The 57,671-nt window shown below is 36.4% G+C and carries 50 protein-coding genes and 4 tRNA genes (2 of these 54 cut by a window edge); 34 read left to right on the forward strand and 20 right to left on the reverse strand.

Annotated features, from left to right (window positions below; genetic code table 11):
* Together rsmI and ACY0M5_RS05930 are read right to left on the reverse strand one after the other, a co-directional pair.
* A protein-coding gene (rsmI, locus tag ACY0M5_RS05925; protein ID WP_461631113.1) for a 16S rRNA (cytidine(1402)-2'-O)-methyltransferase crosses the window boundary here: on the reverse strand, positions 1-187 show its beginning. 527 nt of this gene lie to the left of the window's left edge; 187 of the gene's 714 nt are visible here — the first part of the coding sequence; it begins with the start codon at positions 185-187; its stop codon lies beyond the left edge, outside the window.
* Positions 188-189: 2 nt separating this feature from the next.
* Positions 190-822, reverse strand: coding sequence for a hypothetical protein (locus tag ACY0M5_RS05930; protein ID WP_461631114.1), 633 nt, complete (start codon positions 820-822; stop codon positions 190-192).
* 212 nt (positions 823-1,034) lie between these two features.
* Between ACY0M5_RS05930 and ACY0M5_RS05935 the strand changes: the two genes are divergently transcribed.
* Both ACY0M5_RS05935 and ACY0M5_RS05940 read left to right on the forward strand, forming a co-directional pair.
* Positions 1,035-1,625 (forward strand): thymidine kinase, encoded by a 591-nt coding sequence (locus tag ACY0M5_RS05935; protein WP_124993225.1) that lies wholly within the window; start codon positions 1,035-1,037, stop codon positions 1,623-1,625.
* An 11-nt stretch (positions 1,626-1,636) separates the two neighbouring features.
* A complete protein-coding gene (locus tag ACY0M5_RS05940) occupies positions 1,637-4,111 on the forward strand; it encodes a bifunctional UDP-N-acetylmuramoyl-tripeptide:D-alanyl-D-alanine ligase/alanine racemase (RefSeq protein ID WP_461631115.1) in 2,475 nt (824 codons plus the stop codon).
* A gap of 189 nt (positions 4,112-4,300) precedes the next feature.
* Here ACY0M5_RS05940 and ACY0M5_RS05945 read toward each other — a convergent pair whose 3' ends face one another.
* Together ACY0M5_RS05945 and ACY0M5_RS05950 are read right to left on the reverse strand one after the other, a co-directional pair.
* A complete protein-coding gene (locus ACY0M5_RS05945; protein WP_101311394.1) occupies positions 4,301-5,017 on the reverse strand; it encodes a Crp/Fnr family transcriptional regulator in 717 nt (238 codons plus the stop codon).
* A 155-nt stretch (positions 5,018-5,172) separates the two neighbouring features.
* Positions 5,173-6,819 carry an NAD+ synthase gene (locus ACY0M5_RS05950; RefSeq protein WP_461631116.1) on the reverse strand — a complete coding sequence of 549 codons (1,647 nt, stop codon included), beginning with the start codon at positions 6,817-6,819 and terminating at the stop codon, positions 5,173-5,175.
* A gap of 298 nt (positions 6,820-7,117) precedes the next feature.
* On the opposite strand from ACY0M5_RS05950, the gene gldB reads away from it, so the two are divergent.
* From gldB to ACY0M5_RS05965, 3 genes are read left to right on the forward strand one after another with little or no spacing between them, the layout of a single operon-like run.
* Positions 7,118-8,131, forward strand: a complete 1,014-nt coding sequence (gene gldB, locus ACY0M5_RS05955) for a gliding motility lipoprotein GldB (protein WP_461631117.1) — start codon at positions 7,118-7,120, stop codon at positions 8,129-8,131.
* Between the two features lie 11 nt (positions 8,132-8,142).
* On the forward strand, positions 8,143-8,916 hold the full coding sequence (locus tag ACY0M5_RS05960) for a nitrilase-related carbon-nitrogen hydrolase (RefSeq protein ID WP_461631118.1): 774 nt from the start codon (positions 8,143-8,145) through the stop codon (positions 8,914-8,916).
* Between the two features lie 9 nt (positions 8,917-8,925).
* Complete coding sequence (locus ACY0M5_RS05965) at positions 8,926-9,483, forward strand: 5-formyltetrahydrofolate cyclo-ligase (RefSeq protein ID WP_461631119.1); 558 nt, start codon at positions 8,926-8,928, stop codon at positions 9,481-9,483.
* Positions 9,484-9,531: 48 nt separating this feature from the next.
* Here ACY0M5_RS05965 and ACY0M5_RS05970 read toward each other — a convergent pair whose 3' ends face one another.
* Together ACY0M5_RS05970 and ACY0M5_RS05975 are read right to left on the reverse strand one after the other, a co-directional pair.
* A complete protein-coding gene (locus ACY0M5_RS05970; RefSeq protein ID WP_096429549.1) occupies positions 9,532-9,702 on the reverse strand; it encodes a DUF362 domain-containing protein in 171 nt (56 codons plus the stop codon).
* A gap of 201 nt (positions 9,703-9,903) precedes the next feature.
* Positions 9,904-11,085, reverse strand: a complete 1,182-nt coding sequence (locus tag ACY0M5_RS05975) for a M20 metallopeptidase family protein (protein ID WP_461631120.1) — start codon at positions 11,083-11,085, stop codon at positions 9,904-9,906.
* Positions 11,086-11,515: 430 nt separating this feature from the next.
* Here ACY0M5_RS05975 and ACY0M5_RS05980 point away from each other — a divergent pair, with 430 nt between their 5' ends.
* The 8 genes from ACY0M5_RS05980 (at position 11,516) to ACY0M5_RS06015 (ending at position 20,887) form a co-directional block, all read left to right on the forward strand.
* A complete protein-coding gene (locus tag ACY0M5_RS05980; RefSeq protein WP_461631121.1) occupies positions 11,516-12,616 on the forward strand; it encodes a DUF1573 domain-containing protein in 1,101 nt (366 codons plus the stop codon).
* 257 nt (positions 12,617-12,873) lie between these two features.
* A complete protein-coding gene (gene meaB, locus ACY0M5_RS05985; RefSeq protein WP_156197051.1) occupies positions 12,874-14,001 on the forward strand; it encodes a methylmalonyl Co-A mutase-associated GTPase MeaB in 1,128 nt (375 codons plus the stop codon).
* A 91-nt stretch (positions 14,002-14,092) separates the two neighbouring features.
* A complete protein-coding gene (locus tag ACY0M5_RS05990) occupies positions 14,093-15,187 on the forward strand; it encodes a redoxin domain-containing protein (RefSeq protein WP_461631122.1) in 1,095 nt (364 codons plus the stop codon).
* 228 nt (positions 15,188-15,415) lie between these two features.
* On the forward strand, positions 15,416-16,279 hold the full coding sequence (locus ACY0M5_RS05995; RefSeq protein ID WP_461631123.1) for a metal ABC transporter solute-binding protein, Zn/Mn family: 864 nt from the start codon (positions 15,416-15,418) through the stop codon (positions 16,277-16,279).
* 11 nt (positions 16,280-16,290) lie between these two features.
* Positions 16,291-17,031 (forward strand): metal ABC transporter ATP-binding protein, encoded by a 741-nt coding sequence (locus ACY0M5_RS06000; protein WP_124993214.1) that lies wholly within the window; start codon positions 16,291-16,293, stop codon positions 17,029-17,031.
* A 3-nt stretch (positions 17,032-17,034) separates the two neighbouring features.
* Entirely contained in the window at positions 17,035-17,871 is an 837-nt protein-coding gene (locus tag ACY0M5_RS06005) for a metal ABC transporter permease (RefSeq protein ID WP_156197054.1), read from the forward strand.
* Positions 17,872-17,960: 89 nt separating this feature from the next.
* Positions 17,961-19,355, forward strand: a complete 1,395-nt coding sequence (gene lpdA, locus ACY0M5_RS06010; protein ID WP_461631124.1) for a dihydrolipoyl dehydrogenase — start codon at positions 17,961-17,963, stop codon at positions 19,353-19,355.
* Positions 19,356-19,498: 143 nt separating this feature from the next.
* A complete protein-coding gene (locus ACY0M5_RS06015; RefSeq protein ID WP_461631125.1) occupies positions 19,499-20,887 on the forward strand; it encodes a C1 family peptidase in 1,389 nt (462 codons plus the stop codon).
* Between the two features lie 95 nt (positions 20,888-20,982).
* Here the strand turns inward: ACY0M5_RS06015 and ACY0M5_RS06020 are convergent, their stop codons facing one another.
* Positions 20,983-21,438, reverse strand: a complete 456-nt coding sequence (locus tag ACY0M5_RS06020) for a hypothetical protein (protein ID WP_461631126.1) — start codon at positions 21,436-21,438, stop codon at positions 20,983-20,985.
* A gap of 233 nt (positions 21,439-21,671) precedes the next feature.
* Between ACY0M5_RS06020 and ACY0M5_RS06025 the strand changes: the two genes are divergently transcribed.
* Positions 21,672-22,151: a Dps family protein gene (locus tag ACY0M5_RS06025; RefSeq protein WP_461631127.1), complete on the forward strand. Its 480-nt coding sequence runs from the start codon at positions 21,672-21,674 to the stop codon at positions 22,149-22,151.
* 42 nt (positions 22,152-22,193) lie between these two features.
* On the opposite strand, the gene ACY0M5_RS06030 is transcribed toward ACY0M5_RS06025, so the two are convergent.
* Together ACY0M5_RS06030 and ACY0M5_RS06035 are read right to left on the reverse strand one after the other, a co-directional pair.
* Positions 22,194-22,805 carry a DEAD/DEAH box helicase gene (locus tag ACY0M5_RS06030; RefSeq protein ID WP_461631128.1) on the reverse strand — a complete coding sequence of 204 codons (612 nt, stop codon included), beginning with the start codon at positions 22,803-22,805 and terminating at the stop codon, positions 22,194-22,196.
* A 110-nt stretch (positions 22,806-22,915) separates the two neighbouring features.
* Positions 22,916-24,763, reverse strand: coding sequence for a vWA domain-containing protein (locus ACY0M5_RS06035; RefSeq protein WP_461631129.1), 1,848 nt, complete (start codon positions 24,761-24,763; stop codon positions 22,916-22,918).
* Positions 24,764-24,911: 148 nt separating this feature from the next.
* On the opposite strand from ACY0M5_RS06035, the gene ACY0M5_RS06040 reads away from it, so the two are divergent.
* The gene (locus tag ACY0M5_RS06040) at positions 24,912-25,502 is read left to right on the forward strand and encodes an RNA polymerase sigma factor (protein WP_461631130.1); all 591 of its coding nucleotides are present in this window, start codon (positions 24,912-24,914) and stop codon (positions 25,500-25,502) included.
* Positions 25,492-26,835 (forward strand): energy transducer TonB, encoded by a 1,344-nt coding sequence (locus ACY0M5_RS06045; protein ID WP_461631131.1) that lies wholly within the window; start codon positions 25,492-25,494, stop codon positions 26,833-26,835. Before ACY0M5_RS06040 ends, ACY0M5_RS06045 begins: the two co-directional genes overlap by 11 nt.
* Here the strand turns inward: ACY0M5_RS06045 and ACY0M5_RS06050 are convergent.
* The 3 genes from ACY0M5_RS06050 to ACY0M5_RS06060 form a co-directional block, all read right to left on the reverse strand.
* On the reverse strand, positions 26,816-27,721 hold the full coding sequence (locus tag ACY0M5_RS06050; protein ID WP_461631132.1) for a DMT family transporter: 906 nt from the start codon (positions 27,719-27,721) through the stop codon (positions 26,816-26,818). The genes ACY0M5_RS06045 and ACY0M5_RS06050 overlap by 20 nt on opposite strands.
* Positions 27,722-27,990: 269 nt before the next feature.
* The gene (locus tag ACY0M5_RS06055; RefSeq protein WP_461631133.1) at positions 27,991-29,169 is read right to left on the reverse strand and encodes a MalY/PatB family protein; all 1,179 of its coding nucleotides are present in this window, start codon (positions 29,167-29,169) and stop codon (positions 27,991-27,993) included.
* A gap of 142 nt (positions 29,170-29,311) precedes the next feature.
* A complete protein-coding gene (locus ACY0M5_RS06060) occupies positions 29,312-30,058 on the reverse strand; it encodes a hypothetical protein (RefSeq protein WP_461631134.1) in 747 nt (248 codons plus the stop codon).
* Positions 30,059-30,313: 255 nt separating this feature from the next.
* On the opposite strand from ACY0M5_RS06060, the gene ACY0M5_RS06065 reads away from it, so the two are divergent.
* The 3 genes from ACY0M5_RS06065 to ACY0M5_RS06075 all read left to right on the forward strand — a co-directional run bounded on the left by ACY0M5_RS06065 (position 30,314) and on the right by ACY0M5_RS06075 (position 36,049).
* Positions 30,314-31,306: a lytic transglycosylase domain-containing protein gene (locus ACY0M5_RS06065; protein ID WP_461631135.1), complete on the forward strand. Its 993-nt coding sequence runs from the start codon at positions 30,314-30,316 to the stop codon at positions 31,304-31,306.
* A gap of 31 nt (positions 31,307-31,337) precedes the next feature.
* Entirely contained in the window at positions 31,338-34,199 is a 2,862-nt protein-coding gene (gene uvrA / locus ACY0M5_RS06070; RefSeq protein ID WP_461631136.1) for an excinuclease ABC subunit UvrA, read from the forward strand.
* 182 nt (positions 34,200-34,381) lie between these two features.
* Positions 34,382-36,049: a uridine kinase family protein gene (locus ACY0M5_RS06075; protein WP_461631137.1), complete on the forward strand. Its 1,668-nt coding sequence runs from the start codon at positions 34,382-34,384 to the stop codon at positions 36,047-36,049.
* 293 nt (positions 36,050-36,342) lie between these two features.
* On the opposite strand, the gene smpB is transcribed toward ACY0M5_RS06075, so the two are convergent.
* From smpB to ACY0M5_RS06090, 3 genes are all read right to left on the reverse strand, one after another.
* Positions 36,343-36,789, reverse strand: a complete 447-nt coding sequence (gene smpB / locus ACY0M5_RS06080; protein WP_124993200.1) for an SsrA-binding protein — start codon at positions 36,787-36,789, stop codon at positions 36,343-36,345.
* 33 nt (positions 36,790-36,822) lie between these two features.
* Positions 36,823-37,413, reverse strand: coding sequence for a YIP1 family protein (locus ACY0M5_RS06085; RefSeq protein ID WP_156196057.1), 591 nt, complete (start codon positions 37,411-37,413; stop codon positions 36,823-36,825).
* 101 nt (positions 37,414-37,514) lie between these two features.
* Positions 37,515-38,087 carry a Yip1 family protein gene (locus ACY0M5_RS06090; RefSeq protein ID WP_124993198.1) on the reverse strand — a complete coding sequence of 191 codons (573 nt, stop codon included), beginning with the start codon at positions 38,085-38,087 and terminating at the stop codon, positions 37,515-37,517.
* A 143-nt stretch (positions 38,088-38,230) separates the two neighbouring features.
* On the opposite strand from ACY0M5_RS06090, the gene miaA reads away from it, so the two are divergent.
* A complete protein-coding gene (miaA, locus tag ACY0M5_RS06095; protein ID WP_461631138.1) occupies positions 38,231-39,145 on the forward strand; it encodes a tRNA (adenosine(37)-N6)-dimethylallyltransferase MiaA in 915 nt (304 codons plus the stop codon).
* Here the strand turns inward: miaA and ACY0M5_RS06100 are convergent.
* Positions 39,142-39,777 (reverse strand): cysteine hydrolase family protein, encoded by a 636-nt coding sequence (locus tag ACY0M5_RS06100; protein WP_461631139.1) that lies wholly within the window; start codon positions 39,775-39,777, stop codon positions 39,142-39,144. The two genes, miaA and ACY0M5_RS06100, sit on opposite strands and share 4 nt — an antisense overlap.
* A gap of 202 nt (positions 39,778-39,979) precedes the next feature.
* Here ACY0M5_RS06100 and ACY0M5_RS06105 point away from each other — a divergent pair, with 202 nt between their 5' ends.
* The 4 genes from ACY0M5_RS06105 to ACY0M5_RS06120 all read left to right on the forward strand — a co-directional run bounded on the left by ACY0M5_RS06105 (position 39,980) and on the right by ACY0M5_RS06120 (position 46,163).
* Positions 39,980-41,044, forward strand: a complete 1,065-nt coding sequence (locus ACY0M5_RS06105) for a sensor histidine kinase (protein ID WP_156196053.1) — start codon at positions 39,980-39,982, stop codon at positions 41,042-41,044.
* A gap of 15 nt (positions 41,045-41,059) precedes the next feature.
* Positions 41,060-41,764, forward strand: coding sequence for a LytR/AlgR family response regulator transcription factor (locus ACY0M5_RS06110; RefSeq protein ID WP_197092748.1), 705 nt, complete (start codon positions 41,060-41,062; stop codon positions 41,762-41,764).
* Positions 41,765-42,055: 291 nt separating this feature from the next.
* Positions 42,056-42,889, forward strand: a complete 834-nt coding sequence (locus ACY0M5_RS06115; RefSeq protein ID WP_124993194.1) for a hypothetical protein — start codon at positions 42,056-42,058, stop codon at positions 42,887-42,889.
* A 154-nt stretch (positions 42,890-43,043) separates the two neighbouring features.
* Positions 43,044-46,163, forward strand: a complete 3,120-nt coding sequence (locus tag ACY0M5_RS06120) for an ATP-binding cassette domain-containing protein (protein WP_461631140.1) — start codon at positions 43,044-43,046, stop codon at positions 46,161-46,163.
* Positions 46,164-46,209: 46 nt separating this feature from the next.
* On the opposite strand, the gene ACY0M5_RS06125 is transcribed toward ACY0M5_RS06120, so the two are convergent.
* Complete coding sequence (locus tag ACY0M5_RS06125; RefSeq protein WP_461631141.1) at positions 46,210-47,115, reverse strand: DMT family transporter; 906 nt, start codon at positions 47,113-47,115, stop codon at positions 46,210-46,212.
* Between the two features lie 268 nt (positions 47,116-47,383).
* On the opposite strand from ACY0M5_RS06125, the gene ACY0M5_RS06130 reads away from it, so the two are divergent.
* The gene (locus tag ACY0M5_RS06130) at positions 47,384-48,124 is read left to right on the forward strand and encodes a DUF6261 family protein (protein WP_461631142.1); all 741 of its coding nucleotides are present in this window, start codon (positions 47,384-47,386) and stop codon (positions 48,122-48,124) included.
* Positions 48,125-48,256: 132 nt separating this feature from the next.
* On the opposite strand, the gene ACY0M5_RS06135 is transcribed toward ACY0M5_RS06130, so the two are convergent.
* From ACY0M5_RS06135 to bcp, 3 genes are all read right to left on the reverse strand, one after another.
* Complete coding sequence (locus tag ACY0M5_RS06135) at positions 48,257-50,353, reverse strand: S9 family peptidase (protein ID WP_461631143.1); 2,097 nt, start codon at positions 50,351-50,353, stop codon at positions 48,257-48,259.
* 188 nt (positions 50,354-50,541) lie between these two features.
* Positions 50,542-51,567: a recombinase RecA gene (recA, locus tag ACY0M5_RS06140; protein WP_461631144.1), complete on the reverse strand. Its 1,026-nt coding sequence runs from the start codon at positions 51,565-51,567 to the stop codon at positions 50,542-50,544.
* A 24-nt stretch (positions 51,568-51,591) separates the two neighbouring features.
* Positions 51,592-52,059, reverse strand: coding sequence for a thioredoxin-dependent thiol peroxidase (bcp, locus tag ACY0M5_RS06145; protein ID WP_124993188.1), 468 nt, complete (start codon positions 52,057-52,059; stop codon positions 51,592-51,594).
* A gap of 367 nt (positions 52,060-52,426) precedes the next feature.
* On the opposite strand from bcp, the gene ACY0M5_RS06150 reads away from it, so the two are divergent.
* From ACY0M5_RS06150 to ACY0M5_RS06190, 9 genes are all read left to right on the forward strand, one after another.
* Positions 52,427-54,631 carry a hypothetical protein gene (locus ACY0M5_RS06150; protein WP_461631145.1) on the forward strand — a complete coding sequence of 735 codons (2,205 nt, stop codon included), beginning with the start codon at positions 52,427-52,429 and terminating at the stop codon, positions 54,629-54,631.
* A gap of 15 nt (positions 54,632-54,646) precedes the next feature.
* Positions 54,647-54,931 (forward strand): ATP-dependent Clp protease adaptor ClpS, encoded by a 285-nt coding sequence (locus tag ACY0M5_RS06155; protein ID WP_461631146.1) that lies wholly within the window; start codon positions 54,647-54,649, stop codon positions 54,929-54,931.
* A 26-nt stretch (positions 54,932-54,957) separates the two neighbouring features.
* Positions 54,958-55,422 (forward strand): NfeD family protein, encoded by a 465-nt coding sequence (locus ACY0M5_RS06160; protein ID WP_124993185.1) that lies wholly within the window; start codon positions 54,958-54,960, stop codon positions 55,420-55,422.
* Positions 55,423-55,432: 10 nt separating this feature from the next.
* Complete coding sequence (floA, locus tag ACY0M5_RS06165; RefSeq protein WP_101311289.1) at positions 55,433-56,410, forward strand: flotillin-like protein FloA; 978 nt, start codon at positions 55,433-55,435, stop codon at positions 56,408-56,410.
* A gap of 200 nt (positions 56,411-56,610) precedes the next feature.
* Positions 56,611-56,697: transfer RNA gene (locus ACY0M5_RS06170), tRNA-Ser, on the forward strand.
* 63 nt (positions 56,698-56,760) lie between these two features.
* Positions 56,761-56,835, forward strand: a tRNA-Pro gene (locus ACY0M5_RS06175).
* Positions 56,836-56,904: 69 nt separating this feature from the next.
* Positions 56,905-56,979 (forward strand) — tRNA-Pro (locus tag ACY0M5_RS06180).
* Between the two features lie 60 nt (positions 56,980-57,039).
* A tRNA-Pro gene (locus ACY0M5_RS06185) sits at positions 57,040-57,114 on the forward strand.
* Between the two features lie 122 nt (positions 57,115-57,236).
* Positions 57,237-57,671, forward strand: partial view of an L-serine ammonia-lyase gene (locus ACY0M5_RS06190; RefSeq protein ID WP_124993184.1) — the 5' end (the start) only. The gene runs 771 nt beyond the window's last position; only the first 435 of its 1,206 coding nucleotides appear in the window; its start codon is at positions 57,237-57,239; its stop codon lies beyond the right edge, outside the window.

Raw genomic sequence — 57,671 nt, forward strand, 5'->3', positions numbered from 1 at the left:
TTTTGTGTTCGTTAAATTTGTGATGAGAGTGTAAGGGTTTTGAAATTTCGAAATGTTTTAATAAAAACCCAGATGTTCTTGTGTCTTCAGCAAGAATTAAATCTACTTCTTTTAATATTCGTAAAGCTCTTAAGGTAATATCTTCTAAATTTCCAATTGGAGTTGGAACAAGGTATAGTTTTGACATGTTTAAAATTTTCTTTTGGTGATTTCGATGAATTGGGTTACGGTAGGATCCTCCAGATTCCACTCTTTTTCAGCTTTTATCCAATTCATAACAGATTCAAAAGTACCTGCTTTATTTATGAAGGAAATAGCTGTATTGTATTCATCTATATTGTTTTCGAAAAGCTCACGGGCAAACAAAAAGCGATCATTAATTCCAATAGCCGACTGAATATCTTTCAGTTTTTGAGATGGAAGTTTCTCGCCAATCAGTTGAATAGGTTCCGATTGAACGTTTTGGGTTACAATTTCTGATTCTATTTGTTCTTTTTCTTCAATTTCAGGTTTTTCAGGCCTGATATTGTCAATTACCTGTTGTTTTTCAGAACTTGTATCAGAAAACTCAATTTCTTTTTTGATTGGTTCAGGCGAAGCAGAAATAATTTCTTCAGGAACATTTGGTGAAACAGTCTCTGTTGGTTTTAATTCACAATTCTTTTTCAGGATATTAAAATCCTGACTTAAACCCAGTATTCTGGAATCAAGTAACTCAATACTATCACTTAAATCCTCAGGCTTATTAGTGAAATGTTCCAGTAAGTTTTGAATTTCTTCGGTTTTACTTTTAAGCAGTTGAATGACTAGTTTATTATCCATAACCAGAATTTTAATATGCAACAGAATTCTATGTACTAATTTACAAAAGTAAAGCTAATTTTTTTTGTATTGATTGGTTGAGTGGTTTTTTCGGTTCAAACAAAATATTTTTTAGGGAGGTATTGTTTAAAAGTTTATTAGCTCAGTAATGCAAGTATGAAAGTGTTTTCCTATTTTTGTCTATCTATGTAAAATAACCTAAAGTTTATCACATGTTTCTTGAGAATGATATTAACAGAGCTGGCAGTAATGGTTGGATCGAAGTAATAGTTGGTTCTATGTTTTCGGGTAAAACCGAAGAATTGATCCGTCGGTTGAACCGGGCAAAAATTGCCCGTCAGAATGTTGAAATATTTAAACCTCATATTGATGTGAGATACTCTGAGGACGAAGTGGTATCGCACAATTCCAACTCCATTCGGTCAACCCCCGTTGAAACATCAGCAAATATATTGTTGCTTGCCAGTAATGTTGATGTGGTAGGTATTGATGAAGCTCAGTTTTTTGATGCCGGCTTGTCTGACGTTTGTAACGAATTGGCCAATCAGGGTATTCGGGTGATTGTTGCTGGCTTGGATATGGATTTTAAAGGCAATCCTTTTGGCCCGATTCCTAGTATTATGGCTACTGCAGAATATGTTACCAAAGTTCATGCAGTTTGTATGCGTTGTGGAAATCTGGCCAATTACTCACATCGTTTGGCCGAGGCTGATAAATTAGTGTTGTTAGGCGAAAAGAGTGAATATGAACCGCTTTGCCGAAATTGTTACCAGAAAATTTACAGAACATCTTCAACAAAATAAGTGGATGTATTATGACTGTTGCGCAATCATATACTATTGAATCGGTAGCTTCTATCACAGGAGGTGTTTGTTATGGGAAAGAAAATCTCATTGTTAAAACCCTTTCGATAGACAGCAGGTCGTTACAACTTCCGGGAGAAACACTTTTTTTTGCTTTAGTTGGTGCGCGGCACGATGGTCATTTATACATCAAAGATTTGTATCAAAAAGGGGTTCGTGCATTTGTTGTGAGTAATTCTGAATGTACAGATTTAAAACAGTATCCTGAGGTCGGCTTTGTTTTGGTTCACGATACGCTTATTGCCTTGCAGAATTTGGCCGAAAATCACCGAAAGAATTTCTCTTTTCCCGTAATAGGAATTACCGGCAGCAATGGAAAAACCATTGTAAAAGAGTGGCTGTATCAGTTGCTGAATGAATCGTATTCTATTGTTCGCAGTCCCAAAAGCTATAATTCTCAGGTGGGAGTTCCGCTTTCTGTCTGGAACATGAACAGTGAGGCCAATTTGGCTGTTTTTGAGGCTGGTATTTCTCAACCGGGAGAAATGGATCAACTCTCAAAAATTATTCAACCTACCTATGGGATTTTTACTCATTTGGGGGATGCACATCGCGAGAATTTTAAGGATGAAGTTCAGAAATTAGAAGAGAAGATAAAATTATTCTCTTCCTGCGATTCGATTGTGTATTGTGCCGATAATAAACTTGTAGATGAATCTTTAAAGTCCCGGTATGGACAGAATAGAGAATTGATTTCCTGGTCAAGAAATCAAGCTGCCAATTTGATGGTTGTTTCGGAAGAAATAAATGGGAACCGAACATTCATTAAAATCAAATATAAGAAGGAAACAAAAGAGATAAATTTGCCTTTTAGTGATAAAGCCTCAATTGATAATGCAATTACCTGCTGGCTCTGTTTGCTAAACCTGAATGTTGATGATGAAACCATAAAAGAAAGATTCCTGAAATTAGAACCAGTTGCCATGCGATTGGAAATCAAAGAAGGAATAGGTGATTGTACACTAATTAATGATTATTACAATTCAGATTTGGGTTCGCTGGGAATTGCCTTGGATTTAATGAATCAGCAGCAAAAAGATAAGTGCAAAACCATTATTTTATCAGATATTTTTCAATCGGGTTATACAAATCATCAGCTTTACAAGGCGATATCCAAATTGCTCGAACAGAAGAAAATAAATCGTTTGATTGGTATTGGGGAAGGTATTTCGTCGCAATCGAAACTATTTACCTGCAATGCTTCTTTTTATCGCTCAACCGATGTATTTCTGGCAGATTTGAATCGAAATCAGTTTAAGGACGAAATTATTCTGATAAAAGGAGCAAGAAATTTTCATTTTGAGAGAATTTCAAATGCGCTTCAATACAAAGCACACCAAACGGTTCTGGAAGTGAACTTAAATGCCATGGTTCACAATTTGAACTACTTCCGTTCCTTATTAAAACCAAGTACCAAACTGGTGGTAATGGTGAAAGCTTTTTCTTATGGAAGCGGATCAACCGAAATTGCTAATTTACTGCAATATCACCGGGTTAATTATTTAGCCGTTGCCATAGCCGACGAAGGTGTTGAACTAAGAAACGCAGGAATCACGATCCCAATTATGGTGATGAATCCGGAGCCTCACAGTTTCGACACCATGATTGAGTATCGCCTTGAGCCAGAAATATACAATCAGACTATTTGTCTTGAATTTGAAAAAGCATTAAAGCGAAATGGAGTAAGAAACTATCCTATTCACATAAAACTGGATACAGGAATGAATCGTTTGGGTTTTGTTCATCACGATATTGATACTTTGTTGTCACTGATTGTGAACAATGATCATTTCTTTATCAGTTCTGTATTTTCCCATTTGGCGGGTGCAGATGAGCAGCAACACGATGATTTTACAGCTCGGCAAATTAATTCGTTTACCCAATGGAGCGATCAAATATTGTCGCAGTTTTCGTATCCTATCGATCGGCATATTTTAAATTCAGCCGGTATCGAACGTTTTCCGCAAGCACAATTCAATATGGTTCGTTTGGGAATTGGTCTTTATGGAATCAGTGCTACACATCAGGAAAAACTGATGAATGTGAGCAGCCTGAAAACTACAATTTCGCAGATAAAAGAAGTGTCAAAAGAGAATACCGTAGGTTACGGACGAAAAGGGCAATTACAGACCGATACGCGCATTGGAGTTATCCCAATAGGTTATGCCGATGGTTTCAACCGTAAACTGAGCAACGGCCTTGGAAAAGTGATGGTGAACGGGCAATTGGTGCCCGTTGTTGGCAATATTTGCATGGATATGAGCATGATCGATTTGACCAATACCGATGCTAAAGAAGGAGATTCCGTTCTAATTTTTGGCGACGATTATTCGGTAAGTAAATTGGCCGAACAATTGGATACCATTCCCTACGAAATTCTCACCACCATTTCGCGTCGGGTAAAACGCGTTTATTTTCAGGAATAAAAATATTTTGGGTGTTCCCCTCGTTCCTCGTGGCGGGCTTTTCACTCCTACTCCTCACTCATTCTCCGTTATAATCCCTAACACACAGGGTTCGAATATTTGTTCAGCTTTTGTTGCACCTGCTAATTACTACTGCAAAATAAAAGCCATCCCTAACGAGATGGCTTGCTATATTTTAAGAAGCAGCTCTTATCCAAGTTTACTAACCCGGTCTAATCTAACCTTATCTAAAATCTTAATTTTCCGGCCATCAATTGAAATGATTCCTTCGCTTGCAAAAGTGGAAAGTGTACGAATTGCATTTGATGTTGTCATATTCGATAGGTTAGCGATATCTTCTCTCGAAAGATAAACCTTAATGGTTGCTTCATCATCTTCAAAACCATATGTATCACGAAGAAACAGCAGCGATTCAGCCAATCTTCCTCGAATGTGTTTCTGAGTAAGGGTGATTGTTCTGTTGTTTGAAAATCCTAATTCGGTAGAAAGCGAACGTATAATGCACAAAGAAAGGTCAGAATTGGTTTTAATAAATTTCAGCATCAATTCGTAGCTAACTGTACAGGTTATAGAATCTTCAATTGCAACAGCCGAAGCAATGTTGTTTTCTTCGGCAAAAAGTGCACGGTATCCAATAAAACCAATAGGTTTTGCCATTCGAACAATTTGCTCGCGACCGCCTACGCCTTCTTTAAATATCTTTACTTTTCCTTCAGACAAACAGATAAGCCCAATTGGTCTTTCACCTTCTTTGTAAATGTATTCACCTTTCTTAAAAAAAGAACAGGTCATGTTCGCCATTAACTCTTCTTTTTCAGAAGGAGTTAGAACATTAAATACTGAACTCGAATTATTAATTACTTCCCCACAAATAATCTCTCTGGATTTTCTATCATTCTCAATCATATACAAGGTGGAATATGGATTTAAAATACGTTGTATGTTTTAAAACACTTCAAAAGTATATAAATGAAATGAAATGTGAAAATGAATACAGAAATAATTCATTATTTAAGTGATGTTCGACAACATGCTGTTAAGTAGGTGTTTATACCCATTAATTAGTGTTTTGCTACTAAGGGGATTTTTCGGCCAAAGCCAAAAGCCTTTGATGAAACGCGTAAAATAGGCGGAGTCTGGAATCTTTTGTATTCATTCATATTGACTAACCTAAGGGCTTTTTGAACCGTTGCTCTTTCAAAACCATCTTGAATAATTTCTTCCGAAGACATATTTTTTTCTATATATCGAAATAAAATGCCGTCTAACACATCGTAATCTGGTAAAGAATCCGAATCTTTTTGATCGGGACGTAATTCGGCTGATGGTGGTTTTACAATTGAGTTTTCAGGAATTACCTCTTTATCTTTATTGATGAACCAGGCCAATTTGAAAACATCGGTTTTGTAAACATCTCCAAGTACCGATAAGCCACCATTCATGTCTCCATATAATGTGCCGTATCCAACTGCAGATTCACTCTTATTTGATGTGTTTAGAAGGATGTGTCCAAATTTATTCGATAAGCTCATAACTAATGTTCCTCTTATGCGAGCCTGTATATTTTCTTCAGCAACATTAAAAGGGAGATTGCCGAATATTGGATCTAAGGATTTTTGAAATTCCTGAAAAATATTCTGAATTGGGACAATATCGTATTGAATGCCTAAGTTTTCAGCCAAATCTACTGCGTCTTTTATGGAATGATCCGAAGAGAATTCGGAAGGCATCAGCAGAACCCGCACATTTTCTTTGCCAAGAGCTCGTTCTGCCAAAACCACTGTTACGGCCGAATCAATTCCGCCTGAAAGCCCCAGTGTTGTTTTGGTGAATCCCATTTTTCCGAAATAATCTTTCAGACCTAAAACCAAGGCATCATGAATTTTTTCTATGTAATTTACATTTCTGGCTTCTGCTTTTTGATTTTCAATCGCTTCAAGATCAACTATCTGATAGTCTTCCTCGAAATAATTTAATCGTTTGGCTACTTCTCCCTTCGAATTCATAACCAAAGAGTCACCGTCAAAAATTAATTCGGTGTGCGCTCCAATCTGATTGACGTAGAATATTGGAAGTTGATATCTTTCCGAAGTTGCCTTCAAAATATTGGTTCGCAAATCCTGCTGATTATAGGAAAATGGCGATGCTGCAATGTTTACCACAAAATCAGGATTGAGTTTGCTTAGCTCTTCCATTGGTGAAATTGTGTACAATGCCGATTTTGCAAAGTTGTTGTCTACAGGTTGGGTTTCCCATAAATCTTCACAAATAGTGAGTGCAATTTTTTTTCCTTTCAATTCAACCAAAGAGAATTCTGTATTGGGTTCAAAGTACCTGTATTCGTCGAAAATATCGTAATTAGGCAACAGAGTTTTATTATGAATACTCTCAATTTTCCCGTTGGAAATGAAATAAGCAGAGTTGTATAAATTTTTCCCTTTCGGATGAGGATTTACTGATGGCCCTCCAATTACGGCAGCAATATCAATGCAATGCTCCGCTACTTTTTGAAGTGCCGATTTAGATTTCTCAACAAATTCCTTACGTTCCAGTAAATCTTTTGGCGGATATCCACAAATGGCTAACTCTGAAAACAGAACCAAATCTACGCCGCTTTTGCGCGACTTATTGATTGCTGAAATAATTTTTTCAGTGTTGCTCTCGAAATTACCAATATGATAGTTTAATTGGGCTAATGCTATTTTCATACTTAAAAGATATGAGTCCCGAAATATTTCAGGATGAGAAGAAAGATCATTTAATCTGCTGTCTCATTTTAATAATTGAATACTTTAAAGCTGTATTTGTTTTCAGCTTAGCAAATTTAGTGATAAAAATATGGAATAGGTATTCCTTCTGTCAGCAAAAACAAAACCGTGACAAAATTAATTAATCCTTGTATTTATTAAGGCATTGTAAGGAAAAACCAATTTTTGAACCGGGCTTAACTTATTTTTAATATTTTTGAGAAACACAAAAACAAATACCTACAATTAAATCATAAGAATGCAGTTAAATCACTACAAAAATACAAGTGCGAGTATTTTAATCTTGTTGCTGGGTTTTCTTTTTTCATGTAATTCGGACACTAAAAGTCCTGATGTTTCAAATATTGATTTGGAAGTGAAAATTCAAAGATTTGAGCAAGAGCTTTTCGCGGTAAAACAGGAATCAGATTTAAATCAGTTAAGACAGCAGTATCCTGATGTATTGCAATTGTATAGTAATAAAGTGATTGGTCTGGGAGATTCAGATGATTCTGATTATATGGTTTATTTGAATAAGTTTTTAACTGATTCAACAATGAACCAGGTTGCTGATAGCGTTGCAAAAAAGTTTCCGACTCTGGATAAAGAAGAAAAGGAGTTGACAAATGCTTTTAAATATTTAAAGTACTATTTTCCGGAAAAGCCGGTCCCAAATTGTTGTTCTCAAATTTCAGGTTTCAATCAGTCAATTGTTGTTGCCCAAAATTTGATTGGAATAAGCTTGGATAAGTATTTGGGAAAATATTGTGCATTTTATTCCTACTTGGGAACGCCAATGTATGCAAGAGAAAATATGATTCCTGAAAGAATTGTTCAGGATGTTGTGCTTGCTTATGCTTTAACTGAATTTCCTTTCACTCCGCTAAAAGATGATTTAATCAGCAATATGATTTATCAGGGGAAAATAAGATACTTTTTGCAAGCCATGATGCCCCAAAAAAGTGAGGCCGATGTGATGAAGTATTCGCAAAAAGAATTGGAATGGTGTGAGGAGAATGATGAGTTGATGTGGGGATATATTATTGAGCAAAAACATTTGTTTACAAGCGAATACCGTACGGTTATTAAGTATATAAACGATGGGCCTTTTACTCCGGGAATGCCGCAGGAATCACCTTCCAGAACCGGTATTTGGATTGGATGGCAAATTGTAAAAGAATACATGGCAAAACATCCCGAGGTAACTATAAATCAGTTAATGACTGAAAATGATTATGCTGCAATCTTACGGGAATCTGCTTATCAGCCTTAAAATGATCAAAAATGAAAATAGCTTTGATTCAATTTGCACCTGTCTTTGGTGATCTGAAATCAACGATAGAGTCTTTAAAGGTATTGTTATTTAGAGCAAAGGAAGCCGATTTAGTTGTACTTCCGGAACTGGCCAATACCGGCTATAATTTCGATTCGAAAGAAGAAGCTTTTGAGCTTTCGGAAACAGTAAAGGACAGTGTTTTTCTTGATTTTATTCAGGAATTGTGCTTGCAGTATAATTTTACCGTTGTCACTGGATTTTCAGAGAAGGATGGTGATCAATTGTATAATTCAGCTGTTTTGATGAATGCAACAGGGCTTGTTGGAACCTATCGGAAACTTCATTTGTTCATGAATGAACAAAATATTTTCGAGAAAGGAAATTTAGGTCTTCCTGTTTTTATTGTTGATGATGTTAAAATAGGAATCCTGGTTTGTTTCGATTGGATGTTTCCTGAAGTTTGGCGTAAATTAGCTTTGCAGGGAGTCGATTTAATTCTTCATCCTTCAAATTTGGTATTGCCATATGCACAATCTGTAATTCCTTCCTATGCATTGGTGAACAGAATTTTTATTGCCACAGCAAATCGAATTGGAACGGAAAAAGAACTTTCTTTCACAGGTCAGTCTATTATTGTGAATCCAAGAGGAGAAGTTCTTGCTAAAGCTGATAAGCTGGAGCAGATTTTGTTTGTTGATATTGATCCGAAATTGTCCAGAGATAAAATGATTACGAAGAACAATGATGTTTTTAAGGATAGAAGAACTGATATTTATGAATAAGAGCCAGAAATGAGTGTGTTAAAACGAAATATTGAAGAGGAAAAAGCAAGAATCCGAAAGGAGATAAGAGCTGTAAAGCAAAATTATTCTTTTGAGCAGAAAAAAGAGTTGAGCTTACCTATTTTGAAATGTTTGGAACAGCTTCCGGAATTTATCCAAGCCAAAACAGTAATGCTTTACTGGTCGATGAAGGATGAGGTTTATACTCACGATTTTGTTTGCAAATGGGCCAACGAGAAAAAAGTTATTTTACCTAGTGTAAAAGGAGAAACATTGGATTTGAAACTTTTTGAAGGAGCGGATCAGCTGATAGAAGGTGAACATTATGGGATTCCTGAACCTGAGGGGGCTGTATTTATGAATGAGGACGAAATTGATCTGATTTTGATTCCTGGAATTGCTTTTGATCGGGAAAAGAATAGGATGGGTAGAGGAAAAGCCTATTACGACAGGTTGTTACAGTCGTTAAGTTCTTTTAAGGTTGGTATTTGTTTCAATTTCCAGATTTTGGATCATGTACCAATTGATGAGCATGATATTAAAATGGATGAAATAGTATTTCAATAAAAAAGCCAGTGATTATCTCACTGGCTTTTTAATATCGCTAAATTACGATTATTCTGCGTGAATAGCTTCCACAGGACAAGCGTCAACGCAAGTACCACAATCAGTACAAAGATCAGCGTCGATTACATAATGCTCATCACCCATAGAAATTGCTTCAACAGGACATTCTCCTTCGCAAGAACCGCAAGAAATACAGTCGTCGTTAATTACGTAAGCCATTTTCTTTAAATTTTTAGTGTTAATACTATCACAAATGTAATATCATATTTTTAATGGAGAAACAATTTCGCCGAGAATTATATTATTTTGAAACAGATTAAATAATGAAGAATAAGCTTAGGTAAATAATTTGCACTCTCTATTGTGCAGAATTAAAGATGTTTGTTTTTTTAATTGGTTGATTTTAGCTTATTACGAGAACTATTTGTTTAAATATGAAATCGCTAACCACGCCATTGTACTCATTGATGTTCGTAAAGAATCATCATTTGCTTCGAAAGTTGAAGTGTGCAAAGAGCCGTTTTTTTCCGATTGGACTCCAAAACGATAAAAAGTAACAGGATATTTCTGTGAATAGAAGCCAAAGTCTTCGGTGGTCATTCTAATATCCATATTTACAACTTTTTCTTCGCCCAGTAATTCAATCGCATTTATTTTAGCTTCATGAGTAAGGTCTTCGTGGTTGACTAAAAATGGATAGCCATGACGAATGTCTACTTCGCATACCGCACCCATTCCTTTGGCTGTTGATTGAGCTATGTCTGCAATTAATTGTTTGGCCTTAGCTCTCCATTCTTCATTCATGGTACGAAAAGTTCCTTCTATTTTCACTTCATCCGGAATGATGTTGGTCGCTCCGTCAGCAATCATTTTTCCGAAAGAAAGCACGGTTGGGATTCTTGCATCGCAATGGCGGCTGACAATTTGCTGCAATGCTACAATTATATGTGAGGCTATAAGAATTGTATCTGTGCATTTGTGTGGCATGGCGGCATGTCCGCCTTTGCCTTTAACGGTAAGATATATTTCATCACCGGATGCCATATACATACCAGATCTAAATCCTATGGTTCCAGCAGGCATATCCGGTAAAACGTGCTGACCAAGTATCCATTCCGGCTCAGGTTGTAAAGCTCCTTCTTCCATCATTAATTTGGCGCCACCAGGTAATAACTCTTCTCCAGGCTGAAAAATAAGTAAAATCGTACCTTCCCATTCATTTCGTAATTCCGATAGAATTTTGGCTGTTCCAAGCAGACTGGCCATGTGCATGTCGTGTCCGCAGGCATGCATAACACCTTTGTTACGAGAGCAGTATTTGTTATCTGGATTTTCGTTAATGGGCAAGGCATCCATATCAGAACGAAGTGCAATAACCTTCTTAGCAGGGTTTTTTCCTTCAATTTTCCCAACAATACCGGTTTTGACAAAGCCACATTTATAGGGAACTCCTAACTTACTCAAATAATTCTGAATAAATTTAGATGTTTCAAATTCTTCGAAAGAAAGTTCAGGATGAGCGTGCAGATGAGCTCTTATTTCTTTTATTTCATCATTAATCTGTTCTGAGAATGCTAATATTTTGTTTTTTAGATTTGTCATTTGTGGTTATTGGTTTATTTATTGCAAATCAATTTTTTGCGTAGTTAAATTTGATCGGGACCTAATCGTTTAGGCGTTTGAAGAATTTACTTCAATCAATCACAAATCTACTAAATAGTTACAACAGATAGAAAGGTAAGCAATTTTGAAAGAAAATAATTTTGAACAGATAAACCTGGTTCGGTTTTTGTTTTTGGATACTGAAGAAACTCACTAATATTTTAGTATCCATAATCTTGAAAAACAAATAGAAAATATGTTATGGTTGCCTTTTGATTTGACTTAACAACTATTTAACGATATTTAGGTTTTCTTTTAGTGAAAAATAATTAATTTTGTTTGTTTGGCTAAATTTTCAAGGATTTTTTGAACTCTTTAAATTGTTTGCCGTAATATACAAGATCATTGTAAATTAAAATAATTAATTGTTATGAGTAGAAAAGTATTTTATTTGTTGGTTGTTGCTATTCTAGGAAGCACATTGTCTGTGTCTGCTCAGGATGCTGCGCCAGTAATGAAATTTGACACAAAGGAGTACGATTTCAAGACTTTTAAGGAAGAAGATGGATCAACATCTTACTCGTTCGAATTTATTAATACCGGAAATCAGCCGGTTATTATTAATCAGGTACGGTCCTCCTGCGGATGTACATCTCCGGAATGGAGTAAGGAACCAGTTGCGCCGGGACAGAAAGGCTTTGTGAAAGCAACTTTTGATCCTAAGAATCGTCCGGGGCCATTCAATAAGTCGATAACGATAACTGCAAATACGAATCCAGCAATTACTATATTAAGAATTAGTGGTAATGTAATTGCGAGAGAAAAAACTGTGGCTGATTTGTATCCAAGAGAAATGGATGGACTGCGTTTGCAGAACAATCATCTTTCTTTTACTAAAGTGAAAAATACAGAGGTAAAAGATGCTTCAATGGAAGTTTATAATGATAGTGACAAACCAATAAGTATTGGATTTAAAAGAGTGCCTGCTCATTTATCTTTGAAGATGGTTCCTGAAACATTGCAGCCAAAACAAAAGGGTCAGATTATTGCGACTTACGATGCCAGCAAGAAAAATGACTGGGGATTTGTGATCGATTATTTAGATGTTTTAATCAATCAGGAATATAAATCGGGTAACCGGCTAACTGTTAGTGCTAATTTGGTTGAGGATTTTTCAAGTTTATCGAAATCGGAATTAGCTAATTCTCCAAAAGTTGAATTTGTAAAGGATGTATTTGATTTTGGAGAATTAACTCAAGGTGAAAAAGCAGAATATTCTTTCACAATGAAGAATATGGGTAAATCTGATTTGATTATCAGAAAAACCAAAGCTTCATGCGGATGTACAGCTATTGCTCCGAGCACTAAGATTGTTAAAGCAGGTGAAGCATCGGAAATTAAAGTGGTATTTAATTCCAGAGGAAAAAGAGGCCGTCAAAATAAAATGATCACTGTGATTACTAACGACCCTGTTGATTCGGAAGTAAAACTTCGTATTTCGGGAAATGTTGTAATGCCTAAAACGAATTAAGCGAGATTCTAAAATTAAGTTGTGAAACGTCCATGCAAAGGTGTTTTGACACACAGGGGGATGATTCCAGAATGGTAATCCCGAGCTTTCGTGACCATATAGCAACTAAAAACAAATTATAACCATATGAAAGGCTTTTCCATCAGGAAAAGCCTTTTTTGTTGCTGACAAACATATGCACTTTTCATGATGTTTACTAAATCATTACTTTGTAAATTTATAACTTCGCAAACAGAAACGAAAGGAAATTTCTTGTCATGACAGATAAAAATAAAAGAGATCATATCGAAAATGCACCTGATTACAAGGCGCTCAAAGTAAACAAAGGGATAAGTAAACCACCGTCTATTAATCCAAAGATCGCAGACAGGCTTATCATGAATAAGCGTAAAAAACATTCTGTTGAGGATTATGTGCAGGGAATTTTAGATGGGAATATTGGGATGTTAAGTCAGGCAATAACTCTTATCGAAAGTTCGAAACATGAACATCAGTCCGTAGCTCAGGAGATTATTGAAAGGTGTTTGCCTTATTCTGGAAAGTCCGTCAGGATTGGAGTAACAGGAGTTCCTGGAGCGGGGAAAAGTACCTTTATTGAAGCATTTGGAAAACATGTAACTGGACATGGGCATAAATTGGCAGTATTGGCAATTGATCCAAGTAGTGAAAGGAGCAAGGGGAGTATTTTGGGAGATAAAACGCGAATGGAAGAGTTGGCTGTTGATCCCAAAGCTTATATCCGGCCTTCACCTTCGGCCGGATCTTTGGGTGGAGTTGCACGTAAAACCCGCGAAAGTTTAATTCTTTGCGAAGCTGCTGGGTTCGATACAATTTTGATCGAAACAGTTGGTGTAGGACAGTCCGAAACAGCTGTACATTCTATGGTAGATTTCTTTTTACTGATTAAAATTGCCGGTGCCGGTGATGAATTGCAGGGAATTAAGCGGGGAATTATGGAGATGGCCGATGCGATCAGCATTAATAAGGCTGATGGGAATAATATTCACAAAGCTCAATTGGCAAGAGTTCAATTCGAAAATGCCCTGCATTTATTTCCTCAATCACCTTCGGGGTGGATTCCTAAAGTTCTTACCTGTTCGTCTATTGAGAAAACCGGTATTGATGCGATTTGGGATAATATTCTGGAGTATTGCAGTCATACGCAGCAAAATGGATACTTTGATCAGCGAAGAAGTGAACAGGCTAAATATTGGATGTATGAAACTATTAATGAACAATTACGTGATAGGTTTTATCATTTAGAATCAATAAAAGGGCAAATTCCTGATTTTGAGAAGAAGGTTTTGAAGGATGAGATGAGCTCTTTTGTTGCTGCACACAAACTATTGGATGCTTATTTTAGTGATGTAAAAAATAAAGAATAAAGCACTTGGTTTACTGAAAAACTTTTCTTTTTATTGTTTTATTTGGTAGTTTTAATGTCTAATAAAAACACAGATCAAAATACTTAATCACATGAAGAAATTTTTTATCGCAATTGCAGCGATTGGCCTTTTTTTAGGCTCTTGTACACCTAAAGATCAGTACAAATTAACTGGGAAAGTTGAAGGTATGACTGAGGGGAAAGTTTATCTTTCTAAACTTCAGGATAATAAATTGGTGAAAACTGATTCAACAGTAATGACTGCAACAGGTTTTTCTTTCGAGGGAACTGTTGCATCTCCGGATCTTTACTACATTGAACTGGAGGGACAGCGAGGCGCAATTCAATTGTTTCTTGAGAATACAGTAATTACTGTTGATGCTAATGTTGAAAACTTAAGGGAAGCTAAGGTTACAGGTTCTTTAAATCAAGATGTTTTAACAAATTTTGGTGCGTTACAGAAAGGATTTCAGGAAAAACAACAAGCTTTATACTCTGAATATCAAAAAGCAGCGGAAGTAAAGAATCAGGTTGCTATGGATTCTATCGAAGCAGAATTTAATAAATCAGAAGCTGATAAATTTACTGCAAGTAAGGAATTTTTAAAGTTGAATGGAAACACTGCAGCGGCAGCATTCGTTGCGTACAGAATTGCATTTCCGCTTGAAGCTGCCGAAATGGAAGAAGTTTACGCTGTGTTAGGTGAGAACGCTCTTAAATCATCTTACGCAGGATTGCTTAAGGATAAGATTGAGGTGTTGAAAAAAGTTACTGTTGGGCAACCTGCTCCTGATTTTACCTTGAATACCACAGAAGGAAAACCACTTAGCTTATCTTCTTTTAAAGGTAAGGTTGTTGTAATTGACTTTTGGGCATCATGGTGTGGACCTTGCAGAGGAGAAAATCCTAATGTGGTTAAGATGTATACAGAGCTTCATCCTAAGGGAGTTGAGATTTTAGGTGTGTCTTTAGATGATAAGAAAGAAAAATGGTTAAAAGCGATTGAAGACGATGGATTAGTTTGGAATCATGTATCTGATTTGAAAGGTTGGGAATCTTCTGCCGCTAAATTATATGGTATTAGTGGAATTCCAGCTACGGTAATCGTTGATCAAAACGGAGTTATTGTGGCAAAAAATCTAAGAGGTGAGGAATTAAAAGCAGCTATTGAGAAATTGGTTCAGTAGGTTTTTATAAATAAAAGCATTTTTGACCCGGGAGATAATTAAATTTATCTTTCGGGTCATTTTTTGTTAAATGAGTTGGTTTTCACTAAATTCAAGTTCTGAATTCATTCGGGTGTCTGTGTGATATACAATGAAAATTTAAACGGAAAATCTTTGTGGAAACAAAAAAACATCTACTTTTGTTATTTAAAGTAGATCTAAATAAAACAATATCCCCAAAACTTAGAAATGAACTTAGTAAATAAATTTATTCTGGTCTTGCTTGCAGGAATTACAATGTCTTGTCAGTCAGGTAAAGTCGAGAAGGACAGAAATTTGATATCGGTAAGTATATTGCCTCAAAAATATTTCATTGAGCGGATTGCAGGTGATGATTTTAAAGTGAATGTTTTGATTCCTCCGGGAGCCAGTCCGGCAACTTATGAGCCAACGCCAATGCAAATGAAAGATGTTGCCAAATCAATTGCTTATTTTAGAATTGGATATATTCCCTTCGAAACTGTTTGGCTGGATAATTTATTGGAAGGAACTGAAAATATTAAACTTATTGATCTTTCGAAAGGCATTGAATTGATTAAAGGTCAGGAGAAGCATGGAGATCATTTTCATGAAGGTGGAATCGATCCTCATATTTGGTCATCACTAAAATCAGTAAAAATACTTAGCAAGAACTTGTATCAGGAACTAATTAAAATGGTTCCTGAAAAGAAGGATATTTATGAGAAAAATTATCAGCAGTTTCTTTCTGAAATAGAAGAATTAGATCAGGTAGCTGAAGATTCATTTAGGAATAAAAAAGGAATGTCGTTTATGATTTTTCATCCTGCTTTGACCTATTTGGCAAGAGATTATCACTTACATCAAATATCTGTAGAGATGGATGGTAAAGAGCCATCTCCAACTCATATGAAACATTTGGTCGAGGAAGCTCAGCGATTAAGTATAAAACATGTTTTTGTTCAGAAACAATTTAATGTTGAGAATGCCAAATCAATTGTTGCCGAGATTGATGGTGATGTTGTTGTTATTGATCCTTTGGCGGAAGATTGGCTGACTGAAATGAAAAGAATCATTACTATACTTAAAGACTGAAATTGTCGGAAATGAAAAAAATTCTGGAATTAAAATCACTGACTGCAGGATACGATGAAAAGATTGTATTGAAAGGGGTGAATTTGGTGGTGAAAGAAAATGATTTTTTGGGAATTATCGGTCCTAACGGTGGAGGTAAAACAACGCTGTTAAAGGTAATTTTGGGTACTATAAAGCCTGTTGAGGGAGAAATACTGCCGGATGGTAATGACAGATGTATTATTGGTTATTTGCCTCAAATCAATCAAATTGATAATAAGTTTCCAATTCCTGTTAAAGAGGTTGTTCTTTCAGGATTAATGTCTCATAAAAAGATATTTGGAAGATATAATAGTGAGAACAAGAGGCGTGCAGATGAATTAATGACGCAAATGGGTATTATTCATTTAAAGAATAAAAATATTGGAGAGTTGTCTGGCGGACAATTGCAACGTGTATTTTTGTGCCGGGCAATTATTGCAGATCCGCAGTTGTTGATTTTGGATGAGCCGGATACTTATGTGGATAGCAATTTTGAAGGAGAGTTGTATGAAATTCTTCATCATTTAAATTCTCATATGGCCATTATTGTTGTCTCTCATGATGTTGGAACAATATGTTCTCATGTAAAGTCAATTGCCTGTGTGAATGAAACACTATGTTACCATGATTCGAATGTGATATCGCAAGAGCAGTTGATGGCCTATAATTGCCCGATTGATTTAATAACACATGGCGAAGTTCCTCACCGAGTACTAAAGCATCACAAGTAAGATATGAACGAACTAATAGAGTTATTTCAATATAATTTCTTTCTAAACGCTGTTGGAGCAGCGATTCTGGCGAGTATTTCCTGTGGAATTATCGGTTCTTATATTGTCGCACGAAGGATTGTTTTTATCAGTGGCGGAATTACACATGCCTCTTTCGGAGGAATTGGCCTTGCCTGGTATTTAGGATTGAATCCGGTATTTGGAGCCGCGGTTTTTGGTGTATTATCAGCTTTGGGAATTGAATGGATCTCGAAAAAAACTGACGTGAGACAAGATTCGGTTATTGGAATTTTATGGGCTTTTGGAATGGCTTTGGGTATCCTTTTTATTTACATGACACCTGGTTATGCACCCAATTTAATGAGTTTTTTATTTGGGAATATTTTAACTGTCGGAGCCTTGGATTTATATCTGCTTTTAGGTTTATGTGTATTCACAATTGCTGTATTTTTCTTCTTGTTACGGCCGATTTTATTTGTTGCCTTCGATGAAGAGTTTGCACGAACGCAGAAAGCTCCGGTTCAGTTTTTAAATTATTTACTGATATCATTGGTGGCTTTGGCCATTGTTTTAAATATTAGAGTGGTTGGAATTATTCTGGTGATTTCTTTTTTGACAATTCCGCAAACCATAGCCAATATGTTTACGAATGATTTTAAGAAAATGATCTTCGGATCGATAGCATTTGGAATTTTGGGATCGTTTATTGGCTTACTGGTTTCTTATCGAATTAATGCACCATCAGGAGCAACAATTATTTTTTCGTTTGTGATCCTGTTTGTGATAGCGAAACTTGTTCAATTAGTAATGATTTCGGTTAGGCGGAAAAATTTGGCCTAATTCAGTTGAAGAGGGCAGATCTTCTGTATTAAAAAAGAATATATAAATTAGTAAAACAAAATTTGTACTAATATAAACAACAAAATAAAATGAGTTACGATTTAATAGTAGTAGGAAGTGGTCCAGGTGGTTACGTAGCCGCCATTCGCGCTTCACAATTGGGTTTGAATGTTGCAGTTGTTGAACGCGCCGAATTGGGTGGGATTTGTTTGAACTGGGGTTGTATTCCAACCAAATCTTTGCTGAAATCAGCACAAGTATTTGAATATATGAAACACGCCGGAGATTATGGATTAACTATCGAAGGAGAGGTTAAGCCTGATTTTGAAAAGGTGGTGGCTCGTAGTCGTGGTGTAGCTGAAAAAATGAGCGGCGGGATTCAGTACCTGCTGAAAAAGAACAAAATTGAGGTAATCAATGGTTTTGGAAAATTAGTAGGTAACAAAACGGTTGAAGTTACGGCTGAAGATGGAACTAAATCCAATCATGAAGCAAAGCATATTATTTTGGCAACAGGAGCGCGTTCCCGCGAATTGCCAAATCTTCCACAGGATGGAAAAAACATTATCGGATACCGCAAAGCATTGACTTTGGAGAAATTGCCTAAATCAATGATTGTAGTTGGTTCCGGAGCAATTGGATCGGAGTTTGCATACTTCTATTCTACTATGGGAACTCAGGTTACTTTAGTAGAATTTTTGCCGGAAATTCTTCCTGTTGAAGATGAAGAGGTTTCGAAGCAAATGGGACGTAGTTTCAAGAAGAATAAAATTAAAGTCATGACCAATTCTACAGTTGAATCTGTTGAAGGATCGGATGGCAATTTAAAAGTGAATATTAAAAATAAGAAAGGCGAAATCGAAGTTCATGAGTGCGAAATCGTGCTTTCAGCAGTGGGAATTGCGCCTAATACCGAAAATATTGGTTTGGAAGAGGTAGGAGTGGCTGCAGAAAATGGCAGAGTTCTTGTCGACGATTATTTCAGAACCAATGTGGAAGGTGTTTATGCAATTGGCGATATTATAAAAGGACCTGCTTTGGCTCACGTTGCGTCGGCCGAAGGAATTTGCTGTGTTGAGAAAATTGCCGGAATGAATGTTGAACCAATTGATTATACAACCATTCCCGGATGTACATATACAGTTCCTGAAGTTGCATCGATGGGATTGACCGAAAAAGCAGCGAAAGAAGCCGGATACGAGTTGAAGATTGGTAAATTTCCTTTTTCAGCATCTGGAAAAGCAAGTGCTGCCGGAGCCAACGAAGGATTTGTTAAACTTGTTTTTGATGCTAAGTATGGTGAATTGTTGGGAGCTCATATGGTGGGCGCTAACGTAACCGAAATGATTGCAGAATTGGTTACTGCCCGCAAGTTGGAGACAACAGGTCATGAATTGATTAAGTCGATTCATCCGCATCCAACCATGTCGGAAGCTGTCATGGAAGCCGCAGCTGCCGCTTACGATGAGGTAATTCACATTTAAGAGATACGAAAATAATGCTGGATAAAAAGCCATCCTTTAGTTTATAGGGTGGCTTTTCTGTTAAAACCAGGCGTTTTTTTAGTTTCGTTTTTTTAAGTTTGTGAGAATTAATTTAAAACTTCAACCGACTAACTACAAAAAAAATGAAGAAATTTTTATTGGTACCTATTCTTGCAATGACATTCAGTACCATGTCAATAGGACAAAATAAGGGAACTGTAGATGCTAAAATGTTGAACGAGATTCGTTCAAGTTTCAAATTGGATGCTTCGAGTAGAGCAATTCAAAATGCAATTACCAATTCGGAAAGCATTAGAGAGCTGTCTCTCAATCATGAAAAGATTGGAAAAACAGATCATTTTTTCAAATACAGAGTTGATGTAAAGGGAATTACGAATCAGGAAAGTTCAGGCAGATGTTGGATGTTTACTTCTATGAATACAATTCGTCCGGAAGTAATGAAAAAATTTAATTTGAATTCATTCGATTTTTCTCACAACTACAACTATTTCTGGGATCTGTTCGAGAAATCAAATTTGTTTCTTGAGAATATAATTGCAACTGCTGATCGTAAGATGGATGATCGGGAAGTTGTTCTTTATTTTAAAGGTCCTGTTGATGACGGCGGCGTTTGGAATTCTTTTTTTAATGTAGCTAAAAAATATGGCGTTGTTCCGGCGGAAGTAATGCCGGAAACAAAGGTGAGCAATAAAACCCGCGAAATTACAAGCTTGATCAATGAAAAATTAAGAGGAGAGGGATACAAGCTTCGTAATATGATTGCTGAAAAAGCATCGGTGAAAGATATTGCATTGGCAAAAATGACCGCTTTAAAATCAATTTACCGCATGTTGGCTTTAAGTTTGGGCGAACCTCCGGTAAATTTTTCATGGAGATTTAAGGATGCTGATGGAAAAATCAGCGAAAGCAAAATGTATACTCCTAAAGAATTCTTGGCTGAAATTAATCCTGATTTTGCGAATACTGAATTGGTGATGATCATGAATGATCCGACCCGTGACTATTATAAAGTATACGAAATTAAGAATTACAGAAATGTTGAGGAAGGAATCAATTGGACGTATTTAAATCTTCCGAATGATGAAATTAAAAAGTTTGCAATGGCTTCTATCAAGAACAATGAAGCAATGTATGCATCCTGCGATGTAGGAAAACAACACAACAGAAAAGCGGGTGTAATGGATTTGAATACCTACGATTATGAGTCTTTAATGGGCGTTGAATTCGATATGGATAAAAAAGCCAGAGTTTTGACTCGTCAATCCGGTTCTTCTCATGCAATGGCATTGATTGGCGTTGATGTGGATGAAAATGAAGTGCCTGTGAAATGGGAATTTGAAAACTCGTGGGGAAGTACCTCAGGAAATAATGGATATTTAACTTTCACAGATGAATGGTTCTCGGAATATATGTTTCGTGTGGTAATCAACAAAAACTATTTGGACGAGAAAGCGAAGGAAGCACTTAAAACAACTCCGATATTACTGCCGGTTTGGGATTATATGTTTTAGACTCAGCCCAAAATAAATTTATAGTAAAAGAACCTCAAAACTGAGGTTCTTTTTTGGTTTGTGATTTGTTTGTAGTGACAAGGAGTTATGTTAGGCTAATGAATAACATTTAGATTTAATAGCTGACCTATTTTTTGAGCTTCCAGTTTGGCTTCCAATAAATCTTTACATCTTTTAAAAGGAATTCTTCGATTGCGGTTTTTCAGAAATAAAACTACAAAGCAATCATCTGTCTTCAAATTCGTTTCTTTTTGTTCGGGAATATAGGAATCTCGCAGAATAATAGATGAGATTCCGGCAACACGGTCAATATTTTTTAAACTTCTCCACGAGCCCGATTTAAATAGCCCAAAGTAGGCGTAGTAGAATTTGTATTTTTCATCGTCCTTGTCCAGATAGATTACAGAGTAGGAAAATGCCATAAACGATCCGATTAGAACTAATAATAGCGTGAGAGGGAGGATGGATGAATAAATTCCCACAAGCATGATCATCCAACCAAGTATCGATCCCGCTTGCCCAAATAGTTTATCGAGTTTGTTGTGAATCATCTTTTTGGTTATTTAGTTTAATTACTATATAACCGTAATTGATACCAATTTACCCTACTTCTGTTTTATCCTTATTTTTTTCAGGGTGAAAACCCGGCTCCGAATATTGATTTGGGAGCAGTAATTTAATTAATAAGTTTTTCTTATTGATATATGATCTTTAATAATCTGAATGATGTGATATTTGTATCAGAGAATTAGAAATAATATTAATAAACTAAAAATAAGAAAACATGAAAAACAGTAAAAGTAACCTGGAAGTAGCAGAATTAAATGCAAAAGAAAGAGAAGTAGAGCAATTGCAAATATTGTTGGCCAATTATCAATTGTATTATCAGAATTTACGCAATTTTCATTGGAATGTAGGGGGAAACGATTTTTTTGAGCTGCACGCCAAATTTGAAGAGTTGTATGTTGATGCCAGCGATAAAGTGGATGAAATTGCAGAGCGGGTATTAACATTGGAAGGTCATCCTTTGGGAAATTTTTCCGATTACGTTGCCATTTCAACCATTCAGGAAGCCAACTCAAATTGTTCAGGTACCGATATGGTGAAACAAATTATTCAGTCGCACGATATTTTAATCGGGAAAGTAAAAGAAGTATTAATTCAGGCAAATGAAAATGAGGATGAAGGAACTTTAGATATTCTGCCAGCCTACGTTTCTTATTTTGAGAAGCTAAACTGGATGTTTAAAGCATATTTGCGCTAAAATAAAATGCCTCCAATTATTATTGGAGGCACTTTTTATATTTTATTCAAAATCCAGAACAATAGGAGAATACATGTAGTTTCCCATGTAATCTTCCATTTTATTGGTGATTTTATTGGTAAATACAATTCGTTGTGATTTGGGAAGATTATCAGATAGGCGATTAATATCCGAAACAATTTGTTCTTTAATAATCATCTCAGCATCATCAATGGCAACTATCTTTAAATTGCTTAGATTGATTCCGCTAAACGAGTACAATTCATTGAATTTTCTTGCTGTTGCAATAACAATATCCGAACCGGCATAAATTTTATCACGCAGGTTGTGTAAATTCCCCGCATCACCTTCACTAAATATCCTCAGGCTGGTATTGTGACTTAGTGCCAGAAACTGTTCTTTCAGTTGAATTGCTTTCTCTCTATCCGAAACAACAACAATGGCTCTGGGTACATCCTCAAACTCAGCTTTAAGCTGCTGAATAATACCAATAATTATAGTATGGGTTTTCCCGGATTCATCAGGAGCTTTAACAAATAGATCAACACCGCTTTTTATTTTTGAGATGCAACTCTTTTGAACTTCTGTTGGAGTTTCAAAACCATATTCTTCAATAGCTTCTAAAAGCTTTGGATCTAATTTTTTTAAAAACATTGGGTGATTGTATTTTTTGTATTCAATGCAAAATTACTAAATATCCCATCATTAGAAACTTTATAGTGATATTTGAAAGAAAGAGGCACGCGGGATGCCTCTTTTCGGTTCTATAATTGCTTGGCAAGTTTCATTAATTGGATAAATTCACTTCGGTAGCCTTCTTTATCTTCGCCCTTTGATTGTTGAGCCAGATCAATCAGCATACCGTAAGAACAGTTTCCCTTAAATTTTGAATCTCTTAACAGAAGTCCGAAACCGGCAACAGAAGCTGAGAATTTGAAGTTATTGGATAGTTCCCGCCTGTCAATTCGTGTATTGGAAATTATTTTTTCCAATAACAGACTCTTTTTACCATCTGGTTTTTTGTAGCGGAATTTTACTGTGGCCAGTTCGTTTCCCGTATATGCATTGGCGTTTAAACTTGTGTTCTGATATTTTAATTCCTGATCTTGTTTTTTCTTGTTCTTCATTAACTTGATCTCGTAAAGAGCCGTTACGCTGTGACCAGATCCCAATTCTCCGGCATCTTTTGTATCATCTTCAAAATCCTCACTAGCCAACATTCTGTTTTCGTATCCTACCAATCTGTATTCTGCCACAACAGCAGGATTGAATTCAATCTGGATTTTTACATCTTTGGCAATGGTGAATAAAGTACCGCCAAATTCATTCACCAATACTTTTTTTGCTTCCAAAAGATTGTCAATGTAGGCATAGTTGCCATTTCCTTTATCGGCAATAATTTCCATTTTATCATCTTTGTAATTTCCCATGCCAAAGCCTAAAACAGAAATGAAAATTCCTTTTTCACGTTCTTTTTCAATCAATCGCTCCATTTCAGCATTACTCGATTGACCAATATTAAAATCACCATCAGTAGCTAAAATAATACGATTGTTTCCTCCTTCAATAAAATTTTCACTTGCTGCTTTGTATGCTTGTTTTAGTCCCGATGCTCCGGCAGTATAACCACCTGCATTTAAGCGGTTAAGTGCATTTAAGATATCTTCTTTTCTTGCTCCTGAAGTAGAGGGAAGAACCAATCCTGAATTTCCGGCATAAACAACTATTGCAACTCTGTCATCTTCCCTAAGCTGACCGACCAAAAGCTTAAATGCTTTTTTTAGCAATGGTAATTTGTTTGGAGAATCCATCGAACCTGAAACGTCAAGAAGAAATACCAGATTGGATGCCGGTAGATTTTCGGTTTCAATTTTTTTGCCTTGTAAACCAATGTGCAGCAATAAATTTTCTGAGTTCCACGGACATTCAGCCACTTCGTTTGTGATAGAAAAAGGATGCTCGTCATTGGGTTGCGTATAGTCGTAATTAAAATAATTCACCATTTCTTCAATTCGAACGGCATCAATTGGCGGTTTGGTTCCTTCTGTTAAAAATCGACGAACATTACTGTACGAAGCAGCATCAACATCAATCGAGAAAGTAGAGAGTGGATTTTTAACTGCTTGTTTGTATCCATTTTCATGAATGGCAGAGTAGCCTTCTGTATTAAAGTCTTCTTCCATTTCGCAATCCATCATTTCTAATAGTACAGGATTGCGCTTTTTGAATTTCCTGCCTTTTACACGCGCTCCGGCAGCACTTCCCGTAATTGCTTGTTGTTTACTTATTCCATAAGCGCATACAACCACTTCATCCAGGCTAATGTCTTCTGCCTTTAGGATTACATTAATGATACTTTGTTGCTTCACCTTAATTTCCTGTGCAATCATCCCAATAAATCCAAAAATTAATATGTCATTTTCATTGGCTTCTATCGCGTACTTTCCTTCAATATTAGTAACAGAACCAATACCTGTTCCTTTAATTATTATACTAACACCTGGCATTGGGACATTCGATTCATCGCTTACAGTTCCGCTTATGCTTTTCGCAGATAAATTTCCTATCAGAAACAGGCTGATAAGTGTGATTAGAATTGCTTTTGTTCTCATGGCTATCTTTTTTTAATGAATACTTATTTTTTGCTTATTTACCTGTAGGATGCAATCGGAAAACAAATTCCATAAAAAGTTTTCATCTTTTTTTCTTTTTTGTTAACTCGCGGTAGTGAATGAATTGTTTATCAAGTGAATATTTTTAATGTTTCGACTCAAAAAAAATCCGGAAAGTAAAGAAGATCTGCAGTTGCTTCAAGAGTATAGGAAGCAAGGCGATCTGGATGTGCTTGGACAACTTTTTGAGCGGTACATGCACTTGGTATATGGTGTAGCATTAAAACATTTTAGCGATCGGGAATTGGCGAAAGATGCAGTAAATCAAATTTTTGAACGTCTTATTGTTGAAATCCCTAAATTTGAGATACAGAATTTTAAGAGCTGGTTGTTTGTTGTGACAAAGAATTTCTGTTTAATGGAAATTCGAAAGGAAAAATCACATCGAAACAGATTCGAGAAATTTTCTGCTGATCAAAATATGGAATCTGCCGAATTTTTGCATCCTATAGATGAGATGACAAATAGTTCTTTGGAAGATAATCTGAAACATTGCATTGAACGCTTAAAATTGGAACAAAGGCAATGTGTGGTGTTGTTTTATTATCAGGAAAAGGGATACAGAGAGATTTCGGAAGAACTGGAGTTTCCTGAGAAAAAGGTAAAAAGCTATATTCAGAACGGAAAGCGAAACCTGAAAATTTGTTTGGAACAGATAGAATCGAAGCATGAGGTTTAAAAGTAGATTGACATATCGAAACTTTATAGACTACTTCAGTAATAAACTGGAGAAGAAGGAGAAACATGCGTTCGAGAAAAAGATGATGCAGGATGCTTTTGATAGTGAGGCTTTTGATGGCTTGTCGAAAATAAGCAGTCAGGAGCTTGAGCAGGATTTTGCAGAATTAAAAAATAAAATACACGCAAGAACGCAGGAAAGAAAAAGAAGAATTCCGATTTGGTTTCCTTATGCGGCCAGCATTGTAATTTTGATCGGTTTAGGTTCTGTTCTGATGTATTTAAATCAATATTCAGTTCAGAATGAGATGATTGGTAGTCAGATGGAAAGTGAAGTAAAAAAAGCAGAAGTTCCTGTTGTTCAGCCTGAACTCCCTGCAAAGAAATCTGAATTGCTGGATATTATTGATACACTTAAGGAAGATTCAGAACTTGAGTTTTCGGACAGCGGGGATTCTGAAGTACAAGAATTTGCTGAAGTTGAGGATGAGGAAGTTGATGAGGAGATTGAAACTTTCTCTAAACCGGAGATTCTTTCTGAAGCACCTGTTGCGAATAAAAAAATGTCGGTAAATAGAATCACCAAAAGTGCTGATGCTGATTTAGAAAGCACACTTGAAATAGAAAAAGCCTTGTCAGGGAAAGTGGCTGGACTTGAAGTCTCTAAACAAAAAAAACAGGAAGAACCGCTTGCGTTTCACGCAGATAGTTCAAAGAAAGATATCAATAGGATGATAAACGGAGTGGTTTTAGATGAGGATGAAGTGCCAATTCCAGGAGTGCAGATTTTTAGTAAAGAGACAGGAGAAGGTGTTGTCACAAATATGGATGGTCAATTTCAGATTAATGCCAATGATACAAATAAAACTTACAAACTGACTGCTTCATTTATTGGTTACGAGCAGAAAGAAATAAATGCTCAGGCCGATTCAACATTACTGGTGATATTGGAATCAGATGAAGTTTCAATGGATGAGGTTGTTGTGGTTGCATATGGTTCGGATGGAGATCAACGGGAAAATTCAAACAATTCATGGGAGAAGGCAAGGCCGGCGAATTCAGCATCAATATCGAATTTTAAAAAGGTACTGATTGAAAAATTGGATTACTCCAAATTTGAACATTTGCATGGAGCTTATAAGCTGAAATTGTCATTCATTATTACCGCTTCGGGTACTGTTGATGAAATTGTTTTTAAAGACAAACCGGATTCTGTATTGGTTTCTGAAATTGAAAACTTACTCCGTAGCGGAGAAAACTGGGAGCCTGCCAAATCGAGAGGAATTCCTGTTTCTTCAAAAGTGAGAATGGTACTTAAATTGCATTTTGAGTAGAGGTTTGTACTTTTTTCCTTTTGTTGGTAAGATAAACACCTAAAAGAATACATGCCATACATGTCAGATGCAGAATAGTAATGGTTTCGCCATCAATAACACCCCAGAAAATAGCAAAGATAGGAATGATGTAGGTTACTGATGAGGCGTAAATTGCAGAGCTGTATCTGATTAAGCTATTCATTAACAGCATGGCAAGAGCAGTTCCAATTATTCCTAAAGCCGCCAATGCAAGAAAATGAACCGGCCAGTTTGGTGACTGAAGAACAGGTTCGAAATCTGTTGTTGCCAGATAGATTAATGCTGCAGGACCGGTAAAAAAGAAAGCCAAAGAGGTAATCTGAATACCCGTTAAATGAGATAATTTCGATTTAATTTCGTTGATATTGATTCCGTAAAATACGGTTGCGAGAACAATTAGTAAGGCATAGCTGTTCACATTTCCCAAAGCTAACTCCTTACCTGAAGTGATTAAACCCAAAGCACCAATTAGTCCGATCACCAGACCGATAACCTGCAGCCATTTGAATTTTGTTTTGTGAAGAAGTATTCCAATGGCTAATGTGAATATTGGAGTAAGAGAATTCAACATGCCAGCTAATGCACTGTCAATTTGAGTTTGTGCCTTGGTAAACAGAAAAGCCGGGATAAAACTTCCAATAAAGCCAGCAATCAAAAGACTTTTTAAATCCTTCTTTTTCAGAAACTTTAAATTCTTGATTGAATAAGGCAAAAGCACCAGCGAGGCCAAAAGCATACGTATTCCTGCTGCCTGTTCGCTGCTAAAACTTTTCAATCCAATTTTCATCAGAATAAAAGAAGATCCCCAAATAAAGGCGAGCAACAGTAAAATTAAGAATTGAAACCAAGCTTTGTTCCAGTGCATAGTGTAGTGTTTTTAGGATGCCAAAAATACTAGAAATTAGTCATATAACAAGTAGTTGGGATGGCTAATATAAAATGAGAGGAAAAAAACTAATTCTTTAAAAATAAACCCCCGATAGCAGTTGATCGGGGGTTTGTGTGTAAAAAACAGATTGAGGTTTTGCGCAAAAACCAACAATTGATCGTCGTTTAATTTTGTAAGACATTGTGGTAGTAACTTAATCACCTCTTTATTCCGTTTTTTGGTAAAAGGTAACCCTTAAACGAGAATTATTTTTTTAATTGGTTTACAGTCAACTTTATTTTATTCAGAGCTTCCTCTACTACAGATCGGGGACAACCAATATTTATGCGCAGATATCCTTCTCCTTCGGAGCCAAATTTAGTGCCGTCGTTCACAGCCAATCCTGCTTTGTTAATCAACAAATCATGCAGGTCTTTGGTCGAAATTCCCAGCGACCGGTAATCCAGCCAAAGCAAATAAGTTGCCCCGGGTTCAACCAGTTTTATCTCGGGGATGTATTCCTGCAGATACTTTCTTAGAAAATCAACATTGCCTTTTAAGTAGACCATTAACTCATCCAGCCATTCGGCACCTTCCTCGTAACCCGCCTGCATCGCAACGTGTCCAAATAAATTTCCCAAATCCAAATGCAGAGCCGATACCATTCTCTTGTATTTTTTTCGAAATTCAGGATTCGCAATAATAATTACAGAACTTGCCAGACCTGCAACATTAAAAGTTTTCGAAGGCGCAATACAGGTAACTGTTCTTTGGTTTAAATCCTCGGACAGCGAAGCCAGCGGAATGTGTTTGTATCCTTCAAAAATTAAATCCTGATGAATTTCATCAGAAATAATAAAGAAATCATAAGTTTTGGCAAGATCTCCAAGTTGAAGCAATTCTTTTTTGGTCCACACTCTGCCAACAGGATTGTGCGGATTACATAGGATCAATGCTTTTAATCCCTGTTTCGCCAATTCTTCCAGCTGATTAAAATCCATTTCGTAACCCGTCTCTGTTCTTATCAAAGGATTGTAAACCAGCTCTCGTTTGGTGTCATTTACAACATGATAGAAAGGATGGTAAACCGGAGGTTGAACAGCTATTTTATCACCTTCGTTGGTCAAGCTCATCAGCAAAAGCGACAAACCGGTAACCACACCCGGACTAGTTGATATCCATTTTTTACGAACAGACCAGTTGTGTCTGGTTTGAAGCCATGTTTGAATACTTCCAATACAATCATCGCTGCGAAACGAGTAGCCGTAAATCTCATGATTGGCTCTTTTAATTATGGCATCTGAAATGCAGGGTGGAACTTTAAAATCCATATCGGCTACCCATAGGGGAAGAAGATCTTTTTTTCCAAAGAATGCATCAAGTTTATCGTACTTTAAGCAGTCTGTATTTTTTCTATCAATAATTTCATCAAAATTGTAACGCATATTTTCTTTTTTAAGAGGAGTGAATTTAGAAAAAAGGCTCAACTAAAAAAAGACTTTCAGGAGTAAGATTTTTGATGACAAAGAAATCGTTCCGGGTATTGTTTTCTTTTGAATAAATGTAAAAGTGTGGTCGGAGTATTTTTTACGGTAATTTACTGCCTGATTCTGCAAGTAACACAACAATACCTGATCCGTACACACCAATTTCCCAATAATGCCTCTTAGAGCATCCCGCAGGACAATCGCCCCAGCCATAGCTGTAAATCAGGTGAATGAAATCGGAAGTGTAATCTATAATTTCAATTTGAGATCCATCGCCTATGCATAAGGTTGATTTCGCAGAAAGTATGAAAGGGATTTTCTTCAGTTCAGAGGCCAATGCCAAATGATTAATCCCGGTTTCTGATCGATATTTGTATTGATTGTTTCCAAGGGAATCAAGACTGATGTTGTATTCGTAGATGTAATCATCCAGTTGCCTGTGATCTGAATAGCCATTACGGTACCAGGAATTGATATTAGTATTTATAGTGTCGGAGCTTAGTATGCCTTCGTGCAGTTGAACGGGGCAAAGAGTATGAATCTGATATTCTCTGATTTCATAAGCCGATTGCAGTAAAGAATCTAAAAAGACCATTTGAAGAGCTGATATGACTGGTGCTACATGCGATTCATCAATTTCGATATTGTTTAATTCCCGGGTTTCTTCATTTAAGTACAGGTTTAAACAAAGAAGTTTGGCATCGTCCAAAAGAATTTGAAAAGTTGAGTCAGAAACTCTGGAGTCCTGAATGATATCAGTAGGAAAATCGATTGTAGTTTCACCATCACATGCAACAAAGAATATGCCGGCCAAAAAGGAAGAGAGAATAAAAAGGTAGTTTTTCATTCTATTTGATTTTGGAAAAAGGTTCGTAATAGCCTTACGTGTTGTGATGCAATAGCTTATCTGTTATATAACGGATTCGAAATGAATTTGTTGCATTTTATCTGAAAAAAATGGAGAAATCGGACATTCAAACTATTTGGAATCATTCTTGATGAGTGACGGTTTTTTGATGACGTAAATGGGTGATTTTTCGGAACATTTCTGATTGAAATCGAGTAGAATCTTATACTTTTGGTAACCAATAAAAAATCAGGCATGACAACATATACTTCATTAAAAAATACTTGCATTATTATCGTTATTCTGGGAGGAATCTACATGGCGGCTCAATTGTTTAATTATTCGAAGATAGATGATCCAACAACAGAGCATATTGGAAGCGAATACATGAGTAAATACAATGTATATGCTTTAAAAACACCCGATAAAATGACTTTTGCCGGTGAAAATGTACCACTGGAAAGGTGGGATGTGAAAGAATCTTTCGATAGAGAATTGTTGGTGAATACCTACTGGCAATCACAAACACTTCTCTTCATTAAAAGAGCCAATCGTTATTTTCCCATCATCGAACCCATTCTGAAAGAGCAGGGGGTACCCGATGATTTTAAATATTTGGCATTGATAGAAAGCGGATTGGTTCCTACTGCAAAATCACCGGTAGGTGCTGTAGGGATATGGCAATTTATGAAGGGAACAGCTAAAGATTATGGTTTGGAGGTTGAAACAGAGGTGGATGAGAGATACAATGTTGAAAAATCGACCATCGCGGCCTGTAAGTATCTGAAGAAGTCGTATGATAAGTATGGAACCTGGAGTTTGGTTGCAGCATCCTACAATGCGGGCAGAAGGTTTATCGATAAACAATTGCAGCTGCAGGATGCAGGGGATTATTTTGATTTGCTTTTAGGGGAAGAAACAGGTAGATATGTATTTCGTATTATGGCTATTAAACGAATAATGGAGAATACAGATGAATTTGGATTTAGATACCGGACATCCGATTTGTATCCAAATATCCCAACCCGTAAAGTGAAAGTTTCGGGAAATGTTGATGATTTTGCTGTCTTTGCAAAGGAAAACGGGGTTAATTATAAGATACTAAAGCATTTTAACCCTTGGCTTCGAAAAGCTTATCTAACAAATTTATCTAAAAAAGAGTACGAAATTACACTTCCTGCCAAAGGATATATTAATTTTGCATTTTCTGAATATAAAAGTCCTTCAGATTCTGTTGCAGTAAAGTAGCAAATTAAAGGGTGTAAAAGGAGATTGTAAATTGAGTATCAAAGACAGCAAGAATAGAAATGGGGAAGAGCGCCTGGAAACTGAAAGCATTGAGGTTTTTGGTGCCCGTGTTCATAACCTCAAAAATATAGATGTAAGCATCCCAAGGAATCAACTTTCGGTAATTACAGGATTAAGCGGAAGTGGAAAATCCTCGTTGGCTTTCGATACAATTTATGCCGAAGGTCAGAGGAGATACATAGAAACTTTTTCGGCCTATGCCAGACAGTTTTTGGGTGGAATGGAGCGTCCGGATGTAGATAAAATTACTGGTTTGAGCCCGGTGATTTCCATTGAGCAAAAAACGACCAATAAAAATCCTCGTTCCACAGTTGGAACCATTACCGAATTATATGACTTTCTTCGACTTCTTTATGCAAGAGCAGGTATAGCCTATTCTTACGAAACGGGAGAGGAAATGGTGAAGTATACTGATGAGCAGATTATTGATTTAATTCATGAAAAATTCAGCGATAAAAGAATATTAATTCTTGCTCCAATTGTAAAAGGCCGCAAAGGTCATTATAAAGAGTTGTTTGAGCAGATCAGGAGTAAAGGATTTCTCTATGCGCGTGTTGATGGCGAAATTGTTGAGCTGTACCATGGCTATAAAGTCGATCGATACAAAAATCATGACATTGAAGTTCTGATTGATAAGTTGGTGGTTGAGGAAGTTGGTGATAAGCGTTTAAAGGAATCTGTGCAAACCGCAATGAAACATGGAAAGGGAATTACCATGATTCTGGATAAGGATACTGATGAGGTAAGATTTTATAGTCGTTTGCTGATGTGTCCTACCACTGGAATTTCATACAATACTCCGGCACCGCATAGTTTTTCATTCAATTCTCCGCATGGAGCTTGTCCCAAGTGTAAAGGTCTGGGGCGGGTAAATGCCATCGATATGGATAAGATTATTCCGGATGCGAATTTGAGTATTCGTGAAGGTGGAATTGTTCCTTTGGGAAAATATAAAAATTCATTGATATTTTGGCAGCTCGAAGCGATTGGCCGAAAATATCATTTCGTGATGGATACGCCTATAAAAGAAATACCCGATGAGGCGCTAAGCATTATTTTGGATGGTTCCAGTGAAACATTCAAATTGGAAAATACACCATTGGGCGCATCTTCCAATTACTTTCTTAGTTTCGATGGTGTGATTAAGTACATTTCAAATCAGGAAAGCAATGTAACATCGAAAAAAGCTAAAAAATGGGCCGAGCAATTTATCATCACAAAAGTTTGCGAATCCTGTAATGGCAATCGTCTAAAAAGAGAATCCCTTCATTTTAAAATCCATGATAAAAATATATCAGATGTATCAACGATGGATCTGGGCTTGTTGAGTGAATGGTTTCAGGATTTGGAGCAACACTTAAATGAAAAGCAACAAATAATAGCACAGGAGATATTGAAGGAAATACGGTCGCGCTTAGGCTTTCTGATTGATGTTGGTTTGGAGTATTTGTCTCTCAACAGAAGTTCTGTAACTCTTTCGGGTGGAGAATCGCAGCGCATTCGACTTGCTACCCAAATAGGTTCTCAGCTGGTTAATGTGCTCTATATTCTCGATGAGCCAAGTATCGGTTTGCATCAAAGAGACAATCAGCGACTGATTTATTCACTGCAGCAATTGCGTGATTCGGGGAATTCGGTAATTGTTGTTGAGCACGATAAGGATATGATTCTATCGGCCGATTATGTGGTTGATATGGGACCATTTGCAGGAAAGCATGGAGGAGAGGTTGTGGTTGCCGGAACACCTGCTGATATACTAAAAGGTGATAGTTTAACTGCTCACTACTTAAATGGCGATAAGAAAATCATCATTCCTGAAAGCAGACGGGAAGGGAATGGAAAAACAATAAGCCTGAAAGGTTGTACAGGGAATAATCTGAAAAATGTAAATATTACTTTGCCTTTGGGTAAATTTATTTGTGTTACCGGTGTTTCGGGAAGTGGCAAGTCAAGCTTGATAAACGGAACACTGCAGCCAATTTTATCTCAGCATTTTTATCGGTCGGTTGCAGATCCTTTGCCATACGAAAAAATTAGCGGGATAAAGAATATCGACAAGGTTGTAGAGGTGAATCAATCGCCTTTAGGTCGCACACCAAGATCCAATCCGGCTACGTACACCAATTTATTTGGTGATATCAGAAAGTTATACGAGAAATTGCCGGAGTCGCAGATTCGTGGATACAAGGCCGGACGATTCTCATTCAATGTGAAAGGCGGCCGATGTGAAACCTGTCAGGGGGCAGGGGTTCGGTCTATCGAAATGAATTTTCTTCCTGATGTTTACGTGCATTGCGATGAGTGCAACGGAAAGCGTTACAACAGGGAAACTTTGGAGGTGCGTTACAAAGGAAAATCGATTGGTGATGTTCTGGATATGACCATTAATCAATCAGTGGAATTTTTTGAACACATTCCTGCTATTCAAATGAAACTGAAGGTTCTTCAGGATGTTGGATTGGGATACATAACTCTTGGACAGCCATCTACAACCCTTTCGGGAGGTGAGTCGCAAAGAGTGAAATTGGCAACAGAGCTGGCCAAAAGAGATACCGGGCAAACCATGTACATTCTCGATGAGCCAACCACGGGTTTGCATTTCGAAGATGTGAGAGTTTTGCTTGAAGTGTTGAACCGATTGGTGAATAAAGGAAATACAGTTGTAGTGATAGAGCACAATATGGATGTAATTAAAGTTGCCGATCACGTAATTGATATTGGAGTTGAAGGGGGGCGGAATGGTGGCGAAATCTTGTTTGAGGGCACACCTGAAGATTTGCTTGCATGTAAGAAATCATTTACCGCTCAGTTTCTGAAAGATGAAATGAAATAATTTACAATTGAAATTTAATGAAAACAAAAGGATCTCCATCTAGAGATCCTTTTGTTTTCATTAAATTGGGATTGTGTGAAGCTTAACAAAAATTAACTGGACAGCTTTTAAATGTGTCATCCTAATTGTTATCTTTAAAAACAGTATAATCATAACCGGGTACATTGTAAATATAGAATTCTATGGGAAAATTGATTGATATTTATTTTGAAGATTTAAAAGAGAAAAGATCTTACCCTATTGGCACCGATCTTCAGACAATACTTGCAGATATCAAACCACAACTTAATGGGGAAGTGCTTGGAGCAATGGTTAATAATAAGCTTAAAGAGTTAAGCTACGAAATTTACAAACCTAAAAATGTAAAGTTTGTGGATGGAACACATCCGGATGGGCGTAGAATGTACGTCCGTTCATTGTGTTTCCTTCTTTACAAGGCAGTTCATGATTTGTATCCAAAAGCAGGTTTCAGGGTCGAGCATTCAATTTCGAATGGTTTGTATTGTCGGATAACAGATAAGAACATATTGCTTACGCCTGGTGATATCGAAAATATTAAAGAGAGAATGACTGGGATCATGGAGGCTGATCTGCCTTTTGTTCGTGAAGAAATTGAAACAGAGAAAGCAATAGAATTATTCGAAGCTCAGGGTTTGAAAGAGAAAACCAGTCTGTTTCGCACCCGGGGAAATCTATTCACATCCGTTTACCATTTAGGCGATAGTGTTGATTATTTTTATGGTTTTTTGGTTCCGTCTACAAGTAAACTGAAGGTGTTTGATTTATTGCCCTTTGCTCAGGGAATGTTGCTTATGACTCCTGGAAGAAGAAATCCGTTGGAAACGGAAACCTTTATTCCTCAGGAGAAAATGCTAAAGATATTTAGTGAATACAAACGTTGGGGAAATGTTTTAAATATTTCTAATGTTGGTGATTTGAATGGCTATGTTGAGAATAACAATATTTCAGAGCTGATAAAAATATCGGAGGCTTTGCACGAGAAGAAAATTTCTCAAATAGCAGATAAAATCAGAAAGAAAAGAAAGCATGTGAAGCTCATCTTGATTTCCGGACCTTCATCATCAGGAAAAACAACCTTTGGAAAAAGATTAGCCATTCAGCTTAAGGTTGCTGGTCTGCATCCGGTAAATTTGTCTTTGGATAACTACTTCGTTAATCGGGAAAAAACTCCTAAAGATGAAAATGGAGAGTACGATTTTGAGGCGTTGGAATCTTTGGATGTTCGCCTGTTTAATGAGAATTTGGTCGATCTTCTGAATGGTGTAGAGGTTGAATTGCCAAAGTTTTCATTCGAAACCGGTACTCGTTATTTCGATGGGGAAAAATTGAAAATTAATGGCAAGCAGGTTTTAGTTGTGGAAGGAATTCATGCTCTGAATCCAAAATTAACTCCTCTTATTGCCGATGATTCAAAATTTAGAATTTATATTTCTGCTTTAACCTCAATTTCTATTGATGGTCATAACAGGATTCCATCAACAGATAACCGTCTGATTCGCAGGATTGTTCGGGATCATAAATATCGAAATTACAGTGCTTTTGATACGATTAGTCGTTGGCCGAGTGTTAGGCGTGGTGAAGAGAAAAATATTTTCCCGTATCAGGAAGAGGCTGATGTGATGTTTAATTCAGCTCTTCAGTACGAATTGGGTGTTTTAAAGAGATATGCAGAACCAATATTGAAAGAGATTCAGCCCAATCAGGCAGAATATTCGGAAGCAAACAGGCTGTTAAAGTTCTTTAGTTACTTTCTTCCAATTAGCGATGCTGAAATACCTCCTACTTCCTTAATGAGAGAGTTTCTAGGTGGAAGTACTTTTGAGTATTAGTTTGTTAATAACTTTTTGCCTGTTCATATTCATTCCTGTTTTAGCTGTTAATATCCTTACTGACTAAAACAGGAATTTTTAGTTGTTAACAATTATATTGATCTAAAATAGGGGTGTTTGAAAGTTATTAACAATTAATCAACACTGTTGATAACTTGTTAATACTCCGTTGAAAAGTAAGAAAATGGATTTTGTCTGGGTTTTTAGAACCGGGGTGCAAATATAGGATAAAAAGAAGGAGTTCTGGAAGGAAATATCTTGTTTTTTTAATAAAAATTGATGCGTTGAGCTAACTACCTCTTCATCATACGGTCTATCTCAATTTTGTGATCGCGTTGTTTTAAACTTTCCCTTTTGTCGTAGTGTTTTTTTCCTCTGCAAAGCGCAATTTCCATTTTTGCAAAACCTTTTTCGTTCAGGAAAATTCTCAAAGGAACAATGGTTAAACCACTTTCTTTAGTTTTTCGATCCAATTTATCCAACTCTTTTCGGTTAAGAAGGAGTTTTCGTTCCCTTTTTTCTTCGTGATTATAATATGAACCAAATTTGTATTCGGAAATGTGCATTTCTTTTACGTAAAGTTCATTTGCGTTAAAGTAGCAAAAGGAGTCTCCTATGTTTGCTTTCCCTGCACGTATGGACTTGATTTCGGTTCCAAATAGTTGAATTCCTGCTACAAAGGTTTCGATGAATTCGTATTCGAAGCTTGCTTTTTTATTTCTGATATTTATTTTCTGCATTGTAAATTCTTTATTGCCCGACAAATTTACGATTTAAATTGTAACCGGAAGTGTGAAAATAACGGAAAACATTCGTTCAAAGATTAGTGGGAGAACTAAAATAAGCAAACTGGCTACAATTGTAAAGCCTGGTTTTTTATTTTCGGCTATAGGAAGCAGAGGAGATATTCCCAACCATAAAACACGAATAAAATACAATTCAAAAACCAGACATATCTGATTAAGAAAAGAGTAAGGTGAAAATAATTTTGCAAAACTGTGAAATAAGCAGAAAACTGCTCCACTGTATACAATTAATTGATAGATAGTTGATGTCTTAATTTGTAATTGGAAGTTAGGAGCCAATAGTTCAATCATTTTTCCGGCCGTTAAAAACCCCAGGTTTAAGGAAATAAAAGAAACAACAAATTGAGAAATTCCAATGCTAAGACTTCCTGTGTGGATGAAAGCTCCGATGGAAGAAAGAAGCGAACTGACGGCAATTACCGGAAATGCAAAATATATAAAAATAGATTTCACATTGGGTGTTTCCAGAGCAATAGCTTCCCACTCCTTTTTTGGTTCAATAAGCAGATTAAGCCATCTGGAGAAAGAGTATATAGTATTTTGTATGCGAAAATTCATTACTGTAATTTCTTAATATTGATTGATATCAAAATTAAACAAGCTTTTTTAATTTGCTGTACTTTTTCGCAAAATTGTAGGCTTCTGTTACAGCTATTTTATTAAAATCCCATAAGGCTGGCTATTCCAATAAAAAATGCCCCTAAAACGGCATATATAGAAAGTAAACCAATCAGTATAAATGTAAAATAACCCGATTTTTTATCATCAGGAATAGATAGTATGGGAGATATTCCTTTGTATAGGATGTAAAAGCTAAAAAGGCTTAAAATGGTCAGGTAATTTATTGTGGGAAATAAAAATGCCAGTGAATTGAATAAAATACCAGGGATAAAGGAGAAACCAATAAGAGTGAAAGCTCGGTTAAATCTATCCTTTTTATCTTCGAATTGTGCAAATTTACTAACAAGAAGTGTGGAAATGTAGATGGATAGAATGGAAAATAAAAATGTGGCACTTGCCGAAAATAAGTGCATATTAATATGTTGAGATGGATTTTGATCGAACAATTGATAACCTGAAAAATTACAAATGGCCATTAAGAATAGTAAGGGGAGCAAAAGGCTTAAGAATAATTGTTTTGGACTGTGGTCTTCAGTTGAGATTGATTTCCAGGTTTGTTCCGGTTGAATAAAAAGGAGTAGACTGTGTTTGTATGCACTTAGGTTTGTCATATTGAATGGAGTTATTGGTGAATTCAAAAAACTTAAAGTAATTTTACTGCGTAGTTTACATACACAGTCTTGTCTTATTGTAAGATAAACATTATCCGGATGAACAAAAACAGATCGTTTTAAGTTCGGAAAAAATATTTAAGATGCAGAATAACTTATTAGTTGTACTAGGAGCAACCGCTACTGGGAAAACAAGTCTGGCTGTAAAGTTGGCAAAGGAATTTAACGGCGAAATCATTAGTGCCGATTCGCGTCAGATTTACCGTGGAATGGATTTGGGTACTGGTAAAGATCTGGATGAATATATTTTGGATGGAAGTCCAATTCCTTATCATTTGATTGACATTGCTGATGCGGGGTATAAATACAATGTTTATGAATTTCAGCAGGATTTTGTAAAGGCTTTTGAGCAGATTACCGCCAAAAAGAAAATGCCTGTTGTTTGTGGTGGTACGGGTATGTATCTAGAGGCTGCCTTAAAAGGATATAAATTAATAGCAGTTCCAAAAGATCAGGCCTTTCGGGATACATTGCTTGATAAATCGCTGGATGAATTAGGTGTTATTCTTCGTTCTTACAAAGAGGTGCACAATAATTCTGATCTGGAAACCCAGAAGAGGGCTATTCGTGCGATTGAAATAGAACGCTATTATGCCTCACATCCGGAAATTGAAATGGATTATCCAGAGCTGAATCCATTGCTGATAGGAATTAAGTTCGATCGTGAAATTAGACGGGAGAGAATTACTCAGCGCTTAAAAGAGCGGTTAAAATCAGGAATGGTTGAAGAAGTTCAGGCGTTGATGCAATCAGGAGTTTCGGCTGAAGATCTGATATATTATGGGCTGGAATATAAATTTTTAACACAGTATGTTGTTGGCGATTTAACCTACAATGAAATGTTCAATGGTTTGGAAGTGGCAATTCATCAATTTGCAAAACGCCAAATGACCTGGTTTCGAAAAATGGAACGCAGTGGCTCAAATATCCATTGGCTGGATGGTTTTATGCCCTTAGAGGAGAAAGTGCAAAAAGTAAAAGAACTGGCAGCTCTTTAATTCAGGTGTTTCTCAATTTCTGAGAATGTGATTCTTTTAACCTTTAATTTATCCCACTTGGAAAAGGGGAGGGGAATATTTGGTAATTCTTTAATTGCGTCCTCAATTACATAAACCGAAATGCCTCGTTTGGCTAAACCAACAACAGCACAGTCTACACAAACATTGGTTGTAACGCCATATACAAAAACTTTTTTAGGTGCAATTAGTTCCAGTAATGCATTCGTGTTCTTATTTCCTTCGAATACATCGAAAGCGTCTTTTCGAATTACAATATTTCTATTGATGATAAAATCACGGATATCTTTTTCTGAATACTTATTATTCCAAAATACTTCTGAAAATGGAGTTTCTGGTATTGTTTCGCTCACGTATTCGGCTCCGGAGGTATTGGCCATACAATGCGGTGGAAAACTTGTAATGAAATCAGGCTTGTTGGATAATTCTTTTGAATTGGCATAATGAAAATCAGCAGTATTAACTACCTGAATATTATTGCTTTTTGCAAAAGCAGTTATTTGCTTAAGAGTAGGTTGAATTTGCTCAGCACCAGGAACGTACAGTTTCCCTGATGCACTCATGAAATCAAATTGAGTGTCAACATTCCAAAATAAAATATCTTTTGCAAACATAGCTGGCTCTTTATTTAGATTTGTATTTACTACAATATTACAACAGCATAGAAAGATATCAAAATCAAAACATTAATTATTCGGGTAAGACATCTGAAAATTATCACCTTTTAACGGGAGAATTGCATATAACAACGAATAATTTTCACTCCTTATTAATTCTTTTCTACTTTAATTTTGAAATTCATAGTTGAGAATGTTTATGACTAACATAAAAAAGATATCACCTAGCCGGATTGCTTATCATATATTGTTTTGGGTGCTTGCCTTTACGTTTTGGCTGTTCACCATGTTTGTGGCAAGTAATTTTAAAAATATACTAAGATTAGAACCTGTCTTAATGACATTTGTGTTCAATCTGTGTTTTGCTGCTGCGGTTTACTTTAATCTGCTTATTTTGATTCCATTGCTGTTTAAGAGGCAACGGTTTTTTCTGTATGTTATTTCCTTGTTGGGAGTGATTTCTTTGGCGGCTTTTTTTATCGATTTTTTATTGGTTTATCCTTTAGGACGATTTGTGCAGGGTGAACAGTTTTTCGAGGAATTGACTTTTGTTGTATGGTTTAATTTTGCATTTTTTACATTTATTTATGTTGGGGTTACGAGTTTTTTATCCTTAATGAGAGAGTGGTTTGTTTTGCAAAAAATATCATTTCAATTAAAAGATATTGAAAAGGAAAAACTGGAAGCAGAACTGAAGGCACTGAAGGCTCAGATAAATCCACATTTTCTGTTTAATACACTAAATAACATTTATTCTCTTACGCTTGATAAGTCGGATAAAGCGCCCGGTTTGGTGTTAAAGTTATCCGATTTAATGCGGTATATTTTGTACGATTGCAATGACCGTTACGTTTTGTTGGAGAAAGAGCTGGAGTTTATAAAGAATTATCTGGATTTACAGAAAATTAGATTGGATGATAGTATTCCAGTAAAAATGGAAGTGAAAGGTGATGCGGCAAGAAGCAAAATTGCACCTCTGTTGTTCGAGCCTCTTATCGAAAATGCATTTAAGCATGGTTCTTACGGAAGGAATAATGGTGGTTTTGTAAATATTCTCTTTAATTTTGAAGATAAGAATCATATTGAATTGTCAATAGAGAACCGATCGGAGAATGGTTGGAATAAAGAGAATGAAAAGAATGGTGGTATTGGAATAAAAAATGTAATTCGTAGGTTGGAGTTACTGTATCCTGAAAAACACCGGCTGGAAATTAAAGATGAGAATGACCTTTTTAAGATTAGCTTGCAAATTGATTTGTCCTAACTAAGTTTAGATTCTATGAAGTTGAAATGTTTAATAGTTGATGATGAGCCGTTAGCGCAGCGGGTTTTAGAAAAATATATTTCTGAACTACCTGGGCTTGAGTTAAAAGGGAAATGCAGTGATGCTATTGAGGCAATGGAAGTTTTGCAGGAGCAAGAGGTCGACCTTATTTTTCTGGATATTAATATGCCTCGCTTGAGTGGTATTAATTTTCTGAAAACCTATAAAAATCCACCCATGGTAGTGATTACTACGGCTTACACGGAGTATGCTTTGGAGAGTTATGAGCTGAATGTATTGGATTATCTGAAAAAACCTTTTTCATTTGAACGATTTTTACAGGCGGTTCAAAAAGCAGAGGAAAGAATTAAAGGTGTGGCGGAACCGCAGGAAACAGATAAGGACGAGCGGGAATTTATTTTTGTTAAGGCTAATAAGAAAACCATTAATATTAGTCTCGACTCAATTTTATATGTTGAAGCTTTGGGCGATTACGTTAAGATTTTCACAAAGGAAGGACATGTTGTAACCTATCAATCACTGAAAGGAATTGAGCGTTTGTTACCATCAAATAAGTTTTATCGGATTCATAAATCTTACATTGTATCTTTATCTAAAATTAAATCGATAGAAGGAAACATGGTACACATGGAAAAGAGTACGATTCCAATTGGAAATAATTACAAACAGAGTTTCTTTCAAAGAATACATCCGGCATAATATTATAATCAAGTTCTGTTTTTCAAGAGATCCTGTGGAATTTTTTTACAGGATCTCTTTTTGTGTGTAAAGCTGTGTTTGTATCTGATTGATTCGCAGTAAAAATGAAGTGTGTATTGTTCTGGAATAAGAGATGGGTTTAAACTTATAATTTCTACTATGTTTCGAGCATGGAAAACTGGAATTAAGAAGTGTAAATATATTGGGGATTTCATGCTTGTAATTCGCTCCCTTTTTGTTAAATTTAGACCTGAAAAAGTTGAATTTTAGATTTAAAAAAATTGAAAATCCATGAAAAAACTGACTAATTGCCGTTATATTGCTTTTCTTGTAGTAGTTGTCTTTGCTTTTAACTTTGTTGGCTGTAAGCCAGTTGATAAAAAGAATACTGAAGGGCAGACTGTGAAGCCTTTATTAAAGAAAGCAATTGAAAAAGAGGTGAAAGATGTAGTTTATCCTCTTCCAACCACTTTTGAGTTGACCTCGATGTTGAATCGTATTGGTGCTGATTATATATTAGGCCTTTCTAATTCATCAGAGAATGCTGATAAATATTTTACTGAAAAAGCCAGAGCCTTGAATCTTGGTGTGTATAGTGCAGATTTGAGTTATGCAAGTACATATCAGCGCAAGCAGGAAACAATGTTGTTTTTGAAAGCATCTAAAGCTTTAATTGATAATCTGGAAATTACCAGTGCTTACAATGAAACTCTTGTGGAAGAGGTTGAAAAGAATTTGGATGATAAAGATCAGTTGGTGAAAATAATCACAAATTCGTTTTACGATACTTATGAGTTTTTAAATAAGAATGCAAAAGGTAATCTATCATTAATGGTTGTTAGCGGTAGTTTTATTGAAGGGTTGTATATTGCAACTCATATTTCTGAGAATACTTATTCTAATCCGGAAATTGTAAAAGTAATTTTTGATCAAAAAGAAGTTTTGGAGAAATTGCTGTCGGTATTGGAACCTGAGGCTAAGGATCCTAATATTGATTCTTTATTGATAGAATTAAATGGCCTTAAACTTAGCTATGATAAGATTGTTGATGGAAGTATGGATGAAGAACAGCTTAAGGAAATTACCACTAGTGTTGCTAAACTTAGAGATTCTATCGTTCAGTAATTGTTCGATGTAACAAGATATGTGACTGCCTTTCGTTTCGGAAGGCAGTTTTTTTATGCCAAGATCATTGGTTCAACTATCCTTTTGTTTACGAAATAAATTGTATTTTTAAAATTAGTCTGGTAAAGGCAAACCATAAATTCTGAGAAAGTAAATGGGGGAATCGATTTTAAATGCACTAATGCACCTTTTTGCCATTGTTGCCAATGCCAAAGAAGAAGGTGTTTCGCGGGAAGGGAAAGTAATTGTAGAAGGTTTTTTGAATCGCTATGTGAATTTCGAACTCCAGGTTGAGTATCTGCGATTATTTGAGAACTATTCTGAATTCTATCGTCGTGAGATGGAGTATCAGGCAAGTGTGCATTCTCAGCAAGCCAATATTCTTTCATTAACAGAGGCCTCCAAGGTTTGTACCAAGATTAAAGCAGAATTGGTTCAGGAAGAACGTTTGATTGTTTTGCTGCGTTTGCTGGAATTTGTTTATGAAGACAAGATTGTCAGCGAAAATGAATTTGAGTTTATTAGTATTGTTGCGGAAAGCTTTAAAATACCCAGATCTGAATTTATCAATTGTCTTGCTTTTGTTTGGGGTGATACGCTCGATAAATTCGACAAAAGTAAGTTCCTGATCATCGATAATAAGGTGACAGAGTGGTCCGAGAATCTGTCTTGGTTCATGAAGAAAGATGTAAAAAAGACAGAAAACGATTTTAAGCATTTGTTCTGTGATAACTTGTATGGAAGAATTGTTGTTATGTTTGCGCAAAGTGTGAACTTGCTGGTATTCAAATACGAGGGAGAGCTAAATCTTTATCTGGAGGGAAACAAAATAAAGCCGGATAAAACTTACCAGTTAAGTAATGGTTCCATAATTAAAGGACCCAATATTAAATCAATTTATTTCTCGGATATTGCCGGTAAATTTTTGAAGGAAGAGTCGCAGCAGAAAATAATATTTTCGGCTAAGGAAATTGAATTTAAGTTCAGAAACTCAAATAATGGAATACACAAATTTAATATTTCGGAAGAGAGCGGACAGCTGATTGGTATAATGGGAGGCAGTGGTGTTGGTAAGTCCACATTATTGAATGTTTTGAACGGAAATTTGACTTTAAATCACGGTGAAATTCGGATTAATGATTACGATATTCATAGAAATAGATTGGCAGTTCAGGGATTGATTGGTTTTGTTCCGCAAGACGATTTATTGATTGAGGAATTGAGTGTTTTTCAAAATCTGTATTATAACGCCAAGTTATGTTTTAAGGATTACAGTGAAATTCAAATCTTGAAAAAAGTATTGAAGATACTTCAGGATTTGGATTTGTATGAGGTGCGGGATCTTAAGGTTGGGAATCCATTGAATAAATTTATTAGCGGCGGACAGCGGAAAAGGATAAATATCGGTTTGGAGCTGATGAGGGAGCCTGCTATTTTATTGGTAGACGAACCTACATCCGGCTTGTCTTCTACCGATTCGGAAATGGTTATGAATCTGCTCAAGAGGCAAACGTTAAAGGGCAAATTGGTAATTGCCAATATTCATCAACCCTCGTCGGGAATATTTAAAATGTTCGATAAGCTTTGGATTCTCGATCGGGGTGGTTATCCTATTTATAACGGCAATCCTATTGATGCAATTGTTTACTTCAAGACTCAGAATTCGCAGGTAAATGCTTCCGAGAGTGAGTGTGTAACTTGCGGAAATGTAAATCCCGAACAGATATTGCAGATTGTTGAAACCAAATTAATTGATGATCAGGGAAAACCAACCCGAGAGAGACGAATCCTTCCTGTGGAGTGGTATCAGAAATACAAGGACAATATAGAAGCCAATCATTTGCCCTTGCGTGCCGATAAAAAATTGCCACAAAGTGATTTTAAGATTCCAGGAAAATTAAAGCAATTTTCAATTTTCTGGATTCGGAATGTTCTATCGAAATTAACCAACAAACAATATCTGATTATTAATCTGTTTGAGGCTCCGTTGCTTGCAGTGATATTAGGTTATTTCACGAAATACACTACCGATGCAGGATATGTGTTTGGTGAAAATAAAAATTTTCCGGTTTTTCTGTTCATGTCGGTTGTGGTTTCTATGTTTTTGGGATTAACCGTAAGTGCAGAAGAAATTATTCGGGACAAAAAGATTTTACAACGGGAGAAATTTCTGAATTTGTCCCGGATTAGTTACCTCAGTTCTAAAATCATTTTCTTATTTATTCTCTCTGCAATTCAGTCTTTATCTTTTGTATTGGTTGGCAACTATATTTTGGAGGTTGAAGGAATGCTTTTTTCCTATTGGTTGGTATTGTTCACAACTTCGTGTTTTTCGAACATGATCGGATTAAACATTTCAGCAGGATTGAATTCGGTGATTACTATTTACATACTGATTCCTTTGATTCTGGTTCCTCAGCTCTTGTTGGGCGGGGCAATGATTAAATTTGATGATCTGCATGCCGGGATTACCGATAAGGTTTACGTCCCAATTGTTGGCGATTTTATGACTACGCGCTGGGCTTATGAGGCTTTGGCAGTTACTCAGTTTAAAGACAATAAATTTGAGAAACACTTCTTCGAGTTTGACAAAGGAATTAGTGATGCCTCTTTTAAAAGTTCATTTTTGATTCCTAAAATTGAATCTGTTTTGCTGGAATGCGAACGAAGTATCGAGTTTGAAAAAAACACAGACGATCTGGAGGCTCAATTTGGTATGCTTCGTAATGAGATTTCTCAATTGGGAAGAGAAGCAGGAATCAATATTTTCCCTGAGTTAAAGGAGTTGAATGTTCACGATTTTAATTTAAATGTTGCCGAACAAACCAAGAGTTTTTTGGATAAGGTAAAGCTTTACTATTTGGGTTTGGCAAGCGAGTCGGGTTATAAAAAAGACTTTGAGTATTCCCGTTTGGTCGATTCTTTGGGGCGCGATGGTGTTTATGAGTTTAAGCAAAAATATTACAATACCGGTTTGGCTGATTTGGTTTTGAATAAAACGGAAATTAATAAAATGATTGAAGTAGATGATCAATTGATTCAGAAGAAAGATCCTATTTTAATGTATCCGGATTCTAGATTTGGACGTTCTCATTTTTATTCTCCGGTAAAACGAATCGGCAATTTTTATATCGATACATTTTGGTTCAATCTTGCCGTAGTTTGGCTGGGCACCGGCTTTTTGTTTCTGTGTTTATGGTCTGATGTTTTACGGAAAGTAATGAACTACATAGAAAGTATTAAGCTGGTTCATAAAGAGAAAAAAAGGAAGTAGTACTTAATTCGAATCAGCTAACAAAGTCATTAAACTTGTTGGAGTTTTACTTTACCATTCTTCGATTCAGATAATTAACAAAAAGCAAACTGCATGCAATCACAATCATCCCGATAATTGATAGTAAATCAGGATGTTCATCAGGAAGAACTAACCAGCTTAATGAAGCGCCAAAAATTGGGACGATAAATTTCCATGTATTTAAATTGGAAACTTTTACGTCAGGCCGTTGCAAAAGGCCAAACCAAATGGTGATGGCAAATGCCGAGACCATAGCTAACCAAGCTAATGAAAGATAGTATTCGCCTGGATGAATGGTATTCCAGGATGGATTTTCTATTGGAATAGAGATCAGCATCAGTGCAGCGCCTCCAATTATCATCGAAAGAGAAGCCAATACCCGGGGAGGCATGTCTTTTGCATCACGCGATACAATTACGTTGCCGGTACTTCCTACAATGTTATTAAGGATTAAAATTCCTACACCAAGTGGAATTGTTGTTGTTAGAACAAAATCAGCCCTACCCAGACTAATAATACACACGCCGGTTATTCCCAAAATAATGGCAAATATTTTTTTCCAGCTCATCTTGTCATTAGCAAGCATAAAATGGGCAAAAACAGCAGCGAACAAAGGTTGCGAACCAATTAACATGGCCGCCAAAGCACCCGGAACAAAACTAATTCCAGTATAGAACAATCCGTAAAGGAAAGTGGTTTGCAGCAAGGCTACCCAAAGAATGAACCGCCATCTTTTTTTCGATTCCAGGATTTTATACTTCAAATCTTTAATGAAGGGAAGAATAATTAATCCCGAAAGGAGAAATCGAATACCAGCAAATTGAAGCGGAGTTGTATATTTTAAACCTATTTTAATTGCTGTAAATGGAGTTGCCCAAAGCAAGCACGCAAAAATGGCCAATACGGTAGTTGAGAATAGGAATTTCTTCATGGGGCACGGTAAATTTTCTGTAAACTTAGGGATTTTTAGTTGATCTCTGAGAAGAAGTGTGTTTTAATATTTACGGAGTTTATTGTGTTGTATAAATAGTGAAGTCGATACGTTTAATCTATTAATACAATATAAAATAGTATATAAATAGTAGTTATTACTAATTATCAAGTGTAAAAATAATTTTAATGATAAGATAATATAATTTATTAGTTGTAAAATATATGTATCTTAATGGTTTATTATTTTAGTACAGAAAAATAATCCGATGAATCAACAATTATTAGCACATGCCAAAGCAATTGAGGTAGGAATGATTGCAATTGCGATAGTAGACTTCTGGAAAATGAAGAAGCCAAAAATAAATGATCACCTGCAACTGAATCTGGAAGAGTTGAACATTCAAAATAAGATTCTTCAAGATTCATTTGGAACCGTGCGTAATGGCGCTTATACTTTGGAGATGAAAAAGCTGAATAGTCAAATAGCAAGTTTATTTGTTGGCTTAAAGTATATGATAAAGGCTTACTTACATCATCCCGATAAGGAGATTGTAAACGGTGCAGGGAGAGTTTGGGGGCAACTTGCAGTCATTGGTGTAGATACTCACAAGAAAAATCTGGAAAAAAAAATTTCTGGTTTGCAAATATTAACTGAGAGACTATTATCAGGAAAACTAAAAGCTGATGCCGATAAACTAAAGGGAATCGAGAAGTATTTAACTGTTTTACACCTGAGCCTCGATCAATTGAAAGCGCTTTACAGGCTAACCAATACTGAGCAGGTTAAACGCAAACAAAGAGTGCAGACAACGGCACAGGCTCATAAGGTGCATCGAATATTAAATGATGATATTTTTCCTTTTTTATTCACTTTCCGACAGGTAGATCCTGATCGTTACGACAGTTTTGCCCGATTCGTCGAATTTGAGTTGAAGAATACCAATGCTGTTATCAGAGCGCGCAGAACGCGTTGGGCAAATAGGAAGAAAGAGGATGAAAGAATTTAAATTCTATTCCATTGTTCAGTTTTTGTTGTTTCTATTGAGCGGTAAATGATGATTTTTAAATTTGAATGGAAATAAAAATCCCCATCAAACGAAAGTCTGATGGGGATTTTGTATTGTAATTTTCTTCAAATTTTATTTTGCTTCTTTCACATACTTGTCAAGCCAGTTGGCGAAAGTGCGCTGCCATAAAATTCCGTTTTGAACGCCCAGAACCCAGTGGTTTTCTTCAGGCAAATGAAGAAACTGAGCAGGGATTCCGCGCAGGCGTGCAGCATTAAATGCCTGCATTCCCTGCGATTCAACAATACGGTAATCTTTTCCGCCGTGTATAACTAAAATCGGAGTATCCCAATTCTGAACAAATTTATGTGGAGAATTAGCATAAGAGCGTTGAGCAATCTTGTTGTCTTTTTCCCAGAATGGACCGCCAAGATCCCAGTTTACGAACCACATTTCTTCGGTTTCTAAATACTGAGCTTCCAAATTGAACATGCCGTCGTGAGCAATAAATGCTTTGAATCGTTTCTCGTGGTGTCCGGCCAGCCAGTAGGCCGAGAATCCACCATAAGAGGCGCCAACGCAACCCAAACGGTTTTCGTCAACAAACGGTTCTTGCTTAACAGCATCAATAGCACTTAAGTAATCTTTCATGTTTTGTCCGCCATAATCGCCTGAAATTTGTTCATTCCATTCCTGACCAAAACCTGGTAAACCTCTTCGGTTGGGTGCCACTACAATGTAGTCATTGGCTGCCATCATCTGGAAATTCCAGCGGTAACTCCAAAACTGCGAAACGGTTCCCTGCGGACCACCTTGGCAATAAAGTAACGCAGGATATTTTTTGCTGGCATCGAAATGAGGAGGATAAATTACCCAAACCAACATTTGTTTGTTGTCGGTGGTGGTTATCCATCTTTTCTCAACCTTGCCCATTTCAAGTTGGTCAAGAATATTTTTATTCACAAATGAAATCTCTTTTGCTTCTCCCGTTAGCGGATTTACATTGTAGATTTCAGCAGGTTTCGACATCGATACTTTGGTTGCAATAAGAGCATCGCCGGCAATGTGAACTGTATGGTAATCGTGAATGCCTTCTGTTATTTGTTTGATTTTACCATCGGCAAGGTCAAGCTTGTAGATTTCCTGCACGGCATGCCATCCCGAAATAAAATAAATACTTTTGCTGTCGGCAGTCCAGGTTAACGATTGAGCATTCTGATCGAAATCTTTTGTGTAGAAAGTTTCTTCGCCGGTAGCCAAATCCATTACGAATAAGCGGTTTTTATCAGCTTCGTAACCATCTCTTTCCATGCTTTCCCAAGCCATTTTGCTGCCGTCAGGCGAGAATACAGGGTTCATATCGTAGCCCATCATTCCTTGCGTCATGTTTTTGGTTTCGCCGGTAGCGATATCATAAAAGTAGATGTCCGAATTGGTTGATTTTGCGTATTCTACACCATGTAATTTACGTGATACATAAGCTAAGGTTTTCGAATCAGGAGACCAGGCTATTTGTTCGGTGCCACCAAATGGTTTTACCGGAGCCGACCATTTTTCACCGGGCATAATATCTTTTCCGGATGTGATTTTTTCACTGTAATCAGCAAGGAAAATGTGAGTGTATGTATCTACCCAGCTGTCCCAGTGGCGGTAGTTCATGTCGTTAATTACGCGGGCATTTGCTTTTGGAAGATCCGGATATAAATCTTTTACTGCTTTTTCCAATTGTACTTCTTTCAGATAGAATATTTTACTCATGTCAGGTGAGTAATTGAATGCATCAATGCCTCCTTCGATATCCGAAACCTGAATAGGATTGCTTCCATCAGGATTCATTTCCCACATCTGGGTGGTTCCACTTGCTGAACTTATGTAGGCGATTTTTTTGCCGTCAGGTCTCCAGATTTCGTTGAATTCTTTTTTTTCTGTGTTTGTTACTTGAACAGGCTCACCACCTTCAACAGGAAGAGTGTATAGATCGCGGTAAGAGCGATTTTCTTCTTTGTTGAAATAGCTTACTCCGTATAAGATTGTTTTGCCGTCAGGGGAAATGTTTTCTCCGCCAAGGCGTCCGAATGACCATAAAACTTCAGGAGTCATTACATCCGACTCTAGTTTTGTTTCCGGTGTTTTGTAAGACGAATCGTCTTTTGATTCCTCAGCTTTTTGTTGACAGGATGATAATCCTGTCACAATTGCCAAGCCTAACAAAAGTTGTTTGTTTGTCATGATTGTATAGGTTTGTTGTGTTGATTTATTTCAGCACTGTAAATGTAAGAAATACGAAGAACATTTAATAATCGATTTGTTCATGCTAAAGACATGATATATCGTATTTTCAAATAGCTGGGAATGTATTAAAAAAAAGACCCTCAATAAAATTTGAGAGTCTTTCTATATATTTTTTTCAGAAAAAATTATACTGCAGCTACAGGATTATTGATTGCATTAATAATTTTAGCTTCTAATTCTTCAGCCAATTCAACATTGTCAATAAGAAGTTTTCTTACTCCTTCGCGACCTTGTCCTAATTTAGTATCGCCATAAGAAAACCAAGATCCACTCTTTTTAATGATGTTGTAAGTAACCCCAAGATCGATGATTTCACCTGTTTTGGAAATTCCTTCACCGTAAATAATGTCAAATTCAGCTTTTCGGAATGGAGGTGCAACTTTGTTTTTTACCACTTTAACACGAGTATGATTACCATTCACTTCATCACCATCTTTAATCTGTCCTATTCTTCTGATATCCAATCGAACAGAAGAGTAAAATTTAAGAGCATTACCACCGGTTGTTGTTTCAGGGTTGCCAAACATCACACCAATTTTTTCACGCAATTGATTGATGAAAATACAGGTTGTGTTGGTTCGGTTGATGTTTGCTGTAAGTTTACGCAATGCCTGAGACATCAAACGGGCTTGCAATCCCATTTTTGATTCTCCCATTTCACCTTCAATCTCAGCTTTTGGAGTTAAGGCTGCAACCGAGTCAATAACAATTATATCAATTGCAGATGAGCGGATCAGCTGGTCGGCAATTTCTAAAGCCTGTTCTCCATTATCAGGTTGAGAAATCAATAGGTTTTCAGTATCAACACCTAGTTTTTCAGCATATGAACGATCAAATGCATGCTCTGCATCAATAATTGCAGCAATACCTCCTGCTTTTTGAGCTTCAGCAATGGCGTGAATGGCCAGAGTAGTTTTACCTGAAGATTCCGGTCCGTATATTTCAATAATTCTTCCTCTTGGAAGTCCGCCCACACCTAATGCCATATCTAAGGATAGAGATCCTGTTGAAATGGTTGCAATATCTTCAACGGCATTGTCCCCCATTTTCATAATGGCACCTTTACCGTAGGTTTTATCAATTTTCTCCATGGTTAACTGGAGTGCTTTTAGCTTTTCTTTGTTGATTTCTACAACTTCTTTTGCGCTCATAATATATTTTCAATTATTTATTTTCTACACTAAGTCCATTTCAGATAGAATCTGATTGGTATGATCTTTTGTTTTTACTTTGGTAAATACTTTCTCAATAATTCCTTCTTCCGAAATTACAAAAGTAGTTCTCAAAACTCCCATATAAGTTTTTCCGTATAACTTCTTCTCACCCCAGGCACCATATGCTTCTAAAATTTCTTTTTCTGTATCAGCAATTAAATTAAATGCTAAGTTATACTTTGCAGCAAATTTTTGGTGCGATGATATTTTGTCCGGACTTACGCCAATTACTTCAAATCCTTTTTTTGTCAGATCATCGTAGTTTTCGTTTAAATTACACGATTCCGCAGTGCATCCGGGAGTATTGTCTTTCGGATAAAAGTACAGAATGACTTTTTTGCCTTTGAAATCAGAAAGTTTTATTTCTTTCTCGTTTTGATTTAAACCAGTGAATTCCGGTGCGTTATCTCCTTCTTTTAAGTTTGTCATGGATTTAGAATTTGAATTGCAAATATACCTTTATATGCATAGAGGTACGAATTTTTAGCATTAAAATTATCAACCACTGAAGTTAAAAAAAAAAGCTTCCAAAACATGAGGAATGGATTTCTTTTTTATTTTTCCAACTCGTTATTTTGTTAATCTTAATCTCTATTTTGTAATTTCGTACTTACACATTATATATTATCTTTGTTATAAAATAATTACTATCTTAACTTTTTGTTAGATCCTGCATGTTACAAGAGGTTTTTGTTGATGCAAATGATACGTTGCAGGAGGTTTATTGTTTTTTGGTTGTTAATTGGAGGGAAGCATTCTTTGTTTTCCCAATTTCCATTTTCAAGAAATTGATTCTATGAATAATAAAATGAGATTACACTACAGTTTACTTTTTCTTTCTTTTTTCTTCCTACAGTTTTCAGTTGCGCAAAGCTTTAGTGGAGGGAAAACAGAACAGCAGATTGAGCAGGAGGCTTTTACATTCTTCGACGGGGAGAATTTTATTAATGCATTGCCGTTGTATCAGGAATTAATAAATGTGTATCCGCAGGATCCGGAATACAATTATTATCTGGGAGTTTGTCAGGTTGAAGTGAATGAAAATGTAAAGGAGGCTATTCAGCATCTTAAGATTGCATCAACGAAAAATGTAAATGCATCGGTTCCATACTATTTGGGACGGGCTTTTCATATGAATTATGAGTTTAATTCCGCAATAAGGTATTATCGGAAGTTTCGTGAATATTATAAAAAGAAATCGATTGGTATCGATCGGTTAATTGAGATGTGTCAGAATGGTTTACCTCTGGTAAATTCTTATTATGTGGTTAATGTAAAAAATAAAAAGGTAGTAAACAGGAGTGAATTTTTTAGGTACTACGATATTGAAGGTTTTGAGGATCGGTTGTCAAAGAAAGATAAATCTCTTACATCCAGATATGATGGTGACGGAGATAGAGAGGTAGCTTGTTTGGCAAATAAAGGACAGTATATTTACTTTTCAAGTTATGGAAAAAATAAAAAGACAGGACGGGATTTGTATCGTGCCAAACGCTTAAGAAACGGTGGATGGGGAGAATGGGAAGCACTGAACTCTCTAAATACTGTTTACGATGAAGTATATCCGTTTATGTCGAATGACGGAAGAACTCTTTACTTCTGTTCTCAAGGTCACACAAGTATGGGGGGATTTGATATTTTCAGATCAGTATACAATGAAATATCTGATACTTGGAGTGAACCTCAAAATATGGGATTTCCGATTAATTCGACATCTAACGATTTGTTTTTTGCAACTGATTTAAACGATGAGTATGCATGTTTTACTTCAAGCAGGGAGAATGGAAAGGATGAAGTAACTATCTACAAAATAAAATTATCTGATTATCCGGAACAAAAAGTAGTGATGAACCCTGATCTGCTATCCAATATTGCGATATTAAATGTGGGTAGTAGTAGTGTCGACGGAAATTTATTTGAACAAGGTGCGGAAGAGCCTTCTTATTCGATGAAGTATAACAAAGAAGATTTTCCATATTTTAATTTTCCGGTTACCAGTGAATTGACGTATCATTATTTGAACGAGTTTAAATCGAGCGAGGCCAGGGAGATTTTTATTGAAGCTAAAAATGACCAATTTAATTCGGATAGTTTAATTGACGGTACCGAAGACTTAAGAAGCCAGTTGAATGGTTTGGAAGGAATGCCTCATACTATTCTGTCCAATAAGATATCTAAATTGGAACAAAAGTCGTTTGAATTGAGTAAGCAGGCCGAAAATAAATTATTGAAGGCTCAATCTCAGGAATCTGATTATCTGAATAAAAATATTATTGGAACTGTTACTGCTGAGGTGCACGCTCCTTCCAAGAAAGGACAACTGGTAATGAGTTCGGAAATAATTCCTTCCACAAATTCAAGGTCTGGTGCTAAAGTTGTTAATAAAACTGAGGATGGATATGTTTATCATTTGCAGGTCGGTGTATTCTCTAACAGAGCAGAATCAAGCTTCTTTTCAGGTTTAGATGACGTGAAGGAAGAAATTGTTGGGAATGGGAAATTGTATAAATACATGGTTGGAACTTACTCTACATTTGCTGCAGCTAAGAAAAAAATTCCTGAAGTTCGTCAATTGTTTCCCAATGCTTTTGTTGTAGCTTATAAGGATGGTGTTAAAACCAGTTTAAGTGAAGCTATTAAGGCAACCGATCAGGATTATAAGCCTGAGCCTCAACCTGTGGCTGCTATTGTCAATACAAAAGCAATCCAGACTGTTACAGATGATCAGGTTAATTTTAGAGTTCAGGTGGGAGCATATTCCGGTGAAGTTCCTGAGGATGTTAAATTAAAATTGGAAAATTTTTCAAAGTACCCAATAGACTATTCCAAAGATTACAGAGGGTATACGATTTGCACTGTTGGTAATTTTGATTCTTACAGCAAAGTGAGTAAATTGAAAATGGAACTTCGCGAGGCCGGTTTAGGGGATGCTTTTACTGTAGCATTTTCAGGTAATGATAAAATAACCATTCAGCAAGCACTCGAAATACTTAGACAATAATAGAGGAGATTGGTAATGTTGGGGATTGATAAAATACATACAGATAAAGAAGAGAGCGATGTAATCAGCGATCTTTTAAACCGCAATACATTGATGCTGATTAATGATGATTTTCACACTTTTGATTTTGTTGTGGATGCGTTGGTTGATGTTTGCAGACATGATCCTGATCAGGCAGAACAATGCGCTTATATTACTCATTACAAGGGGAAATGTGATGTAAAAAAAGGAGATATGAGTACCATTAAACCTATGAGGGATAGATTAGCAGAGAAAGGATTGAAAGTGAATATTGTTTAGCTTCAGATAAATTAGATTTATAGCAAATGACAGCATTAATTATTGTACTTCTTATCGTATTCGGTATCGTTCTTTTACTGTTGGAGTTTTTGGTCATTCCAGGAATTACAGTGGCAGCTATTGGTGGGATTTTAATGATAGCCGGAGGTATTTATATGTCTTATCACCATTATGGGAATTCAGTAGGACACCTCACTGTTTTGTCTGCTGTTGTTTTTAGTGGGATATCTTTGGTTTTAGCCTTAAAGTCACAAACGTGGAATAAAATAATGCTAAATACAGAAGTCGATTCTAAAGTTCAAAAATTGGATGATGAAAATATTACTATTGGTGATCAGGGGATTTGTGTTTCACGTCTTGCACCAATGGGAAGAGTGAAGTTGGATAATATAATTGTTGAAGCAAGATCAACGGGAGCTTATGTTGATGAAAAGACAAAGGTTGTTGTTGTAGGTATTGTTGATAAGATTGTAATTGTAAAACCTATCTAAAATAAATCAAATGGAAATTGGTGCATTAATAATGTTAATTGTCGCCGTTGGGGTTGGAATATATATACTATTCTATTTCGTCCCAGTAGGTCTTTGGTTTTCGGCTCTATTATCAGGAGTTAAAATTTCTTTACTTCAGCTCGTGTTTATGAGATGGAGGAAAGTTCCGCCAAAAGTGATTGTAAGTGCCTTAATTGAAGGTACAAAAGCAGGCTTGATTTTGAATCGGGATGAACTGGAAGCTCATTATTTGGCTGGAGGTCGTGTCGCTCAAGTAACGCATGCTCTGGTGTCAGCTTCAAAAGCTAATATCGATTTGACATTTAAAATGGCTACGGCTATTGATTTGGCCGGTAGAGATGTGTACGAAGCCGTTCAAATGAGTGTTATTCCTAAAGTCATTAATACACCTCCTGTAACAGCCGTTTCTAAAGATGGTATTCAGTTAATAGCTAAGGCCAGGGTTACTTTACGTGCTAATATCCGGCAGTTGGTTGGAGGAGCAGGAGAAGAAACTGTGTTGGCAAGGGTAGGAGAAGGAATCGTATCTTCAATTGGGTCAAGTGAATCTCATAAAACGGTTCTTGAAAATCCTGATTTTATTTCACGTGTAGTGCTGGAAAAAGGATTGGACGCTGGTACCGCTTTTGAAATTTTATCGATTGATATTGCTGATATTGACATAGGAAAAAATATTGGAGCAGTGTTGCAAACAGATCAGGCTGAAGCCGATTTGAAAATAGCGCAGGCAAAAGCCGAAGAGAGAAGAGCCATGGCTGTTGCTCTTGAGCAGGAAAATAAGGCATTGGCACAGCAAATGCGGGCAAAGGTGATTGAAGCGGAGGCAGAAGTTCCCCGGGCAATGGCCGAAGCTTTTCGAAATGGTCAATTGGGGATTATGGATTATTACCGAATGAAGAATATTGAAGCAGATACTAACATGAGGGATAATATTGCAAATCCATCTGATAAAGGGAAAAAGAAATAGATGAATTGATATAATTTCAATTGTAACCGGGGAGTATTCATGTACTTTCCGGTTTTATTTTGGGTAATTTGAAAAAAAAATGAAATGAATCTCATTGATTTATAATTTACTATAATCCAAAGCGCCGAAATCTTCTATTAATGGGAGGTAAATATTTTGCACATCTGAATTTTTTACATACTTTTGCTACCGCAAGATCAGGAGAGGTGGGTGAGTGGCTGAAACCACCAGTTTGCTAAACTGACGTACGGGAAACTGTACCGGGGGTTCGAATCCCCCTCTCTCCGCAATTTTTTCTATAAAGATGGAAAATGGAGTTGGCGAAATTTTTTTCCCCCTCCGCAAATTTTCGGGGTGTAGCGTAGCCCGGTTATCGCGCCTGCTTTGGGAGCAGGAGGTCGCAGGTTCGAATCCTGCCACCCCGACGAAAATTTTTCAGAGGAGTTTAAAAACTTCTCTTTTTTTATCTAAATAGAGTACCGGAATGAAAGTTTCGGGGTGTAGCGTAGCCCGGTTATCGCGCCTGCTTTGGGAGCAGGAGGTCGCAGGTTCGAATCCTGCCACCCCGACAATATTTTAGAGGAGTTTTAAGGCTTTTCTTTGTCAAATAGAATGCCGGAATTAAGTTTCGGGGTGTAGCGTAGCCCGGTTATCGCGCCTGCTTTGGGAGCAGGAGGTCGCAGGTTCGAATCCTGCCACCCCGACAAGAAAGAGAAATCATTTGGTTTCTCTTTTTTTGTGCAAAATATTTTCAAATCGCATATTGAGTATCTATTGACTTTCTTACATTTGCATCCAACTTACACAACAACAACAAAACGTCATAATGGAATCAATAAAAGAGCTTTATCGCATTGGGTACGGGCCTTCGAGCAGTCATACAATGGGACCGCGTAAAGCAGCAGAACAGTTTTTGCTGCGCCATCCTAAAGCAGATAAATATGAAGTGACTTTGTTTGGCAGTCTGGCTGCGACAGGGAAAGGGCATTTAACAGGTGTTGCAATTGAAAAGGTATTTGAGGAGAAAGATCTAAATTTGATCTGGCAGCCTGAAGAATTTTTGAAGAGGCATCCTAATGCGTTGCGTTTCAAAGCTTTTTCTGCATCAGATGAATTGATTGAAGAATGGACTGCCTACAGTATTGGCGGTGGAGCAATAATAGATGACAATAGCGAGGTGTCTGCCCAAAAAATATATGGGTTGACTACAATGGATGAAATATTAGAGTGGTGCAAAAGCAATAAAAAGCAACTTTGGGAG

The organism is Labilibaculum euxinicum (assembly GCF_963678175.1).
Lineage (GTDB): Bacteria > Bacteroidota > Bacteroidia > Bacteroidales > Marinifilaceae > Labilibaculum > Labilibaculum euxinus.

Excerpts from the sequence above, each read along its gene's own strand:
- meaB (WP_156197051.1), top strand. The coding sequence starts at position 12,874 with ATGACAGATAAAAATAAAAGAGATCATATCGAAAATGCACCTGATTAC.
- ACY0M5_RS05970 (WP_096429549.1), bottom strand. The coding sequence starts at position 9,702 with ATGGCTTACGTAATTAACGACGACTGTATTTCTTGCGGTTCTTGCGAA.
- ACY0M5_RS06130 (WP_461631142.1), top strand. The coding sequence starts at position 47,384 with ATGAATCAACAATTATTAGCACATGCCAAAGCAATTGAGGTAGGAATG.
- ACY0M5_RS06005 (WP_156197054.1), top strand. The coding sequence starts at position 17,035 with ATGAACGAACTAATAGAGTTATTTCAATATAATTTCTTTCTAAACGCT.
- ACY0M5_RS06035 (WP_461631129.1), bottom strand. The coding sequence starts at position 24,763 with ATGAGAACAAAAGCAATTCTAATCACACTTATCAGCCTGTTTCTGATA.
- ACY0M5_RS06160 (WP_124993185.1), top strand. The coding sequence starts at position 54,958 with ATGACAGCATTAATTATTGTACTTCTTATCGTATTCGGTATCGTTCTT.
- ACY0M5_RS06055 (WP_461631133.1), bottom strand. The coding sequence starts at position 29,169 with ATGCGTTACAATTTTGATGAAATTATTGATAGAAAAAATACAGACTGC.
- ACY0M5_RS05990 (WP_461631122.1), top strand. The coding sequence starts at position 14,093 with ATGAAGAAATTTTTTATCGCAATTGCAGCGATTGGCCTTTTTTTAGGC.
- ACY0M5_RS06040 (WP_461631130.1), top strand. The coding sequence starts at position 24,912 with ATGTTTCGACTCAAAAAAAATCCGGAAAGTAAAGAAGATCTGCAGTTG.
- ACY0M5_RS05945 (WP_101311394.1), bottom strand. The coding sequence starts at position 5,017 with ATGATTGAGAATGATAGAAAATCCAGAGAGATTATTTGTGGGGAAGTA.
- lpdA (WP_461631124.1), top strand. The coding sequence starts at position 17,961 with ATGAGTTACGATTTAATAGTAGTAGGAAGTGGTCCAGGTGGTTACGTA.
- ACY0M5_RS06125 (WP_461631141.1), bottom strand. The coding sequence starts at position 47,115 with ATGAAGAAATTCCTATTCTCAACTACCGTATTGGCCATTTTTGCGTGC.
- ACY0M5_RS06110 (WP_197092748.1), top strand. The coding sequence starts at position 41,060 with ATGAAGTTGAAATGTTTAATAGTTGATGATGAGCCGTTAGCGCAGCGG.
- ACY0M5_RS06115 (WP_124993194.1), top strand. The coding sequence starts at position 42,056 with ATGAAAAAACTGACTAATTGCCGTTATATTGCTTTTCTTGTAGTAGTT.
- ACY0M5_RS06065 (WP_461631135.1), top strand. The coding sequence starts at position 30,314 with ATGACAACATATACTTCATTAAAAAATACTTGCATTATTATCGTTATT.
- ACY0M5_RS06045 (WP_461631131.1), top strand. The coding sequence starts at position 25,492 with ATGAGGTTTAAAAGTAGATTGACATATCGAAACTTTATAGACTACTTC.
- ACY0M5_RS05930 (WP_461631114.1), bottom strand. The coding sequence starts at position 822 with ATGGATAATAAACTAGTCATTCAACTGCTTAAAAGTAAAACCGAAGAA.
- ACY0M5_RS06020 (WP_461631126.1), bottom strand. The coding sequence starts at position 21,438 with ATGATTCACAACAAACTCGATAAACTATTTGGGCAAGCGGGATCGATA.
- ACY0M5_RS06100 (WP_461631139.1), bottom strand. The coding sequence starts at position 39,777 with ATGTTTGCAAAAGATATTTTATTTTGGAATGTTGACACTCAATTTGAT.
- miaA (WP_461631138.1), top strand. The coding sequence starts at position 38,231 with ATGCAGAATAACTTATTAGTTGTACTAGGAGCAACCGCTACTGGGAAA.
- ACY0M5_RS05950 (WP_461631116.1), bottom strand. The coding sequence starts at position 6,819 with ATGAAAATAGCATTAGCCCAATTAAACTATCATATTGGTAATTTCGAG.
- ACY0M5_RS05980 (WP_461631121.1), top strand. The coding sequence starts at position 11,516 with ATGAGTAGAAAAGTATTTTATTTGTTGGTTGTTGCTATTCTAGGAAGC.
- ACY0M5_RS05960 (WP_461631118.1), top strand. The coding sequence starts at position 8,143 with ATGAAAATAGCTTTGATTCAATTTGCACCTGTCTTTGGTGATCTGAAA.
- ACY0M5_RS06155 (WP_461631146.1), top strand. The coding sequence starts at position 54,647 with ATGTTGGGGATTGATAAAATACATACAGATAAAGAAGAGAGCGATGTA.
- ACY0M5_RS06150 (WP_461631145.1), top strand. The coding sequence starts at position 52,427 with ATGAATAATAAAATGAGATTACACTACAGTTTACTTTTTCTTTCTTTT.
- ACY0M5_RS05935 (WP_124993225.1), top strand. The coding sequence starts at position 1,035 with ATGTTTCTTGAGAATGATATTAACAGAGCTGGCAGTAATGGTTGGATC.
- ACY0M5_RS06090 (WP_124993198.1), bottom strand. The coding sequence starts at position 38,087 with ATGACAAACCTAAGTGCATACAAACACAGTCTACTCCTTTTTATTCAA.
- smpB (WP_124993200.1), bottom strand. The coding sequence starts at position 36,789 with ATGCAGAAAATAAATATCAGAAATAAAAAAGCAAGCTTCGAATACGAA.
- ACY0M5_RS06135 (WP_461631143.1), bottom strand. The coding sequence starts at position 50,353 with ATGACAAACAAACAACTTTTGTTAGGCTTGGCAATTGTGACAGGATTA.
- ACY0M5_RS06105 (WP_156196053.1), top strand. The coding sequence starts at position 39,980 with ATGACTAACATAAAAAAGATATCACCTAGCCGGATTGCTTATCATATA.
- bcp (WP_124993188.1), bottom strand. The coding sequence starts at position 52,059 with ATGACAAACTTAAAAGAAGGAGATAACGCACCGGAATTCACTGGTTTA.
- ACY0M5_RS05995 (WP_461631123.1), top strand. The coding sequence starts at position 15,416 with ATGAACTTAGTAAATAAATTTATTCTGGTCTTGCTTGCAGGAATTACA.
- gldB (WP_461631117.1), top strand. The coding sequence starts at position 7,118 with ATGCAGTTAAATCACTACAAAAATACAAGTGCGAGTATTTTAATCTTG.
- ACY0M5_RS06015 (WP_461631125.1), top strand. The coding sequence starts at position 19,499 with ATGAAGAAATTTTTATTGGTACCTATTCTTGCAATGACATTCAGTACC.
- ACY0M5_RS05940 (WP_461631115.1), top strand. The coding sequence starts at position 1,637 with ATGACTGTTGCGCAATCATATACTATTGAATCGGTAGCTTCTATCACA.
- ACY0M5_RS06120 (WP_461631140.1), top strand. The coding sequence starts at position 43,044 with ATGGGGGAATCGATTTTAAATGCACTAATGCACCTTTTTGCCATTGTT.
- ACY0M5_RS06000 (WP_124993214.1), top strand. The coding sequence starts at position 16,291 with ATGAAAAAAATTCTGGAATTAAAATCACTGACTGCAGGATACGATGAA.
- ACY0M5_RS06050 (WP_461631132.1), bottom strand. The coding sequence starts at position 27,721 with ATGCACTGGAACAAAGCTTGGTTTCAATTCTTAATTTTACTGTTGCTC.
- ACY0M5_RS06025 (WP_461631127.1), top strand. The coding sequence starts at position 21,672 with ATGAAAAACAGTAAAAGTAACCTGGAAGTAGCAGAATTAAATGCAAAA.
- ACY0M5_RS05965 (WP_461631119.1), top strand. The coding sequence starts at position 8,926 with ATGAGTGTGTTAAAACGAAATATTGAAGAGGAAAAAGCAAGAATCCGA.
- ACY0M5_RS05975 (WP_461631120.1), bottom strand. The coding sequence starts at position 11,085 with ATGACAAATCTAAAAAACAAAATATTAGCATTCTCAGAACAGATTAAT.
- recA (WP_461631144.1), bottom strand. The coding sequence starts at position 51,567 with ATGAGCGCAAAAGAAGTTGTAGAAATCAACAAAGAAAAGCTAAAAGCA.
- ACY0M5_RS06075 (WP_461631137.1), top strand. The coding sequence starts at position 34,382 with ATGGGAAAATTGATTGATATTTATTTTGAAGATTTAAAAGAGAAAAGA.
- ACY0M5_RS06085 (WP_156196057.1), bottom strand. The coding sequence starts at position 37,413 with ATGAATTTTCGCATACAAAATACTATATACTCTTTCTCCAGATGGCTT.
- ACY0M5_RS06060 (WP_461631134.1), bottom strand. The coding sequence starts at position 30,058 with ATGAAAAACTACCTTTTTATTCTCTCTTCCTTTTTGGCCGGCATATTC.
- ACY0M5_RS06030 (WP_461631128.1), bottom strand. The coding sequence starts at position 22,805 with ATGTTTTTAAAAAAATTAGATCCAAAGCTTTTAGAAGCTATTGAAGAA.
- floA (WP_101311289.1), top strand. The coding sequence starts at position 55,433 with ATGGAAATTGGTGCATTAATAATGTTAATTGTCGCCGTTGGGGTTGGA.